Origin of the sequence: Actinokineospora enzanensis DSM 44649, from assembly GCF_000374445.1 — a bacterium.
Taxonomy (GTDB): Bacteria; Actinomycetota; Actinomycetes; order Mycobacteriales; family Pseudonocardiaceae; genus Actinokineospora; species Actinokineospora enzanensis.
Genome location: NZ_KB894408.1, coordinates 1 through 54,791, shown reverse-complemented (window position 1 = coordinate 54,791; position 54,791 = coordinate 1). Strand labels below are relative to the sequence as shown.

Annotated in this window: 53 protein-coding genes and 2 pseudogenes; 38 read left to right on the top strand and 17 right to left on the bottom strand. The window is 71.4% G+C overall.

Translation table 11 applies throughout. The features are described from left to right. Together C503_RS38835 and C503_RS0109815 are read left to right on the top strand one after the other, a co-directional pair. A partial coding sequence (locus C503_RS38835; RefSeq protein WP_018682028.1) for a tyrosine recombinase XerC occupies nt 1-935 on the top strand: 935 nt, incomplete at its 5' end. Continuing rightward, the gene (locus C503_RS0109815; protein ID WP_033400452.1) at nt 907-1,833 is read left to right on the top strand and encodes a FliA/WhiG family RNA polymerase sigma factor; all 927 of its coding nucleotides are present in this window, start codon (nt 907-909) and stop codon (nt 1,831-1,833) included. The genes C503_RS38835 and C503_RS0109815, both read left to right, overlap by 29 nt. A gap of 54 nt (nt 1,834-1,887) precedes the next feature. On the opposite strand, the pseudogene C503_RS44435 reads toward C503_RS0109815, so the two are convergent. Then, nucleotides 1,888-2,499: pseudogene (locus C503_RS44435) on the bottom strand (M23 family metallopeptidase); the annotation flags it as partial. Between the two features lie 365 nt (nt 2,500-2,864). On the opposite strand from C503_RS44435, the gene rpsB reads away from it, so the two are divergent. The 5 genes from rpsB (at nt 2,865) to C503_RS0109790 (ending at nt 6,950) form a co-directional block, all read left to right on the top strand. After that, the gene (gene rpsB, locus C503_RS0109810) at nt 2,865-3,722 is read left to right on the top strand and encodes a 30S ribosomal protein S2 (RefSeq protein ID WP_018682026.1); all 858 of its coding nucleotides are present in this window, start codon (nt 2,865-2,867) and stop codon (nt 3,720-3,722) included. Between the two features lie 77 nt (nt 3,723-3,799). Further along, entirely contained in the window at nt 3,800-4,615 is an 816-nt protein-coding gene (gene tsf / locus C503_RS0109805; RefSeq protein WP_018682025.1) for a translation elongation factor Ts, read from the top strand. Between the two features lie 86 nt (nt 4,616-4,701). Next, the gene (gene pyrH, locus C503_RS0109800; protein ID WP_026316134.1) at nt 4,702-5,427 is read left to right on the top strand and encodes a UMP kinase; all 726 of its coding nucleotides are present in this window, start codon (nt 4,702-4,704) and stop codon (nt 5,425-5,427) included. Between the two features lie 40 nt (nt 5,428-5,467). Further along, the gene (gene frr / locus C503_RS0109795) at nt 5,468-6,025 is read left to right on the top strand and encodes a ribosome recycling factor (RefSeq protein WP_018682023.1); all 558 of its coding nucleotides are present in this window, start codon (nt 5,468-5,470) and stop codon (nt 6,023-6,025) included. An 88-nt stretch (nt 6,026-6,113) separates the two neighbouring features. Next, nucleotides 6,114-6,950 carry a phosphatidate cytidylyltransferase gene (locus C503_RS0109790; protein WP_018682022.1) on the top strand — a complete coding sequence of 279 codons (837 nt, stop codon included), beginning with the start codon at nt 6,114-6,116 and terminating at the stop codon, nt 6,948-6,950. On the opposite strand, the gene C503_RS0109785 is transcribed toward C503_RS0109790, so the two are convergent. Continuing rightward, on the bottom strand, nt 6,947-7,795 hold the full coding sequence (locus tag C503_RS0109785; protein WP_018682021.1) for a VOC family protein: 849 nt from the start codon (nt 7,793-7,795) through the stop codon (nt 6,947-6,949). The two genes, C503_RS0109790 and C503_RS0109785, sit on opposite strands and share 4 nt — an antisense overlap. A 121-nt stretch (nt 7,796-7,916) precedes the next feature. Here C503_RS0109785 and C503_RS0109780 point away from each other — a divergent pair, with 121 nt between their 5' ends. After that, complete coding sequence (locus C503_RS0109780) at nt 7,917-8,666, top strand: class I SAM-dependent methyltransferase (RefSeq protein WP_018682020.1); 750 nt, start codon at nt 7,917-7,919, stop codon at nt 8,664-8,666. A gap of 196 nt (nt 8,667-8,862) precedes the next feature. Further along, a complete protein-coding gene (locus C503_RS0109775; protein ID WP_018682019.1) occupies nt 8,863-10,263 on the top strand; it encodes a S8 family serine peptidase in 1,401 nt (466 codons plus the stop codon). A gap of 1,184 nt (nt 10,264-11,447) precedes the next feature. On the opposite strand, the gene C503_RS38830 is transcribed toward C503_RS0109775, so the two are convergent. After that, a complete protein-coding gene (locus tag C503_RS38830; RefSeq protein ID WP_245572441.1) occupies nt 11,448-12,161 on the bottom strand; it encodes a PadR family transcriptional regulator in 714 nt (237 codons plus the stop codon). A 146-nt stretch (nt 12,162-12,307) separates the two neighbouring features. Between C503_RS38830 and C503_RS0109760 the strand changes: the two genes are divergently transcribed. The 6 genes from C503_RS0109760 to C503_RS0109735 all read left to right on the top strand — a co-directional run bounded on the left by C503_RS0109760 (nt 12,308) and on the right by C503_RS0109735 (nt 15,404). Then, entirely contained in the window at nt 12,308-12,904 is a 597-nt protein-coding gene (locus C503_RS0109760) for a hypothetical protein (protein ID WP_018682016.1), read from the top strand. Between the two features lie 21 nt (nt 12,905-12,925). Next, complete coding sequence (rlmN, locus tag C503_RS0109755) at nt 12,926-14,029, top strand: dual-specificity RNA methyltransferase RlmN (protein ID WP_018682015.1); 1,104 nt, start codon at nt 12,926-12,928, stop codon at nt 14,027-14,029. Nucleotides 14,030-14,203: 174 nt separating this feature from the next. Then, on the top strand, nt 14,204-14,566 hold the full coding sequence (locus C503_RS0109750; protein ID WP_018682014.1) for an XRE family transcriptional regulator: 363 nt from the start codon (nt 14,204-14,206) through the stop codon (nt 14,564-14,566). 108 nt (nt 14,567-14,674) lie between these two features. After that, nucleotides 14,675-14,845 (top strand): CopG family transcriptional regulator, encoded by a 171-nt coding sequence (locus C503_RS0109745; RefSeq protein ID WP_245572440.1) that lies wholly within the window; start codon nt 14,675-14,677, stop codon nt 14,843-14,845. Further along, nucleotides 14,839-15,183, top strand: a complete 345-nt coding sequence (locus C503_RS0109740; protein ID WP_018682012.1) for a type II toxin-antitoxin system PemK/MazF family toxin — start codon at nt 14,839-14,841, stop codon at nt 15,181-15,183. The genes C503_RS0109745 and C503_RS0109740 overlap by 7 nt, the downstream gene beginning before the upstream one ends. After that, nucleotides 15,180-15,404 carry a FitA-like ribbon-helix-helix domain-containing protein gene (locus C503_RS0109735; protein WP_018682011.1) on the top strand — a complete coding sequence of 75 codons (225 nt, stop codon included), beginning with the start codon at nt 15,180-15,182 and terminating at the stop codon, nt 15,402-15,404. Before C503_RS0109740 ends, C503_RS0109735 begins: the two co-directional genes overlap by 4 nt. A gap of 104 nt (nt 15,405-15,508) precedes the next feature. Here the strand turns inward: C503_RS0109735 and C503_RS0109730 are convergent, their stop codons facing one another. From C503_RS0109730 to C503_RS0109720, 3 genes are all read right to left on the bottom strand, one after another. After that, nucleotides 15,509-15,997: a beta-class carbonic anhydrase gene (locus C503_RS0109730; protein WP_018682010.1), complete on the bottom strand. Its 489-nt coding sequence runs from the start codon at nt 15,995-15,997 to the stop codon at nt 15,509-15,511. Nucleotides 15,998-16,262: 265 nt separating this feature from the next. Next, entirely contained in the window at nt 16,263-16,532 is a 270-nt protein-coding gene (locus C503_RS0109725; RefSeq protein ID WP_018682009.1) for a DUF2631 domain-containing protein, read from the bottom strand. A gap of 108 nt (nt 16,533-16,640) precedes the next feature. Beyond that, a complete protein-coding gene (locus C503_RS0109720; protein ID WP_018682008.1) occupies nt 16,641-16,913 on the bottom strand; it encodes a GlsB/YeaQ/YmgE family stress response membrane protein in 273 nt (90 codons plus the stop codon). Between the two features lie 206 nt (nt 16,914-17,119). Between C503_RS0109720 and dxr the strand changes: the two genes are divergently transcribed. The 6 genes and pseudogenes from dxr (at nt 17,120) to map (ending at nt 24,606) form a co-directional block, all read left to right on the top strand. Further along, nucleotides 17,120-18,379, top strand: a complete 1,260-nt coding sequence (gene dxr / locus C503_RS0109715) for a 1-deoxy-D-xylulose-5-phosphate reductoisomerase (RefSeq protein WP_018682007.1) — start codon at nt 17,120-17,122, stop codon at nt 18,377-18,379. 1 nt (nt 18,380) lies between these two features. Then, a pseudogene (locus tag C503_RS42665) lies at nt 18,381-19,602 on the top strand (M50 family metallopeptidase). A 26-nt stretch (nt 19,603-19,628) separates the two neighbouring features. Then, nucleotides 19,629-20,792 carry a flavodoxin-dependent (E)-4-hydroxy-3-methylbut-2-enyl-diphosphate synthase gene (ispG, locus tag C503_RS0109705; protein WP_018682003.1) on the top strand — a complete coding sequence of 388 codons (1,164 nt, stop codon included), beginning with the start codon at nt 19,629-19,631 and terminating at the stop codon, nt 20,790-20,792. 46 nt (nt 20,793-20,838) lie between these two features. Beyond that, nucleotides 20,839-21,702, top strand: a complete 864-nt coding sequence (locus tag C503_RS0109700; protein WP_026316131.1) for a GNAT family N-acetyltransferase — start codon at nt 20,839-20,841, stop codon at nt 21,700-21,702. A 126-nt stretch (nt 21,703-21,828) separates the two neighbouring features. Beyond that, a complete protein-coding gene (locus C503_RS0109695) occupies nt 21,829-23,622 on the top strand; it encodes a penicillin-binding transpeptidase domain-containing protein (RefSeq protein WP_018682001.1) in 1,794 nt (597 codons plus the stop codon). Nucleotides 23,623-23,748: 126 nt separating this feature from the next. Beyond that, on the top strand, nt 23,749-24,606 hold the full coding sequence (map, locus tag C503_RS0109690; RefSeq protein WP_026316130.1) for a type I methionyl aminopeptidase: 858 nt from the start codon (nt 23,749-23,751) through the stop codon (nt 24,604-24,606). Here the strand turns inward: map and C503_RS0109685 are convergent. Continuing rightward, nucleotides 24,593-25,306 (bottom strand): hypothetical protein, encoded by a 714-nt coding sequence (locus C503_RS0109685; protein ID WP_018681999.1) that lies wholly within the window; start codon nt 25,304-25,306, stop codon nt 24,593-24,595. The genes map and C503_RS0109685 overlap by 14 nt on opposite strands. Nucleotides 25,307-25,354: 48 nt before the next feature. On the opposite strand from C503_RS0109685, the gene C503_RS0109680 reads away from it, so the two are divergent. Both C503_RS0109680 and C503_RS0109675 read left to right on the top strand, forming a co-directional pair. Continuing rightward, entirely contained in the window at nt 25,355-26,884 is a 1,530-nt protein-coding gene (locus C503_RS0109680) for a cobyric acid synthase (RefSeq protein WP_018681998.1), read from the top strand. Nucleotides 26,885-27,002: 118 nt separating this feature from the next. Next, on the top strand, nt 27,003-27,188 hold the full coding sequence (locus C503_RS0109675) for a DUF1918 domain-containing protein (protein ID WP_018681997.1): 186 nt from the start codon (nt 27,003-27,005) through the stop codon (nt 27,186-27,188). A 6-nt stretch (nt 27,189-27,194) separates the two neighbouring features. Here C503_RS0109675 and C503_RS0109670 read toward each other — a convergent pair whose 3' ends face one another. Then, nucleotides 27,195-27,869 carry a FadR/GntR family transcriptional regulator gene (locus C503_RS0109670; protein WP_018681996.1) on the bottom strand — a complete coding sequence of 225 codons (675 nt, stop codon included), beginning with the start codon at nt 27,867-27,869 and terminating at the stop codon, nt 27,195-27,197. 48 nt (nt 27,870-27,917) lie between these two features. Here C503_RS0109670 and C503_RS0109665 point away from each other — a divergent pair, with 48 nt between their 5' ends. Continuing rightward, nucleotides 27,918-29,180, top strand: coding sequence for an MFS transporter (locus C503_RS0109665; RefSeq protein ID WP_018681995.1), 1,263 nt, complete (start codon nt 27,918-27,920; stop codon nt 29,178-29,180). Here the strand turns inward: C503_RS0109665 and C503_RS0109660 are convergent. Further along, nucleotides 29,152-30,555, bottom strand: a complete 1,404-nt coding sequence (locus C503_RS0109660) for a mycothione reductase (protein WP_018681994.1) — start codon at nt 30,553-30,555, stop codon at nt 29,152-29,154. The two genes, C503_RS0109665 and C503_RS0109660, sit on opposite strands and share 29 nt — an antisense overlap. A gap of 83 nt (nt 30,556-30,638) precedes the next feature. Beyond that, nucleotides 30,639-31,694, bottom strand: a complete 1,056-nt coding sequence (locus C503_RS0109655; protein WP_018681993.1) for a M48 family metallopeptidase — start codon at nt 31,692-31,694, stop codon at nt 30,639-30,641. A 127-nt stretch (nt 31,695-31,821) separates the two neighbouring features. Here C503_RS0109655 and C503_RS0109650 point away from each other — a divergent pair, with 127 nt between their 5' ends. Further along, nucleotides 31,822-32,358, top strand: coding sequence for a YbhB/YbcL family Raf kinase inhibitor-like protein (locus tag C503_RS0109650; RefSeq protein ID WP_018681992.1), 537 nt, complete (start codon nt 31,822-31,824; stop codon nt 32,356-32,358). On the opposite strand, the gene C503_RS0109645 is transcribed toward C503_RS0109650, so the two are convergent. The 3 genes from C503_RS0109645 to C503_RS0109635 form a co-directional block, all read right to left on the bottom strand. Further along, nucleotides 32,355-32,744, bottom strand: a complete 390-nt coding sequence (locus C503_RS0109645) for an AMIN-like domain-containing (lipo)protein (RefSeq protein ID WP_018681991.1) — start codon at nt 32,742-32,744, stop codon at nt 32,355-32,357. The genes C503_RS0109650 and C503_RS0109645 overlap by 4 nt on opposite strands. 191 nt (nt 32,745-32,935) lie before the next feature. Beyond that, entirely contained in the window at nt 32,936-33,163 is a 228-nt protein-coding gene (locus tag C503_RS0109640) for a hypothetical protein (RefSeq protein ID WP_018681990.1), read from the bottom strand. Between the two features lie 369 nt (nt 33,164-33,532). Then, nucleotides 33,533-34,435 carry a M15 family metallopeptidase gene (locus tag C503_RS0109635; protein WP_342663374.1) on the bottom strand — a complete coding sequence of 301 codons (903 nt, stop codon included), beginning with the start codon at nt 34,433-34,435 and terminating at the stop codon, nt 33,533-33,535. A gap of 127 nt (nt 34,436-34,562) precedes the next feature. On the opposite strand from C503_RS0109635, the gene C503_RS0109630 reads away from it, so the two are divergent. Together C503_RS0109630 and C503_RS0109625 are read left to right on the top strand one after the other, a co-directional pair. After that, entirely contained in the window at nt 34,563-35,327 is a 765-nt protein-coding gene (locus C503_RS0109630; protein ID WP_018681988.1) for a S1 family peptidase, read from the top strand. A gap of 13 nt (nt 35,328-35,340) precedes the next feature. Beyond that, on the top strand, nt 35,341-35,796 hold the full coding sequence (locus tag C503_RS0109625; RefSeq protein WP_018681987.1) for a GNAT family N-acetyltransferase: 456 nt from the start codon (nt 35,341-35,343) through the stop codon (nt 35,794-35,796). Here the strand turns inward: C503_RS0109625 and C503_RS0109620 are convergent. After that, entirely contained in the window at nt 35,750-36,937 is a 1,188-nt protein-coding gene (locus C503_RS0109620) for an 8-amino-7-oxononanoate synthase (RefSeq protein WP_026316127.1), read from the bottom strand. The genes C503_RS0109625 and C503_RS0109620 overlap by 47 nt on opposite strands. Nucleotides 36,938-37,000: 63 nt before the next feature. On the opposite strand from C503_RS0109620, the gene C503_RS38820 reads away from it, so the two are divergent. After that, nucleotides 37,001-37,945 (top strand): cobalt-precorrin-4/precorrin-4 C(11)-methyltransferase, encoded by a 945-nt coding sequence (locus C503_RS38820; protein ID WP_084476955.1) that lies wholly within the window; start codon nt 37,001-37,003, stop codon nt 37,943-37,945. A 244-nt stretch (nt 37,946-38,189) separates the two neighbouring features. Here the strand turns inward: C503_RS38820 and C503_RS38815 are convergent, their stop codons facing one another. Continuing rightward, nucleotides 38,190-39,287 carry a DUF3466 family protein gene (locus C503_RS38815; RefSeq protein WP_018681984.1) on the bottom strand — a complete coding sequence of 366 codons (1,098 nt, stop codon included), beginning with the start codon at nt 39,285-39,287 and terminating at the stop codon, nt 38,190-38,192. Between the two features lie 181 nt (nt 39,288-39,468). Between C503_RS38815 and C503_RS0109605 the strand changes: the two genes are divergently transcribed. The 3 genes from C503_RS0109605 to C503_RS0109595 all read left to right on the top strand — a co-directional run bounded on the left by C503_RS0109605 (nt 39,469) and on the right by C503_RS0109595 (nt 42,757). Continuing rightward, on the top strand, nt 39,469-40,662 hold the full coding sequence (locus C503_RS0109605; RefSeq protein WP_018681983.1) for a bifunctional cobalt-precorrin-7 (C(5))-methyltransferase/cobalt-precorrin-6B (C(15))-methyltransferase: 1,194 nt from the start codon (nt 39,469-39,471) through the stop codon (nt 40,660-40,662). A 280-nt stretch (nt 40,663-40,942) separates the two neighbouring features. Then, nucleotides 40,943-41,791, top strand: coding sequence for an alpha/beta hydrolase (locus C503_RS0109600; RefSeq protein WP_018681982.1), 849 nt, complete (start codon nt 40,943-40,945; stop codon nt 41,789-41,791). A 78-nt stretch (nt 41,792-41,869) separates the two neighbouring features. Continuing rightward, a complete protein-coding gene (locus tag C503_RS0109595; protein WP_018681981.1) occupies nt 41,870-42,757 on the top strand; it encodes a DUF7847 domain-containing protein in 888 nt (295 codons plus the stop codon). A 24-nt stretch (nt 42,758-42,781) separates the two neighbouring features. Here C503_RS0109595 and C503_RS0109590 read toward each other — a convergent pair whose 3' ends face one another. Continuing rightward, nucleotides 42,782-44,227, bottom strand: a complete 1,446-nt coding sequence (locus tag C503_RS0109590; RefSeq protein ID WP_018681980.1) for a flavin-containing monooxygenase — start codon at nt 44,225-44,227, stop codon at nt 42,782-42,784. A gap of 191 nt (nt 44,228-44,418) precedes the next feature. Between C503_RS0109590 and C503_RS0109585 the strand changes: the two genes are divergently transcribed. Together C503_RS0109585 and cobA are read left to right on the top strand one after the other, a co-directional pair. Next, a complete protein-coding gene (locus C503_RS0109585; protein WP_156893108.1) occupies nt 44,419-45,366 on the top strand; it encodes a transporter substrate-binding domain-containing protein in 948 nt (315 codons plus the stop codon). 62 nt (nt 45,367-45,428) lie between these two features. Continuing rightward, entirely contained in the window at nt 45,429-46,658 is a 1,230-nt protein-coding gene (cobA, locus tag C503_RS0109580; protein ID WP_018681978.1) for a uroporphyrinogen-III C-methyltransferase, read from the top strand. A gap of 244 nt (nt 46,659-46,902) precedes the next feature. Here the strand turns inward: cobA and C503_RS0109575 are convergent, their stop codons facing one another. Beyond that, complete coding sequence (locus tag C503_RS0109575; RefSeq protein WP_156893107.1) at nt 46,903-47,892, bottom strand: helix-turn-helix domain-containing protein; 990 nt, start codon at nt 47,890-47,892, stop codon at nt 46,903-46,905. 340 nt (nt 47,893-48,232) lie between these two features. Here C503_RS0109575 and aspS point away from each other — a divergent pair, with 340 nt between their 5' ends. The 5 genes from aspS to C503_RS38810 form a co-directional block, all read left to right on the top strand. Then, the gene (gene aspS / locus C503_RS0109570) at nt 48,233-50,023 is read left to right on the top strand and encodes an aspartate--tRNA ligase (RefSeq protein WP_018681976.1); all 1,791 of its coding nucleotides are present in this window, start codon (nt 48,233-48,235) and stop codon (nt 50,021-50,023) included. Between the two features lie 378 nt (nt 50,024-50,401). Continuing rightward, on the top strand, nt 50,402-51,640 hold the full coding sequence (locus C503_RS0109565; protein ID WP_026316126.1) for a hypothetical protein: 1,239 nt from the start codon (nt 50,402-50,404) through the stop codon (nt 51,638-51,640). A gap of 81 nt (nt 51,641-51,721) precedes the next feature. After that, nucleotides 51,722-52,555, top strand: a complete 834-nt coding sequence (locus C503_RS0109560; protein ID WP_018681974.1) for an SGNH/GDSL hydrolase family protein — start codon at nt 51,722-51,724, stop codon at nt 52,553-52,555. Between the two features lie 10 nt (nt 52,556-52,565). Then, complete coding sequence (locus C503_RS0109555; RefSeq protein WP_018681973.1) at nt 52,566-53,663, top strand: pyridoxal-phosphate-dependent aminotransferase family protein; 1,098 nt, start codon at nt 52,566-52,568, stop codon at nt 53,661-53,663. 769 nt (nt 53,664-54,432) lie between these two features. Then, nucleotides 54,433-54,791, top strand: a 359-nt coding sequence (locus C503_RS38810) for an Imm1 family immunity protein (RefSeq protein WP_033400451.1), incomplete at its 3' end; no start/stop codon positions are given.

Here is a 54,791-nt window from a genome sequence, read left to right as displayed (position 1 = left end):
CGACCGGCGACACCGCGACCGGCGACACCGCGACCGGCGACACCGCGACCGGCGACACCGCGACCGGCGGCAGCGCGGGCGACGTACAGCTCGATGGCCCGTCCCGGAACGGCGACCGATCCCGACCCGCCGACGAAGACCCGCCCGAGCCGGGGGCCCTGGAGTCCGCCGGGCTCGACATCGCCGGGTTGCGGGCCTGGCTGGCCGTGTTGCGCGCGGGTGGCGCGGGGCGCACGACCATGGCGCGCCGGGCGGCGGGAGCGCGTGGGTTCACCGCCTGGGCGCACCGGCGGGGGTTCCTCGGCGGGGACCCGGGGGAGCGGCTGGTGGCGCCGCGACGGAACCGGGTGCTGCCGTCGGTGTTGCGGCAGGACCAGGCCGGGGACGTCATGCGGGCCTCGGCGGTCGGGGCCCGGGAGCGGGATCCGGTCGCGCTGCGTGACCACGCGGTGGTCGAGTTGCTGTACGCCACCGGTGTGCGAGTGTCGGAGCTGTGCGGACTCGACGTGACCGACGTCGACCTGCAGGCCCGGCTCGCGCGGGTGCTCGGCAAGGGCGGGCGGGAGCGCACGGTGCCCTTCGGGGCACCCGCCGGGGAAGCCGTCGCCGCCTGGCTGGACCAGGGCCGTCCGTCACTTGTCCGGGCCGATTCCCCGCCGGCACTGTTGCTGGGGAGTCGTGGCGGAAGGCTCCATCCGACCGCCGTACGGCGTATCGTCAACGACGCGGTGTCGGCCGTCCCGGGGACGCCCGGGTTGGGACCGCACGGCCTTCGTCACTCAGCGGCGACCCACCTGCTCGAAGGAGGTGCAGACCTTCGTAGCGTCCAGGAGTTACTCGGTCACGCTACGCTCTCAACGACGCAGCTTTACACCCACGTGACCGTCGAACGGCTTAAGGCGATCCATGACCGAACCCACCCCCGTTCCCGATGACCGCGGAACGGGTTCCCGGGCACCGGCGCGCCCCGCGCGGGCGCCCGTCGGGAACCAGGTGAACGGCCGCGCCGCCCCCTACGGCGACGGCGGCCCCTCGTCCGGTGTGCTGCCCGGCGACCACCGCACCGCCGACGACGTGGAGGCGGGCATCGTCGCCCTGTGGCGGCGCTTCGGCGAACGGCGCGAGCAGGACCTGCGCGACCGTCTCGTGCTGCACTACGCCCCGCTGGTCAAGTACGTCGCGGGCCGCGTCGGCACCGGCCTGCCCGCGCATGTCGACGTCTCCGACCTGATCCAGTCCGGCATCTTCGGCCTGGTCGACGCGATCGAGAAGTTCGAGCCGGAGCGCGGCCTCAAGTTCGAGACCTATGCCATGCAGCGCATCCGCGGCGCCATCCTGGACGACCTGCGCGCCCAGGACTGGGTCCCGCGCACCGTGCGCGGCCGGGCCCGTGAGGTCGAACGCGGCATCGAACGCCTCGGCGGCAGGCTGCAGCGCACCCCCACCGACGCCGAGCTGGCCACCGAGCTGGGCCTGTCCGTCGGCGAGCTGCGCGACGTGTACGCGCAGCTGCAGCTGACCAGCGTGGTCGCGCTGGACGAGCTGGCCGCCGCCGGGCGCGGCGTGAACTCGCTGGCCGACGTGCTGGAGGACGAGGCCGCCGACGACCCGGTGGCGCTGCTGGTCGACCAGGACAACCGCCGCCAGCTCGCGGAGGCGATCGGCCTGCTGGTGGAGCGCGACCGGGTGGTCGTCACCCTCTACTACTTCGAGAACCTCACCCTCGCCGAGATCGGCCGCGTCCTCGGCGTCACCGAGTCGCGGGTCTGCCAGCTGCACACCCGAGCGGTCCTGCGCCTGCGCGCGAAGCTCATGGAGACCGCCGACGTATAGGTCGGGCAGCAGCCGCACGTGCACCGGGCGGAACAGCACCAGCGGATCGAGGTAGTCCCGGTCCCGCCGCAGCCCCCAGTGCAGGCACGCCGGGGCACCGCCGCACCCCGGATGGCCCGCCACCAGCACGCCGATCCGGTCACCCCGCCGCACCCGGTCCCCCCGCGCCACCACCGGCCGCACCGGCTCGTAGGTCGTCCGCAGCCCCGACGCGTGCGCCACCGAGACGACCTCCCGGTCGACCACGGGACCCGCGAACGTCACCACCCCGTCCCCGGCCGCGTACACGGTCTCCCCGACCGCGCCGGGGAAGTCCACACCCCGGTGCCCCGGCCCGTACGGGTTCGCGGGCGCCACGAACGCCCGCACCGCCGCCCGCGGCGGCACCACCGGCCACCCGAACCCGGCGCCCGGCCCCGTGATCGGCCGCCCGACTGCCCCCGTGGACGGTCCTGTGGACGGGCTCGTGGGCACCTCGATGCCACCGCATGGCGTCGGTTCGCATGCCGGGTCGCCCGGTCCCTGGCCGGGTGCGGGCCCCACGTCCAGCAGGGCGGGCGAGTCGTGCACAGGTGTCGGGGGCGTCCCGGAGGCCGATGCGGGGATGCCTGCCCAGAGCCCGGCAGTGATCAACAACAGTGCGGATTTTCGCAGGTCAGGTGTCATGTCACGACCATGCCCCAGCGCGCACCGGCCGGGCGAGGGCGAGCGCGGGCCTGGGGATGGATCGGGCGGGTTGTGGACAACCTGCCCTCCGGTTCCGGGTTCGGCCGCGTCACGGCGTATGCTTTCCCCGCGTCCCGTGGTCACATGGGGCGACTTCGCGTGCCCGTGCGCGTCCGCGTTCCGGTGTCGACCTCGACACCCGCGCGGCGACCGGTGCCCGGCGGTCCCGAGGGTGAGTACCACCAGCGGGTCCGGGCGCCCGCACGGCACCAGGGCGGCGGGCCTCCGGTCCGCGGCGACAACCGCCACCGCGTGCCCGGCCTCACCCGCCCGGCGCGCCCGAACGAAGAGGTGCGAACCCGGCCATGGCCGTCGTCACCATGAAGCAGCTGTTGGACTCCGGCGTGCACTTCGGGCACCAGACCCGCCGCTGGAACCCGAAGATGAAGCGCTACATCCTCACCGACCGCAACGGCATCTACATCATCGACCTGCGGCAGACGCTCACCTACATCGACCGCGCGTTCGAGTTCGTGAAGGAGACCGTCGCGCACGGCGGCTCCATCCTGTTCGTCGGCACGAAGAAGCAGGCGCAGGAGGCCATCGCCAACGAGGCGCTGCGGGTCGGGATGCCGTTCGTCAACCAGCGCTGGCTGGGCGGCATGCTCACCAACTTCTCCACCGTGCACAAGCGTCTGCAGCGCCTCAAGGAGCTGGAGGCGATGGAGCAGACCGGTGGCTTCCAGGGTCTCACCAAGAAGGAGATCCTGATGCTCACCCGCGAGAAGGACAAGCTGGAGCGCACCCTCGGCGGTATCCGCGACATGGCGAAGGTGCCCTCCGCCATCTGGATCGTGGACACCAAGAAGGAGCACATCGCCGTCGGCGAGGCGCGCAAGCTGAACATCCCGATCGTGGCGATCCTGGACACCAACTGCGACCCGGACGAGGTCGACTACCCGATCCCGGGCAACGACGACGCGATCCGGTCCGCCGCGCTGCTGACCAAGGTCGTGGCCGAGGCGGCCGCCGCGGGCCTGATCGCCCGCTCCGGCGCCCGCAACGGCTCGGACAAGCCCGAGGTCGGCGCGAGCAACGAGCCGCTGGCCGAGTGGGAGCAGGACCTGCTGGCGGGCGCCGAGACCCCGGCCGCCCCGGCCGAGGCCGCAGCCGCTCCGGCCGAGACCCCGGCCGCTTCGGGCGAGACCCCGGCCGAGTCCTGACGAGCACCCCCGGCGGGCTCGCGCCCGCCGGGGACCCTTTTCCCACGCGCGTACCGAAGAAGGACGGAAAACGCACGATGTCGAACATCACCGCGGCCGACGTCAAGAAGCTCCGGGACCTCACCGGAGCGGGCATGATGGACTGCAAGAAGGCGCTGACCGAGACCGACGGCGACTTCGAGAAGGCCGTCGAGATCCTGCGCATCAAGGGTGCCAAGGACGTCGGCAAGCGGGCCGAGCGCGCCACCGCGCAGGGCCTGATCGCCGCCGACGGCGGGGTACTGGTCGAGCTCAACTGCGAGACCGACTTCGTCGCCAAGAACGACGAGTTCCAGCAGCTGGCCGACCGGGTCGTCGCGGCGGCCGCGGCGTCCGGCGCGGCCGACCTGGACGCGCTCAAGGCCGCCCCGCTGGACGGCGGTACGGTGGAGGAGGCCGTGCAGGCCCTCTCCGCCAAGATCGGCGAGAAGCTGGAGCTGCGTCGGGTCGTCAACTTCGGCGGCACCGTCAGCCTCTACCTGCACCGCCGCTCCTCCGACCTGCCGCCCGCCGTGGGCGTGCTGGTCGAGTACACCGGCGCGGGCGATGAGGCGGCCAAGCAGGCCGCGCAGCAGATCGCCGCGATGAAGCCGCGCTACGTCACCCGCGACCAGGTCCCGGCCGACATCGTGGCCAACGAGGAGCGCATCGCCGAGGAGACCGCGCGCGAGGAGGGCAAGCCGGAGGCGGCGCTGCCCAACATCGTCAAGGGTCGGGTGAACGGCTTCTACAAGGACGTCGTGCTGCTGGAGCAGTCCTCGGTGTTCGACTCGAAGAAGTCGGTGAAGGCCCTGCTGGACGAGGCAGGCGTGACCGTGACCCGGTTCGCCCGGTTCGAGGTCGGCCAGGCCTGACCCGCTCGGCACCCGCAGTGATTTAGGGTTGTGCCCCGTCCTCGGTTTCCCCGGGGGCGGGGCATAGTCACGAGGAGGGGTCGTACGTGACTCAGAACGGAAGTTTCCGCCGCGTGCTGCTCAAGCTCGGCGGCGAGATGTTCGGCGGCGGCGAGATCGGTGTCGACCCCGACGTGGTGCTCACGGTGGCCCGGCAGGTCGCGGACGTGGTCCGCTCGGGTGTGCAGACCTCGATCGTGATCGGCGGTGGCAACTTCTTCCGCGGCGCGGAGCTCAGCCAGCGCGGCATGGACCGGGACCGGGCGGACTACATGGCCATGCTCGGCACGGTCATGAACTGCCTGGCGTTGCAGGACTTCCTGGAGAAGGAGGGCATCGACACCCGGGTGCAGACCGCGATCACCATGGGCCAGGTGGCCGAGCCCTACATCCCGCGCCGCGCCGAGCGGCACCTGGAGAAGGGCCGCGTGGTGATCTTCGGCTGCGGGGTCGGCATGCCGTACTTCTCCACCGACACCGCGGCCGCCCAGCGCGCGCTGGAGATCGGCTGCGACGTGGTGCTGATGGCCAAGGCCGTCGACGGGGTCTACGACGCCGACCCGCGGCTCGACCCGGACGCCAAGATGTTCACCGACATCACCCACCGCGAGGTTCTGGAGCGCGACCTCAAGGTGGCCGACGCGACCGCGTTCAGCCTGTGCATGGACAACAACATGCCGATCATCGTGTTCAACCTCCTGACGGAGGGGAACATCGCCCGCGCCGTGCGTGGTGAGAGGATCGGCACGCTGGTCAGTACGCCAACCGCGTGACCTGGCGGCGCGCTCGCCGGGAGATGGACAAGGAGCACCCTTGATCGACGAGACACTCCTCGACGCCGAGGAGAAGATGGAAAAGGCGGTGTCGGTGGCCAAGGAGGACCTGGGCGCGGTCCGCACCGGCCGGGCGACCCCCTCGATGTTCTCCCGACTCAGCGTCGACTACTACGGGTCGATGACGCCGATCAACCAGATGGCCAGCATCAACGTGCCCGAGCCCCGGCTGGTGATCGTCAAGCCGTACGACGCCTCCGCGCTGAACTCGATCGAGAAGGTCATCCGGGAGTCCGACCTCGGGGTCAACCCGAGCAACGACGGCACGCTGATCCGGGTGGTCGTCCCGCAGCTGTCCGAGGAGCGGCGCCGGGAGATGGTGAAGGTCGCCAAGGCCAAGGGCGAGGACGCCCGGATCACCATCCGCAACATCCGCCGCAAGGCCAAGGAGACGCTGGACCGGCTGGTCAAGGACGGCGAGTCCGGCGAGGACGACGTGCTGCGCGCGGAGAAGGAGCTGCAGCACCTGACCGACAAGTACGTCCACCAGGTCGACGAGCTGGTCAAGCACAAGGAAGCCGAGCTGCTGGAGGTCTGACCTCCGGCCGGTCGACGAGCTGAGGAACGCGCACATGGTGGCGGGGCCCGTTGGGGAGCTGGATTATGAGTCTGCCGGGGATCCGCGGGTGACCGTCGGGGACGCGCCGAAGGTGTCCCGGGCCGGTCGCGACCTGCCCGCCGCGATCGGGGTGGGGGTCGGCCTCGGCGCGGTGCTGCTGCTGTCGCTGCTGACCGTGCGCCAGTCGTTCGTCGGGGTCGTCGCGGTGGCGGTCGCGGTGGCAGGCTGGGAGCTGGTCGGCGCGCTCAAGCGGGGCGCGGACATCGAGGTGGCCCGGTGGCCGGTGCTGCTCGGCGGGCAGGCGATGGTGTGGCTGTCCTGGCCGTTCGGCCGCGACGGGGTGCTCGCCGCGTTCGTGGTCACGATCCTGGCCTGCCTGCTCTGGCGGCTGCGCGGCGGTGTCGACGGGTACCTGCGGGACGCCACGGCGTCGATCTTCACCGCCGCCTACGTGCCGCTGTTCGCCTCGTTCGCGGCCATGCTGGTGCTGCCGGTGGACGGCACCGACCGGGTGCTGTGCTTCCTCATCCTGGTGGTCAGCTCGGACACCGGCGGCTATATCGCGGGTGTGCTGTTCGGCAAGCACCCGATGGCACCGACGATCAGCCCGAAGAAGTCCTGGGAGGGCTTCTGCGGCTCGCTGGTCGCCGGTGTCGTCGCGGGCGGCCTGACGGTGACGCTGATGCTGCACGGCCAGTGGTGGCAGGGCGTGCTGTTCGGCGCGGCGCTGGTCGCCACGGCCACGCTGGGCGACCTGGTCGAGTCGGTGATCAAGCGGGACCTGGGGATCAAGGACATGGGCACGCTGTTGCCCGGCCACGGCGGCCTGATGGACCGGATGGACTCGCTGCTGCCCTCGGCCGTCGTGTCCTGGCTGCTGCTCCGGCTGTTCATCCCCGCCTAATCGTCGTACGGGTCGTCGACCTCGGCGCCGATCTCCTCCTCCGGCACGACGGGCAGGCGGAGCGACCGGTCCAGCACGGTGAACACAGCCCCGGTCACGTCCTCCAGCACGGCGGCGCGGCCGTAGGGGGAGTCGAACGGCGCCACCGAGACCCGCCCGCCCAGCCGCACCGCGAGCGCGGCCGCCGCGTCGGCGCCGATCTCCGGGTCGACCTCGAAGAACACCATCCAGTGCGGCGGCTCGTCCGGCGCGAACTCCGGACCCATCGCCAGCCTGCCCAGCAGCTCGTCGCCGTTGAGCTTCCAGCTGGTGTAGTCGAACGCGGCGCCGTCGCCCATCTGCTCCTGCTCGAAGCCGAACAGCGCGCGGTAGAACTCGTCCGCGGCCGCGCCGTCCCAGGTGTTCAGCTCGGCCCAGGTGAACGCGCCGGGAAAGCCGGTGCCCAGGTCCCAGCCGCGGTCCTGGCGCCAGAAACCGATCGGGCCGCCGCTCGGGTCGGCGGCGATGAGCAGTCCGCCCTGTCCGGGGATCTCGCGCGGCGCGGTGAGGATCTGTCCGCCCAGTTGCAGCACGCGCTCGGTGGTGTTGCCCGTGTCGTGCACCGTCAGATAGAGCGTCCACAGGCTGGGTTGACCACCCTGCGGCGTATAGAGACCGGCGACGGACACATCGTCGCGGTAGGCCATGACGTATCCGTCGTCGCCCACTCGGTAGGTCCACCCGAACAGCCCCTGATAGAACTCGCGGCTGGCGACCGGGTCGTGGGTGGCGACCTCGACCCAGCACGGCCTGCCCGGGGTCCCCTCGGGGATCTCCTCGATGGCACTGATGGCGTCCGTCGGCATGCTTGACCTCCCGGTTGGACACTAACCCGCGCGGGCGAGGCCGTCAGCCGCCGGCAGTGGGTGATCTTCTCCGCGTTTGACCTCGCGGCACGCAGGGCAGGAGGTGTGCTTTCCTTGCCGAATGGGACTGGTGTCGAGGGCACGTGAGCGGCTCACGTCGTTGCGCGCTGCCCAGGTGCTGCCCAGTCCGAACATCTGGCAGTGGCCGGAGGTCTACGAGGCGGAGAACCGCGCCCAGGACGCCGACGGCGCGGTGTGGTCGCTGCTGTCCGGGCTGTGCGACTGGACCGGCGACGTCCTGGACGTCGGCTGTGGCGACGGTTTCCACCTGCCGCGCTTCGCCGAACGCGCGTCGACCGTGCTGGGCGTGGAACCCCATCCGCCGCTGGTGGAACGCGCCAACGCCCGGATCGCGGACCTGCCGGGCGTCGCGGCCCGGCTCGGTTCGGCGCAGGAACTGCCGGTTCCGGACGCCTCCTTCGACGTCGTGCACGCGCGCACCGCGTACTTCTTCGGCCCCGGCTGCGAACCCGGCCTACGCGAGGTCGACCGCGTCCTGCGCCCCGGCGGCACGCTGGTGATCGTCGACCTGGACGCCGCGCTCCCGCCCTACGGCGCCTGGATGCGCGCGGACCTGCCGGGCTACTCGGCCGCCGAGGTCGACCGCTTCTTCGAGATCAAGGGCTTCGACCGCCACCGCGTCACCACCTGCTGGCGGTTCCCCGACCGGGCGACGCTGGACGCCGTGCTGCGCATCGAGTTCTCCGCGCGCGTGGCCGACCACGCGACCGCGTCGGTGACCGGCCTGGAGTTCCCGGTCGGCTACCGGGTCCTGGTCCGGCGCAAGCCGCGCGGCCTCATCGTGCGTTGACTGGGAATTTCGCGCGATTGTCCTCAGTACCCGGTTCGCGAGATCTTCGGGCATCCCTGCACTCCGAGGAGAGCCGATGCGTCCCGTTGTTGTTGGTCTCGCCGCAGCCCTGTTAGCCCTGACCGGTTCCGTCACCGCTACAGCGGCCCAAGGACCGGTCATCCCGGCAGCCAAACCGATCCCAGGTTCCTACGTCGTGGTGCTCCAGGATTCCGTTGCCACAGCGGACATCCAGCGCACCGCCGCCACTCTCTCTCGTCGCTACGGCGGCACCGCACGCTCGTACTACCAGACGACGGTGCACGGCTACTCCGCGCGCGGGTTGTCCGACTACCAGGCCCGACGGTTGGCGACGGACTCGTCCGTGCGCGCTGTCTATCAGGACGGCACTGCCCGCGCTTCCGGTGTTTCATCGTCCGGCACAGTGGAGCCTGTCCCGTGGGGACTTGACCGGCTCGACCAACGCTCACTCCCGCTGGACAACCGCCCGTTCAACTCGCGCGGTGGCGCTGCCGCCACTGTGTACCTCGTCGACACCGGGATCTCTCGCAACCAGGCGGAGTTCGGCGATCGCGCGCGGGTCGGCGCGGACTTCGTCGGCGGGGATGGTTCGGACTGCCACGGACACGGGACCCAGGTCGCCGGAATCGTCGGCGGCGCCGCGCACGGGGTGGCCCGGGAGATCCGGCTGGTTGCCTTACGGGCCCTCGACTGCCGAGGCCAGGGCCCCGACTCGGCGGTCCTCGACGCTCTCGAATGGGTGAACCGCAACGGAACCCACCCGGGTGTCATCCTCCTGGGCCTGGCCATGGACCAGTCACCCCTGGCCGACCAGGCGGTGCGCAAGCTGGTCGATGCCGAATACCCGACCGTCATACCGGCGGGCGACAACGCCACCGATTCGTGTGGTGCAGGTCGGGTCGCGGAGTCCCTCACCATCGCCGCCACCGACCGCACGGACACCCGCCTCGCCACGTCGAACCGGGGCCCCTGTGTCACCTACTTCGCCCCAGGCGGAGAAATCCCCACGATCGGCCGCGACGGCCGGGAATCCCGCCTCTCCGGCACCGCCCCCGCTGCGGCCCACACCGCCGGAGTCGTGGCCGGCTACCTGGGCACCCACCCCTACGCGATGCCCGCCGACGTCCGCTCCGCCCTCGCCCGCGCGGCCGTCCCCGGCGCCGTGACCGACCCCGGCACGTCCACACCGAACTCCATGGTCAACGTCGCCTACCCCCTGGACCCCGAAGTCCCCACCTGCCGCGGCGGCGGCAACCCCGGCGGCAGGTCCATCCCGACCGACGGCACCCCCGCCACCAGCACGATCGCGGTGTCCGGCTGCCCACCCACCGGCGCCCCCGCCCACATCCGCGTCTACGTCGACCACCCTCGCGTGTCCGACCTCCGCCTCGAACTCGTCGACCCTGTCGGCCGGGTGTCACCCCTGCCTGGCGGTACCGGTTCCGGCCCGGTCCGCCTGATGTCGGCGGTGTCCCTGCCCGGTGGCGACCGCAACGGCATATGGACCTTGCGCGTTACGGATACGGGCACGGCGGGTCCCGGTCGCCTCGACCAATGGGTCCTCTCCTTCGAGTGATCCCCACATGACTACCCAAGCCCGGCGCCTGCCCCCTGGTGACCTCACACGCGCCGGACAGTCCCCCCACTCGCCGCGATCACCACGCGCTCTGGATCCACGCACGCATCCCACTCAGGCCCACACCGTCGACCAACTCGAACGCCCCCACACAAGACCTCACCGCCCCGATGATCACCCCCGCATCCCCGCCCTGAGCCCCATCCCGAGCCCCATCCCCGATGATCAACTCCGGGCGCCCGAGACACGCCCCTCCCACCCGGGGGCTGGCCCGCGCGTGAGCCTATCTGCCCAGGTCAGGGGCACGGAAGCCCTGCCTGGACCACTGTGGATAGATCGGAGGGGATGTGGATAACTCCGGACCGGTTATCCACATCCCGGCGAATCCATCCACAGCCGGAAACCGGGTCTTCCATGCCCCTGACCTGGGCAGATAGGCTCACGCGCGGGCCAGCCCCCGGGTGGGAGGGGCTCTGTGCGCGGGCCGATGATCTTGTGGCGGGTCGGCGGGGCAGGGGTGTCGTCGGACGTGTGCCTCGGTTGTCCGGTCGCGTAGGCCGTGATGGTGGGTTTGTCGGGCTCGTCGAACGGCGTGTGGTCTTGGCGTGGACAGGGTTATCCACATGTCCGCGAAACTGTCCACAGGTGGTCAACGAGGGGTTTCGACGCTCTGACCTGGGCGGATAGGCTCAGGCGTGGGCCAGCCCCCGGGTGGGAGGGGCGTGCCCCGGGCGGCTGGAGTTGATCATCGGGGTGGGTGGGCCCGGGTGGGTGTGGTGATCGTTCGGGCGGGCGGGGTGAGGTCTGCCGGGTGCGGGGTGGGTCGGCTGGAGCGAGGCGTGGGGGAGAGTTGTCCACATCCCCGCGGATCTGTCCACAGCGGCTCGGGCGCGGCTTTCGCGGTCTGGAGCCGGGTGGAAAAGTTCATGGGAGCGGGCGGTGTCGAGGCGGCTTCGGCGGGGTGTCCGATCGAGCTGTGTGAGCTGGGCGGACAGGTTCAGGGAGGGCTGTTCCCGAACGAGGGAGGAGGGCGGCGGATCATGGCGGCATTGCTGGATCTGCTGCCTGACAAGGGAATCCGGATGACAGCCATCGGGCGTGGGGTTGCTCACCAATAGGTGAGGACGAGAAAGGCCCCGCCGGCGCTCGGAAGCGTCAGGCGGGGCCGTGCCCCCGGGGTGGACCTACTCCGCGTCGTCCTCCGCGACGGGAGCGTCCTCGCCGAGGATGGCGTAGAGCTCGCGGCGGGCGTTGTTGAGGATGTCGGCCGCGCGGGCCTTCTGGGCCGGGCCCGCGGCGTGGCCGACCGTGTGCGCGGCGGCCATGAGCTGCATGACCGCGTCGCGCAGGGTGAGGTCGGTGCGGTCGACGCCCGCGGTGGCCTGTTCCCACGGCGGGGTCTCGTCGAGGCGGGCCGCGGCGGCGGTGCCGTCCTCGGTGAGCTCGAACAGGCGCTTGCCGCTCTCGCCCTCGACGCCCTGGATGAGGCCCTCGTCGGCGAGGAGCTGGAGGGTCGGGTAGACCGAGCCGGGGCTGGGCTTCCAGAAGCCGCCGCTGCGTTCGGCGATCTCCTGGATCATCTCGTAGCCGTGCATGGGGCGTTCGGTGAGCAGCGCGAGCAGAGCGGCGCGCACGTCACCACGGCGCTGCCTACCCGGGCCGCGACCCCGGCCGCGCCCACGTCCCCGGCCGAACGGGCCGCCCGCGAACGGCGGGCCGCCGAACGGGGGCCCAGGGGGGAAGGGCGGCCGTGGCGGGAAGGGCGGGGTCATCTCATCCTCCGGGTCGAAGTCCGCGTCGAAGCCGGGGAAGTCCGGCCTGCCGCGGAAGTGCTCTCGCGGGTGGTGGTGGCCGTGTCGACGCCAGGGCCCGCGTGGGTGGTCGTGGTGGGTACGCATTGTTCTCTCCCCTGTTTGTGGCTGTCCTGTGCAGCTGTCGCGCTAGCTCGCGATAGCTCAACGATATATCGGAACGTATCGCGATGCAACGCCCTACCCTGTGGCATGATCGGAACCGACCGCGCACGGGCAGCGTCGGAGGCGGTATGAGCCAGGTCAGGGCGGCTTTCGTGGCAGTCGCGGTGCTCTGCGTCACGGCACTCGCGGGCTGCGCCAAGCCGACCGCGGGAACACCGGTCGGGGTCGAGATCACCAGCACCACCCGGGCCGCGGGCGGGCCCGAGGTCGCCTGGATGAACCGCTTCTGCGGCTTCGGCAAGCTGCTGGCCACCGCGGGCGACACCGCGCAGCCGCCGGGAACCTCGTCGGACCCGGCCGTGCTGAAGCGTCAGTTCGTGGAGATGACCGGCCGACTCGGCGGCGTCCTCGACGCCGCGCTCAGCGACCTGCGCGGGTTGACCCCGGCGCCCGCGCCCGAGGTCGACCCGCTGATCCGGGAGCTGATCTCCAGCCTGACCGAGGCCCGCGACGCCATCGGCGCGGCGAAGTCCGAGGTCGAGGCCGCCGACCCGCTCACCGCGGAGGTCTTCACCTCGGCCAACAACCGCCTCGGCACCGCGCTGCCCGCCCTGGAACGCGCGGGCAAACTGCTCAAGGCCGCCGACCTGCCGCCGTCGCTGTCCGCGGCGGCTTCGTCCGCCCCCAACTGCGGCAGCCCGACCACCCCGACCACCACCAGTTAGACGTGGGACAATGAGGTCGCCATGACCTCACTTCCCCTCGTCTTCGACGCGCCCCGCCGCGGCCTGCCGCCGCGCCACCTCGCCGACCTCTCCGCCGACGAGCGCCGCGCCGCGGTGACCGAGCTGGGGGAGAAGCCGTTCCGCGCCAACCAGCTCTCCACCCACTACTTCGGCAGGCTCACCGCCGACCCGTCGGCCATGACCGACATCCCGGCCGCCAGCCGCGACCGCCTCGCCGACTCGCTGCTGCCCCCGCTGCTCACCGTCGTCCGCCACGTCACCTGCGACGACGGCTCGACCCGTAAGACGCTGTGGAAGGCACACGACGGCACGCTCCTGGAGAGCGTCCTGATGCGCTACCCCGACCGCGTCACCCTGTGCGTCTCCAGCCAGGCGGGCTGCGGCATGGCCTGCCCGTTCTGCGCCACCGGCCAGGCGGGCCTGCAACGCAACCTGTCCACGGCCGAGATCGTCGACCAGGTCCGCAGCGCCGCCGCCGCCATGCGCGACGGCGACCTGGGTGAACCGGGCCGCCTGTCCAACATCGTCTTCATGGGCATGGGGGAGCCGCTGGCGAACTACCGGCGCGTGGTCGACGCGGTTCATCGGATCTGCGACCCGGCGCCGAACGGGTTCGGGATCTCCCAGCGTTCGGTGACGGTGTCGACGGTCGGGCTGGTGCCCGCGATCCGGAAGCTGACGGAGGAAGGGCTGCAGGTCCGCCTCGCGGTGTCGTTGCACACGCCGGATGACGAGCTGCGGGACACGCTCGTGCCGGTCAACACGCGGTGGAAGGTCGACGAGGTCCTGGACGCCGCTCGTGGCTATGCGAACAAGACCGGGCGCCGGGTGTCGATCGAGTATGCGCTCATCCGCGACATCAACGACCATGGCTGGCGCGCGGACCTGCTGGGCAAGTTGCTGCGCAAGCACCTCGGCCCGCTCGCGCACGTGAACGTCATCCCGCTGAACCCGACTCCCGGCTCGAAGTGGGACGCCTCCCCGAAGCCGGTCGAACGCGAGTTCGTCCGCCGGGTCAAGGACCAGGGCGTGGAGTGCACGGTCCGGGACACGCGCGGCCAGGAGATCGCCGCCGCCTGCGGGCAGCTCGCCGCCGAGGGCTGAGTGGGGTCTGCGACAGGCCGGAGGCAAACGACATCACAGTGCCATCCTCTGGCGCGAAAGATCTTGTTCGCGTTCGACCGGCATGTAATGCGATTCTCCTGACTGCGGGCGGCCAGTCCGGCTTTGTAGCACCACTTGGCGGACATCGAGTGCTCTGCGGGAGGGGGCTGGGCGGTGGCTCGTTCGTGGAAGGACGTCAAGGCTGAGAAGGCCGAGCGTGACAGTGCGGCCGGTCGGGATCTTGAGGCCGCCCGTGTCGAGGCGCGCACTCGGACTCAGGCATACGTGCTCGGTTTTCGGCTGGCGCAGCTCCGTCAGGAAGTGCAGCTCTCGCAGGCCGAGGTTGCTCGGCGGATGGGGATCAGCCAGCCTCGGGTCAGTCAGCTGGAGTGCGGGGACGTCGGGCAGATGGAGGTGGACACGTTGAGTCGGTACGTTCTCGCGTTGGGTGGCCGCCTGAAGCTCGTCGCCGACTTCGAAGATCACGATGTCAACGTCTCCACGCCCGAGGTGGACCGGGACGTCGCTCGCTGCTGAGGGCTGACGGGCGGGTTATACCGGGTTATACTCGGTTGCGTGAAGACGGCGATATCTGTACCTGACGAGACGTACAGCGAGGTGGAGCGGCACGCTCAGAGTCTGGGGGTGTCGCGGTCGGAGTTCTACACCCGGGCCGCTCGCTTCTACCTCGACCATCTCGACCGGCAGTCGCTCACCGAGGAGATCAACGCGGCGCTCGCGGTGGCCGGTGCGGATGACTCGGCCGGGGTGGCTGTCCGGGCCGGGCGGGAACGGCTGGCGGCTGCTGAGTGGTGATCAAGCGGGGCGGGGTGCACTGGGCGGATCTGGGGGAGCCGGAGGGTTCCCGGCCCGCCAAGCACCGGCCGGTGTTGGTCGTGCAGGCCGATCCGTTCAACGTCAGCAAGCTCGCCACCGTGCTGGTGGCCGTGATCACCTCCAACACGCGCCTGGCCGCCGCGCCCGGGAACGTGTTCCTGCCCGCGTCGGCGGCGGGGCTGCCGAAGGACTCGGTGGTGAATGTCTCCGCCCTGGTGACCCTGGACAAGTCCGACCTGGGCGACCCGGTCACCCAGCTCCCGCCCAACCTCATGCGCGACGTCGACGCGGGTCTGCGTAGGGTCCTGGCGTTGTGACCGACGAGCTGATCATCCGAGACTTGGACGAGCGCCTCCTCGCCAGGCTGCGCATCCGCGCGAGCGAGCACGGCCGATCCGCGGCCGACGAAGCGCGCGCGATCCTCGTGGCCGCGTTGGCAACGGAGGGCATGGCGACGCGGGTTCGACGTCGCTTCGCCGGTCTGTCCGTCGAGCCGCCGCCGCGCACGGAACTCCCGCGAGCAGTCGAACTCCCCTAGGTCACCCGCACCACGACCACGTCGCGGTTTCCATCTCGAAGAGCGGCATTCGCCCATCCTGCCCGGGTGGGGGACGCGCCGGGGAGCGCGTCCCCCTGGCCGGTCTAGCTGACCTCGTTCAGCTTCCCGGTGGCCACGTCGAACACGAAGCCGCGGACCGAGTCCGTGTGCGGGATGAACGGGCTGCCCTTGATCCGGGCGACCGACTGCCGCACGTCCGTCTCCAGGTCGTCGAACGTCTCCGAGGACCATGCCGGGCGCACGCCGGTCTCGTCCCGGATGCCGTCGCGGAAGTCCTTGTCGGCGAAGGTGAGCATGCCGCAGTCGGTGTGGTGGATGAGGATGATCTCGCGGGTGCCGAGCAGGCGCTGGCTGATGGCCAGCGAGCGGATCTCGTCCTCGGTGACCACGCCGCCTGCGTTGCGGATGACGTGGGCCTCGCCCTCGTTCAGGCCGAGCACCCCGTAGACGTTGATCCGCGCGTCCATGCACGCCAGCACGGCGACGTGGCGGGCGGGCGGCAGCGGGAGCGGGCCGGTGAAGGATTCGGCGTAGCGGGCGTTGTTGGCGAGGAGTTCGTCGGTGACGGACATGTGGTCGCTCCGGTGTGTCGGATGTGGACCATCCCGGGGTCGGGTGCCGGGATGGGCGTACCTGACGGACCGGCCGCGCGGGTCGGGGTTCAGACCCGGGCGGCCACCGGACATGCCTCGTCGAAGAGCCGGAGCCTGCGCGAGGGCCAGAACGGCTCCAGGTCGTGGGATCGCATGGCGATCAGCCAAATGCGTGCGCGCGCATACCCGCAACAGCAGACCACCTGATGGGCGAGCCGTAACCCCCCATCGGGTCCGTCGTTTGCTAGCGGCGCCAGGAGGTGCGGTTCTTGTGGACCTTCCAGGCCACGCCGACCAGCAGCAGCAGGCCGACGCCGATGAGCCACAGGTCCTCGGTCTTGCCGTGGTGGTTGCCGATCAGCATGGCGAACATCGCCAGGCCCACCAGGACGCCCGCGATCAGCGTCGCGCGCGGGAACGACCCGTGCCAGCCCCACTCCGCGGACGGCTCCTCCGCCGGGCTCACGGTGCCCGCCGCGGTGGTCTTCCGCTTCTCCAGCTCCGTGTTCGCCACTGGTTCCTCCTGGCTGTTCGGCTAGTGCGGGCCAATCCTTCCACACCCCGGACACGCCGAGGGCGCCGTGGTGTCCACGGCGCCCTCGGGTGTGACGAGCGAGACCCGTCAAACGCGTGCCCGGCCCCGACCGCCGGTCACCGCGCGGTAGATGGCGAGCAGGATCACCGCGCCCAGGATCGACAGCAGCCACGTGCGCAGGTCGAAGAAACTGCCCAGTCCACCACCGAAAATGGCATTGCCGATGAAGCCGCCGATAATGGCGCCGACGATGCCGATCAGGATGGTGATGATGATGCCGCCCGGGTCCCGACCAGGCATGATGGCCTTGGCGATGAGTCCGGCGACCAAACCGAGAACGATCCAGCCGAGAATGCCCATCGAAGCTCCTTCCACATGACCGTCGTATTCGCCGACGGTCGATCCGTGCTGACGGAGAAGTGCCCGGCCCCGCCGAAGTTCACTCCTTCGGTGCGGAACTTTTTTCGGATTACACCGTTCGGGCGTACGCGCGACCCGGTGCGTACACCGCGTCCGCGCGACATCACTCCGTGGTGGTCGCCGTGCGTGTTCGTACATCGGGAACAATGGCGTCGATGACTGCTTCCCCCGGGCTACCCACCGCCGCCCCGCGCTCACTGCTCGTGCTCGGCTCCACCGGCTCCGTCGGCACCCAGGCACTGGACGTGGTGGCCGGCAACCCGCACCGGTTCACCGTGGCCGGGCTGGCCGCGGGCGGTGGGAACCCCGCGCTGCTGGCCGACCAGGCCGTCCGGTTCGGCGTCCCGGCCGTCGCGGTCACCGACCTCGCCGCCGTGGACGACCTGCGCCGCGCCCTGCGCGCCGCCGCCGAACGGGTCGGGCCCGTCCCCGAGCCGCGCCTGTTCACCGGCCCGGACGCGGTCACCGACCTGATCGAGGCCACCCCGGTCGACGTCGTGCTCAACGCCGTCACCGGCTCGCGCGGCCTGCCGCTGACCCTCAGGGCCCTGGACTCCGGCGCCACCCTCGCCCTGGCCAACAAGGAGTCGCTGATCGTCGGCGGCCCGCTGGTGCTGGCCAAGGCCCGGCCCGGCCAGATCGTCCCGGTCGACTCCGAGCACTCCGCCATGGCGCAGGCGCTGCGCGGCGGCCGCGCCGACGAGGTGGACCGGCTGGTGCTCACCGCCTCCGGCGGCCCGTTCCGCGGCCGCACCCGCGCCGAGCTGGCCGATGTCACCGCCGAGCAGGCGCTGGCCCACCCGACCTGGGCGATGGGCCCGGTGATCACGATCAACTCGGCCACCCTGGTGAACAAGGCGCACGAGCTGATCGAGGCGCACCTGCTCTTCGACGTGCCCTACGACCGCATCGACGTGGTGGTGCACCCGCAGTCCGTCGTGCACTCCATGGTCACCTTCACCGACGGCTCCACCCTGGCCCAGGCCAGCCCGCCGGACATGCGGCTGCCCATCGCCCTCGCGTTGGCCTGGCCGGAGCGGGTGCCGGGCGCGACGCGGGCGTGCGACTGGTCGCGCGCGACACAGTGGACGTTCGAGCCGCTGGACGAGCAGACGTTCCCGGCGGTGCGGCTGGCCCGCGCGGCGGGGGAGACCGGCGGCTGCCTCCCGGCGGTGTTCAACGCGGCCAACGAGGAGGCCGTGGCCGCTTTCCTGAGGGGCGACACCACCTTCACAGCCATCGTGGACACTGTGAGTCGGGTACTCGACGACGCCGCCGCCTGGCAGGGCGCGCCGCGCGACGTGGAGGAGGTGCTCGCGGCCGAGCACTGGGCCCGGGTGCGCGCGCGAGAGCTGCTCGCGCAGACAGCTGGTCCGCGCGACGCGGCGCGGTCGGGAAGGGACTGACGTGGTCTACTGGCTCCTGGGCCTCGTGGCGTTCGCCTTGGGCATCTGCCTGTCCGTGGCGCTGCACGAGGCGGGGCACATGCTCACCGCGAAGGCGTTCGGCATGCGCGTGCGCCGCTACTTCGTCGGGTTCGGGCCCACCGTGTTCTCCTTCCGCCGCGGCGAGACCGAGTACGGGCTCAAGGCGATCCCGGCGGGCGGGTTCTGCGACATCGCGGGCATGACCGCGCTGGACCCGGTCACCAAGGAGGAGGCGCCGCGGGCGATGTGGCGGTTCGCGGCGTGGAAGCGCGTCGTGGTGATGTCCGCCGGGTCGATCACGCACTTCATCGTCGGGTTCGTACTTGCTGTACCTGATGGCCGTCACCATGGGTCTGCCGGTGGCGGCCACCGACCGGGCCATCATCGGCAACACCGACTGCGCCGCCGCCAAGCAGGACGCCGCCACCGGCAGCCTGTCCCCGTGCTCGGCGAGCGACCCGTCGCCCGCGGTGGCCGCGGGCATCCGGTCCGGCGACCAGATCGTCAGCGTCAACGGGCAGCGGGTGGAGGGCTGGGAGCAGCTGATCACCAAGGTCCGCGGCCTGCACGGGCCCAGCCAGTTCGTCATCGAGCGCGACGGCGAGCAGCGCACCCTCACCGTGGACGTGGCCAGCGTGCAGCGGCTGGACATCAACTCCAAGCTGGGCGCCGACGCGAAGATCGTCCAGGTCGGCGCCATCGGCGTGTCCCCGCTGGCGGTGCAGAAGTACGGCCTGGTCTCCGGCATCGGCGGCACCGTGTCGTTCACCGGCGACATGTTCGAGAAGACGCTGGAGGGCCTGCGCCGCTTCCCGGAGAAGATCCCCGCCGTGATCCGCGCGATCGGCGGCGAGACCAACGACCCGGACCGCCCGGTCAGCGTGGTCGGCGCCAGCATCATCGGCGCGGACGCCGCCGAGCGCGGCATCTGGGAGATCTTCGTGTTCACCTTGGCCGCGCTGAACTTCTTCGTCGGCGTGTTCAACCTGCTGCCGCTGCTCCCGCTGGACGGCGGCCACATCGCCATCACCCTCTACGAGAAGGTCCGCGACTGGCTGCGTCGCCTGCGCGGACGGGCGCCCGGCGGCCCGGTCGACTACAACAAGCTCGCCGGGATCACCATGGTGCTCGTGGTCCTCGGCGGCGCGGTCGTGCTGCTGACGGTGACCGCCGACATCGTCAACCCGATCCGTCTGCAATAACGCCCCGAGTTCCAGGAGAGGTCCGGATGACCGACGTCATGCTGGGGATGCCCGGCACGCCCCCGCCGGTGCTCGCCGAGCGCCGCAAGACCCGCCAGCTGATGGTCGGGTCGGTGGGCGTTGGCAGTGAGCACCCCATCTCGGTCCAGTCGATGACCACCACCGTCACCGCCGACATCAACGCCACCCTGCAGCAGATCGCCGAGCTGACCGCGTCCGGCTGCGACATCGTCCGGGTCGCCTGTCCCTCGCAGGACGACGCGGACGCGCTCGCCGCGATCGCGACGAAGTCGCAGATCCCGGTGATCGCCGACATCCACTTCCAGCCCAAGTACGTGTTCGCCGCGATCGACGCGGGCTGCGCCGCGGTGCGGGTGAACCCGGGCAACATCCGCAAGTTCGACGACCAGGTCAAGCAGATCGCCCAGGCCGCCAAGGACCGCGGCACGCCGATCCGGATCGGCGTCAACGCCGGGTCGCTCGACCCGCGGCTGCTGGCCAAGTACGGCAAGGCCACCCCGGAGGCGCTGGCCGAGTCGGCGCTGTGGGAGGCGTCGCTGTTCGCCGAGCACGACTTCCACGACGTGAAGATCTCGGTGAAGCACAACGACCCGGTGGTCATGGTGCGCGCCTACGAGCTGCTGGCCGAGCAGTGCGACTACCCGCTGCACCTCGGCGTGACCGAGGCGGGCCCGGCGTTCCAGGGCACGATCAAGTCCGCGGTGGCGTTCGGCGCGCTGCTGCGGCAGGGCATCGGCGACACGATCCGGGTGTCGCTGTCCGCGCCGCCGGTCGAGGAGGTCAAGGTCGGCCTGCAGATCCTGCAGTCGCTGAACCTGCGGCCGCGCAAGCTGGAGATCGTCTCCTGCCCGTCCTGCGGCCGCGCCCAGGTGGACGTGTACAAGCTCGCCGACCAGGTCACCGCCGGGCTGGAGGGCATGTCGGTGCCGCTGCGGGTGGCCGTGATGGGCTGCGTCGTCAACGGTCCGGGCGAGGCCCGCGAGGCCGACCTGGGTGTCGCCTCGGGCAATGGGAAGGGCCAGATCTTCGTCAAGGGCGAGGTCATCAAGACCGTGCCCGAGGCCCAGATCGTGGAGACGCTCATCGAGGAAGCGATGCGGCTCGCCGAGGAGATGGGTGAACCGATCGAAGGGGAAGAGGGTTCGCCGACAGTCGTGACGGTCGGCTGAGCACTCTCCGTTTTCCTGGCGGCACTCCATCTGGCACGCTGATGACGTGTTGCGGCTAGCAGGAGCGCGGCTGCTCGACGAGCGGGACGGCCAGGCGGTGCGCGCGGTGCTCACCGCCGACCCGGTGGCGTCCTGCATGGTCGCGTCGCGCGTCGAGTCGGTCGGCCTGGACCCGTGGCGGCTGGGCGGCGAGGTGTGGGGCTGTGACGTCCGGGACCTGCGCGGCCTGCGCGGCGGCAGGCTGGACGCGCTGTGCTTCGCCGGGCCGAACCTGATCCCGTTGCGCGGCAAGCGGTCCGCCATGCGTGCCTTCGCCGACCGGGCGCTGCGCCGCAGGCGGATGTGCTCGTCCATGGTCGGGCCCGCCGAGCAGGTGCTGGGCCTGTGGGCGGAGCTGGCGGCGGACTGGGGGCCCGCCCGCGAGGTGCGCGCCGACCAGCCGCTGATGGCCATCCGCAGCACCCCGCTGGTCACCCCGGACCCGCTGGTGCGGCCGGTGCGCCCGGACGAGCTCGACCGCTACCTGCCCGCCGCGGTGCGCATGTTCGTCGAGGAGGTCGGCGTCGACCCGTGCCTCGGCGACGGCGGCACGGGCTACCGGGCCAGGGTGGCCGAGCTGATCGCGGCGGGCCGCGCGTTCGCCCGGTTCGAGGGCGGCGAGGTGGTGTTCAAGGCCGAGATCGGCGCGCTGTCCAGCGCGGTCGGGCAGATCCAGGGTGTCTGGGTGCACCCGGACCGGCGCGGCCACGGCTTCGGCGGCACCGGCACGGCGGCGGTGGTGCAGCGGCTGGTGTCGGGCATGGGCCGGACCGCCAGCCTCTACGTCAACGGCTACAACGCCCCGGCCCGCGCGGTCTACGACCGGATCGGGTTCACCCAGGTCGGCCAGTACGCCACGGTCCTGTTCTGAGCCGGTTCCGCAGGTAGGGACGGCCGGGGCGGTCCCGGGTTGCCCGACATGACGGGAATTCATCTCACGGCTGGCCTTGGGGACAACTTCCGACACGCACCCCGGCGATCCGGGCATACTGCGGCCGTGCGTGTTTCCCCGCGCCGCTCGGCGCTGCTGCTCGCCCTCGTGGCCGTCCTCCCGCTGGCGGCCTGTGCCGCCGACCCCAAGCCGGACGACACGGCCCGGCAGTTCGTGGCGGCGTTCGCGGGCGGCGACAGCAACACCGCCTCCGCCCAGACCGACGCGGCCGAGGCGGCCAAGACGCTGATGGACAAGGTGCGCGGCGCGCTCAAGCCCGCCTCGGTGTCCGGCCAGGTGCTCAAGGTCGACCCGAAGGGCGACAACGCCGCGCACGCCACCTTCCAGCTCACCTGGGACCTTGGCCGGGGCAGGCTCTGGTCCTACGGCAGCGACTTCGACCTGAACAAGCAGGACGGCAACTGGAAGGTGCACTGGGCGCCGACCGTGCTGCACCCGAAGCTGGCCGCCCAGCAGAGCATCGCGGTGGCCGACGCCAAGCCGGAGCTGGCGCCGGTGCTCGACCGCGACGGCACCGCCGTGCTGCAGCCCGAGCGCGTGGTGTCGGTGCTGCTGGAGACCGCCAAGGCGGGCGACGCCACCAAGGTCGCGGGCGACCTGGCCAAGGCACTGGCCGGGATCGACCCGACGATCACCGCGCAGAGCATCCTGGACGGCGCGGGCAAGGCCAACGGTCAGGCATACCAGGTGGTCCTGTTGCGCGACGCCGACTACCAGAAGGTGCGCTCGCAGATCTACGACCTGCCCGGCGTCCGGTTCACCACCGACTCGCGGCTGCTGCCGGTCGACCGCAAGTTCGCCCCGGCGCTCATGCCCAGCCTGCGCAAGGCGGTCGACCAGCAGGTCGAGGGCAAGGCGGGCTGGCGGGTCAGCACCGTCGACGGCTCCGGCGCCGAGGTCGAGGAGCTGTTCTCGAAGCCCGCGGAGCCCGCCAAGGCGATCCAGCTGGCGCTGAGCACGAAGATGCAGAACGCCGCCCAGTCCGCGATCGCGGGCGAGGCCAACCCGGCCATGCTGGTCGCCATCCAGCCCTCGACCGGCGAGGTGCTGGCCGTCGCGCAGAACGACCCGGCGGACAAGCAGGGCATGCCCGCGCTCACCGGCCGCTACCCGCCCGGCTCCACCTTCAAGATCGTCACGGCCGCGGCCGCGGTGGACTCGGGCAAGGCGACCGCCGACACCCCGGTCGGCTGCCCCGGCACCGTGGTCATCGACGGCCGGGAGATCCCCAACAGCAACAAGTTCGACAAGGGCACCATCCCGCTGCGCAACGCCTTCGCCTTCTCCTGCAACACCACCTTCGCCGAGCTGGCACTGGGCATGGGCGCCGACGACCTGTCCGCGATGGCCAAGAAGTTCGGCCTCGGCGTGGACTACGTGATCCCGGGCATCACCACGATCACCGGCTCGGTGCCGCCCGCCACCGGCAAGACCGAGCGTGCCGAGGACGGTTTCGGCCAGGGCAAGGACATCGCCAGCCCGTTCGGCATGGCGGTGGTCGCGGCCACCGCCGCCTCCGGCGCGGTGCCCAAGCCGGTGCTGGTGCGCGGCGCCGAGACCAAGATCGACAGCATGCCGGAGGCGGTGCCCGGGGCCGTGCTGGAGTCGGTGCGCGGCATGATGGCGGAGGTCGTCGCCTCCGGCACGGCCACCGCGCTCAAGCCGTACGGGGACGTGCGCGGCAAGACCGGCACCGCCCAGTTCGGCGACGGCACCCACTCGCATGGCTGGTTCGCCGGGTATCGCGGTGATGTGGCGTTCGCGGTGTTGATCACGGACGCGGGCCAGTCCACCACGGCGGTGCAGGCGGCGGGGCGGTTCCTCTCGGCCACCCCCTAGCAGTCACACCCCATCGCGCCACCCACGAACACCGCGCATAGAGCATCACCACAGGAGAAGCGATCAAGGCGGAGACACGTCCCCCGGACAGGCTTGCCCGGCGGGCCGAGTCGTAGGGTGGAGGACATGTCCGTTCGCGCGCCGCTCAAGCCCGGCAAGCAGTCGCCCCGCCGGGTCGTGCCCTCCACCATCGTCCGGCCGGAGTACGTCGACCGGCCCGCGCCCGCGAAGAACACCGACCCGTGGGTGCAGCCGCCGGAGATCATCGAGGCGATGCGGGTGGCAGGCAGGATCGCCGCGCAGGCGTTGCAGGAGGGCGGCAAGGCGGTCGAACCGGGCGCTACGACCGACGAGGTCGACGCGGTGGTGCACGAGTTCCTGCTTGACCACCGCGCGTACCCGTCCACGCTGGGCTACCGCGGCTTCCCCAAGTCGTGCTGCGTGTCGCTCAACGAGGTGATCTGCCACGGCATCCCGGACTCGACGGTGATCGAGGACGGCGACATCGTCAACATCGACGTCACCGCCTACATCGGCGGCGTGCACGGCGACACCAACGCCACCTTCCTGTCCGGCGACGTGCGCGAGGAGGCCCGGCTGCTGGTCGAGCGCACGCACGAGGCCACCATGCGGGCGATCGCCGCGGTGCGGCCGGGGCGGCCGTTCAACGTCATCGGCCGGGTGATCGAGAAGTACGCCAAGCGCTTCGACTACGGCGTGGTGCGCGCGTTCACCGGGCACGGCATCGCCCGGTCGTTCCACAGTGGACTCGTGGTGCTGCACTACGAGGACCTCACCGACCCGACGCTGATCGAGACCGGGATGACCTTCACGATCGAGCCGATGATCACCCTGGGCGGCATCGACTACGACATGTGGGACGACGACTGGACCGCCACCACCCGGGACAAGTCCTGGACGGCCCAGTTCGAGCACACCCTGGTCGTCACCGACGACGGCGCCGAGATCCTCACCCTGCCCTGAGCGCGCGCAGCACCGCCAGCACGGCCCGCGCGACCGGCACCGGGTCGGTCGCGCAGGCCAGGTGGTGCAGGCCGAGGTCGCGCACCGGCCAGCCGAGCCCGCGCGCGGTCTCCAGCTCGTCCCGGTAGAGAGCCGACAGCGCCACGTACCCGGCGGGTCCGGCCCACTCGGCGGTCGGGCGCGGCTCCTTGAGGAACGCCAGCGGCACCTCCGGCGCCTCGTTCGCGATCTCCGCCCGCAGCCGCTCGTCGGCCACCTCGGCCAGCAGGTCCGCCTCGGACCACAGCGGCCCGCGGGGCAGCAGCCCGTCGCGGCTGCGGTCGCGGAACCGCGCGTACAGCTCCGGCGGCACGGTCTCCCGCCAGCTGCGGCCCGGCGTGGGCAGCCGGGCGTCGAGGTAGAGCAGGGCGCGCACCTCCTGGTCGACGTCCTCCAGCGCGTCGGCGAACCCGGGCAGCAGCGGCCCAGCCCCGCCGTGCCCGACCAGCAGCAGCGGCCCGGTGAGCGCCGCGTCCGACAGCGCGTCGGCGAACGCGCCGGTCATCCGCTGGTGCACGGGCGCGGCCGCCACGCTGGGCAGCAGGTCCAGCAGCACCGCCGGGTGTCCGGCCGCGGCCAGCTCGTCGGCCAGTGGCCGCAGGCTGGCCGGTCCGAGGTGGGGGCTGTGCACCAGGACGGCGGTGACGGGCGCGGCGGGCATACCGGGGATGATGGCAGCCGGTCGGGAATCGGGGGAGGGGACGCGCACATGCCGGGATCGCTTCTGGTCGCGGGCACCACCTCGGACGCGGGCAAGAGCGTGGTGGTCGCGGGCCTGTGCCGCTGGCTGGCGCGGCAGGGCGTGCGGGTGGCGCCGTTCAAGGCGCAGAACATGTCCAACAACTCGATGGTCACCCTGGAGGGCGGCGAGATCGGCCGCGCGCAGGCCCTGCAGGCGGCGGCGTGCGGCATCGAGCCGAGCGTCCGGTTCAACCCGGTGCTGTTGAAACCGGGTTCGGACCGTTCCTCCCAGGTCGTCGTCCTGGGCAAGCACACCGGCACGGTGTCGGCGATGTCCTACCGTGACCGCAAGGCCGCGCTGCTGGAGACGGTGCTGTCCACGCTCGCGGACCTGCGCGCCGACTACGACGTGGTCGTCTGCGAGGGCGCCGGGTCGCCGACCGAGATCAACCTGCGCGCCACGGACATCGCCAACATGGGCCTGGCCCGCGCGGCCGACCTGCCGGTGCTGGTGGTCGGCGACATCGACCGGGGCGGCGTCTTCGCCCACCTCTTCGGCACCCTCGCCCTGCTCGACCCGGCCGACCAGGCGTTGGTCTCCGGTTTCGTCATCAACAAGTTCCGGGGCGACCCGGCGCTGCTGGAACCGGGTCTGCGTCAGCTGCGCGCGCTCACCGGCCGCGATGTCCTCGGTGTTCTCCCGTGGCGCGACGAACTGTGGTTGGACGCCGAGGACTCTCTCTCCTATGCCGCCGATGGCGTTGTCGGCCGCCCGGTGGCGCCGGTGGGAACGCAGTGGCTGCGTATCGCCGTGGTGCGCCTGCCACGGATCTCCAACGCCACCGATGTCGAGGCGCTCGCCTGCGAACCGGGCGTGTCGGTCCGGTTCGTCACGGACCCGTCCCGTGTCGCCGACGCCGACCTGGTGATCATCCCCGGTTCGAAGTCGACGGTCGACGACCTCGCCTGGCTGCACCGCACAGGGCTGGCGGCCGCCGTGCTTTCGCATGCCGCCGAGGGTTTGCCCGTTCTGGGAATCTGCGGCGGTTTCCAGATGCTCGGCAAACGGATCGACGATGATGTGGAATCCGGTGCGGGAATCGTGGACGGTCTCGGTCTGCTCCCGGTCGAGGTCGCCTTCTCGCCGGAGAAGACCCTCGCCCGCAGTTCCGGTACGGCTTTCGGCGAACCGGCCACCGGCTACGAGATCCATCACGGCCAGGTGGTCGACCGGCCGGACATCCCGGCGTTGGTGACCTTGCCGGACGGGACCCCGGAGGGCGCGGCCACGGGGTCGGTTCTCGGTACGCACTGGCACGGACTGCTGGAATCCGACCCGGTCCGCCGCGCGTTCCTGCGCTGGGCGGCCGATCGCGCGGGCCGTCCCGGTTTCACGCCCGCTGCGGACACGTCGTTCAGTGCCGCGCGCACGGCCCAGTTGGATCTCCTGGGTGACCTCGTCGCAGGTCACCTGGACACGAAGACCCTCCACGCGCTGCTCGCGCACGGCGCACCCGCCGGTCTCCCGTTCATCCCGCCGGGCCCGCTGCCGGGATGACGCTCAGCGTCACGGCCCGCGTCGCTCATCGGGACGGCAAGTTCACCCCGTCGCCGTCAGCGGCCACCCAGCGCGTCGCCGACCCTGGAACGAGAGTCCCCCAGGAAAGGAGATACCCATGCACGCCAGCCTCGGTGACCGCCTGCTCATGCACGGCCGCGTCGTCGGCCAGCAGGACCGGACGGTGGAGATAATCGAAGTCCTGGGCGGCGACGGCACCCCGCCTTATCGCGTCCGGTTCGAGGACGGCCACGAAGCCCTGATGAGCCCCGGCCCCGATACGATCGTACAGCCGAGTCGTTAGCCGGAGCTACTCCTCGTCCAGCTCCGCCAGCAGCTCGTTCAGGAAGCCGCCCGCCTCGGCCGCCGCGCGTTCGGTGTCCCGGTCGCGGATCGCGGTCAGCAGGCCCTGGTGGTCGATGGTGGCCATGTTCGGCTTCGTGCTCACCGTGCTCGCCACCGACGCGCGCACCACCTCCGTCAGCCCCTGGTACAGCTCGGCCAGCAGCGTGTTGTGCGAACACCGCACCACCGCCAGGTGGAACTCGGCGTCCTGGTCGATCCCGATCCCGTAGTCCTTGGCCGCCATCGACTTGTCGCGCGCGTCGAGCAGCCGGGTCAGCGCCGAGAGCTCGTCGTCGGTGCGGTGCGCGGCGGCGAGCCGGGCCCCCTCGACCTCCAGCGTGCGGCGCACCTGGAGTACGTCGCGCAGCTCCGTGCCCGCGAGGCGGCGCACGGCGCCGGAGAACTCGCTGGTGGCGCGGACGAAGGTGCCGTCGCCCTGGCGGACCTCCAGCAGGCCCGCGTGGGAGAGGGCGCGTACCGCCTCGCGCACGGTGTTGCGGCCGACGCCGAGGGCGGTGACCAGCTCGGGCTCGGTCGGGATGCGCTCGCCGACCTTCCACTCCGCAGTCGTGATCGCCGAGCGCATCTGCTCGATCACCTGGTCGACGAGGCCGGAACGCCGGGTAGTGGCCAACGGCACAGCGCCATCCTTTCCGCCAAACATCCTACGTTTGCCATACTCGTTCTCATGGCGCCGAACGCCAGGAACGTCAAGATTGCCACGTCGACCGGGTCCGGTGGGCCACTCTCGGCGCACCCGACCGGAAACAGTGCCCGAACCACTGCCCTGATCGGCACCTCGTCGCTGCTGGTCGGGGTACTCCTCGCGGCCGCGAACCTGCGCCCGGCGGTGACCAGTCTCGCATCCGTGCTCGACGAGCTGCTTGCGTCCGTCGGCGCGACCCACACCCTGGCCAGCCTGCTGACCACCGTGCCGGTGCTCTGCTTCGGCCTGGCAGGCGTGTGCGCGCCCGTGCTGAGCAGGCGCTACGGTCTGGCGCGCGCGGTCGGCGTGGCACTGGCGCTGCTCACCGGCGGACTGATCCTGCGCGTGCTGGCCGGGCCGGTGGTCATCCTCGGCGGCACGCTGATCGCCTGCGCGGGAATTGCGGTCGGCAATGTGCTGATCCCGGTCGTTGTCAAGCAATCCTTCCCGAACAAGCTCGGCCTCGTCACCGGTCTCTACGCCGCCGTCCTCGCGGCGGGCGGCGGACTCGGCGCCGCCGTCACCGCCCCGCTGTCCGACGCGCTCGGCGGCTGGCGGCTCGCCCTCGGCTCCTGGGCGTTGCTCGCCGCCGCCGCCCTGGTCGCATGGAGCGTCGGCGCCCGACACAGCGCCGCGACGACGTCCGCGCCGCCGATGCGCCACCGCTCGCTGCTGCGCGATCGCCTGGCGTGGACGGTGACGATGTTCTTCGCCCTCCAGGCCCTCGTCGCGTACGTGGTGATGGGCTGGCTGCCCGAGGTCTTCGTCAGCGCGGGCGTCGACCGCGCCACGGCAGGCGTCTACCTGGCGATCACCAGCCTGTTCGGCGTCCCGGTCGGCCTGCTGCTGCCCCCGCTGGTCGCCCGGCTGCGCGACCAGTCCCTGGTGATCGCCGTGATGACCGCGCTCGGCGGCGCGGGTTTTCTCGGCGTGCTGCTCGCACCGGCCGCCGCGCCGCCGGCGTGGACACTGCTGATCGGCTTCGGCATGGGCGTGTTCCCCTTGGCGATCATGGTGATCGCGCTGCGCGCCGACACGCCCGAGGACACGGCCGCGCTGTCGGCCATGGCCCAGGGCATCGGCTACCTGATCAGCGCCCTGGGACCACTCCTGTTCGGCCTGCTGCGCGGCGCGACCGGCGGCTGGACGGCCTCACTGGTGTTCGTGCTCGTGGTGATCACCGCGCAGGTCTTCTTCGGCTACGCGGCCGGACGCGCTAGGACCGTGCGTCCAGCGGAAGGTTGAGCAGCGCGTTCTCCACGACCTCCGGCATGCCCGGGTGGATCCAGTACTGCCCGCGCGCCATCGACCGCGCGTCCAGCCCGAAGCTCATGGCCTGGATGATCGGCTGCAACAGCGTCGGCGCCTGCGGACCGATGATGTGCGCGCCCAGGATCAGCCCGGTGTCCGGGTCGGCGAGGATCTTGGCGAACCCGGTCGTGTCCTCCATCGCCCAGCCATAGGCGATCCCGGCGAACGCCTCCGTCGCCGCCACCCACGGGATCCCACGCGCCTCGGCCTCCTGCTCGGTGATGCCGACACTCGCGATCTGCGGGGACGTGAACACCGCGTGCGGCACGAAACGGTGGTCGGACCTGATGGGATCGTCCGGGTTCAGCAGGTTGTGCTGAACCACCCGCGCCTCGTGGTTCGCGACATGCTTGAGCTCGAACGGCGACGAGATATCGCCCAACGCCCACACGTTCCCCGCACTCGTCCGCTGGAACTCGTCCGCGACGACGTGCCCGGTGGGCCCGATCTCGATCCCACCCGCCGCGACATCGAGCTGATCGGCGTTCGGGACGCGCCCGGTCGCCACGAGCAGCAGGTCGGTGTCGACGGTCTCGGCGCCGTCCGGTCCTTCCAGGTGCAGCCGGATCGCGTCGTCGACCCGCTCGGCCCGGAGGATCTTGCGGTCGAGCCGGACATCCCAACGCTCCTGAGCGAGCTGGGTGAACCGCAGACTGACGTCCCGGTCCTCGGCGCGCAACAACGCCCCGGACCGGCTGATCACGGTGACCTCCACCCCCAACGCGGAGAAGACGTGCGCGAACTCGGCGGAGATGAACCCGCCGCCGAGAATCACCATGCGCCGGGGGAGATCGTCGATCCGCATCACGGTGTCGCTGGTGTGGTAGCCGACCTCGGCCAGACCGGGCACATCCGGGATCACCGGCCTGCCGCCTGCCGCGAGCACGATCCGATCGGCGGTGACGGTCTCGACGGCGGACCCGTCGTTCGGGGTGATCTCCAGCCGCCGCTCACCGGTGAACCGCGCGTTCCCGGCGTAGACGGTGACGTTGGCGTTGTCCGGGTGCTCGGCCCGGTACTTGGCGCCACCGGCCGCGATGGGATCGATCCGGCCGAACACCCGGTCCCGGATATCCCGCCACCGCACCCGATCGAGCGTCTCATCGACCCCGAGCCGCGCCGAATGCGCGGGCACGGCGGCGACATCGGCCGCGTGCACGAACATCTTGGTGGGGATGCAGCCGACGTTCAGACATGTCCCCCCGAACACCCCCCGCTCGACGACCGCCACCCGCCATTTCGCGAAGCGCGGGTCGAGGAGGGAGTTCCCGGAGCCGGTTCCGATGATCACCAGATCGTAATGGGCCACAGCCCCATCCAACCCCAACCCGCCACGCCCGCATTCCCGAAGTGACCCACACGGCGCGACAGAGCCACCCGATACATCGACGGCTACTCGCCGGAGTCGTTCTCCTCCGGACGGGAGTCCCCGGCACCGCGTCGGGTGAAGACCTTGCCCGCGGCGTCGGACAGTGCGCCACCGACGTCGTTGAGGACCTTGACCAGGGGGTCGGTCGAGGTGGTGAAGGTGTCCTTGTAGGACTTGGCCGCCGAGCGGATGTCGTCGGTCAGGGAGCTGGTCGGGGTGTCGTCGGCGCGGCGGGCGTAGTCGCCCGCGAGGATGGCGCGGTACTCCTCGGAGGCGGCCCAGCGCTGGAGCTGGGCGGCGCGGACGACGGCGAAGGGGTTGTTGAGGCCGGGGACGGTGCGCAGCTTGTGGATGCTGTCGCGAATGTCGTCGATCTCCTCGTACTCCTTCGCCTGCTGCAGAAACGACGGGATGTCGATCTGGGTCAGGTCGGTGCCGCCCGCCATGTACACGTGGTAGCGCAGCGCGGCGGCCGGGTCCTGGCCGCACAGCAGGCCCGCGCGGTCGGCGGTCAGCTCGGCCTTGCGGAACCACTCGCGCAGCGCGGCGATGGCCGCGCGCAGGGCGAGGGCACCCGCCGGGATGAACGCGATCGTGTTCTGCACGTCGATCAGGCGCAGCAGCAGCGTGCGCAGGACGGCGTGTTCGGAGAGCACGTGACCGAGCTCGTGGCCGATGATGAACCGCAGGCTCTCCGTGTCCAGCGCCTCGACCAGGCCGGTCGTCAGCAGGACGAACGGCTCGTCGATGCCGACCGTCATGGAGTACGGCCGCGGGTCGCGCTGGACGAACACGGTGGGCGCGGTGTCCAGGTCGAGCACCTCGGCGGACTCCAGCCGCAGCCGGTCGATCCTCGGGTACTGCTTCTCGCCGACCCGGATCGCCGAGGCCAGCGCGAGTAACCGCTCCCCGCGCTCGGTGAACAGGCCGTTGACGGCCTTGAGCACCTCGGCCACCCCGGGCGCCGCGCGCAGGGTGGCCATGGCGCCGCGGTCGGCGGGGTGCTCGTAGGCCCGCGGGCTGATCCCCGGGAACCGGACCCGGCTGATCGACCGGGACACGTCGTTGTTCTCTGTCACTTCGGCTTCCTCCCAGATGCTGTCGACTCCCAGAGTGGCACAGACCCAGGTCCGGTTCGGATTTCCGTCCACAGGGCCGCGGACTAGGGTCGACCCGGAAGATCAGCGCACCCCTGTTGGAGCCGTCATGAGCCTGGACCGCCCGGTCGCCCCGGACCCGTACGAGCTGCTGCCGAGGGTCGGCACCTTCACCGTCACCTCGCCCGACGTGCGCGACGGCGAGCGCCTCGACCCGGAGTACGTGCACGACTCGGCGGGCGGGCGGAACACCTCCCCGGCGCTGGCTTGGTCCGGCGCGCCGGAGGGCACCAGGAGCTACGTGGTCACCTGCTTCGACCCGGACGCGCCGACCCCGAGCGGGTTCTGGCACTGGGTCGCCGTCGACATCCCCGCCGATGTCACCGACCTGCCCGCGGGCGCGGGCGCGGACGACGACTCGCTGCCCGGCGCCGCCTACCACGTGCGCAGCGACTACGGCCCCCGCGCGTACGGCGGTGCCGCGCCGCCGCAGGGCGACCACGACCACCGGTACTACTTCGTCGTGCACGCCGTGGACGTCGAGCACCTCGACATCAACGCCGACGTCAGCCCGGCCGTCGTCGGCTTCAACCTGGCCTTCCACACCCTCGCCCGCGCGATCGTCACCCCCACCTACGCGCACTAGGCGTGGGCGACGTCGACCACCAGCCTGCTCGGCGCGGACAGGTCGAACACGGCCACCGAGGTCTTCACGCGCATGCCGATCCCCACGCTGAGCACCCCCTCGAAGTCGCCGTCCACCACGACCGCCTGCACGTTGGCCAGCTCCCGGGTGCGGAACTTGCGCGGTCCCGGGTAGGTCTGGTTGCCCGCGTTGTCGTGGGCGGTGGCGGGCTGGAGGGTGAGCTGGACGAACTCGGCGCCGGTGAGCCACTCGACGTCGCCGCTGGGGTCGGAGATGAGCTCGTCGGTGAACTCGTGCGCGACCTGGGGCACCTTTCCGGCGAAGTCGAGGACGATCCGGTCGTAGGTGTCGTGCCTGCCCACGCGGATCGCGGTAAGCGTCGTCATGCCCTTGCAAGAGCGGATGGACGTCCGCCCGATACCGGGGAGCGGTCCGTACTCCGCCGATCGGGTCAACGGCTACGGCGCCCCGCCCACGACGGACACGGTGAACATGTCGGAGCCGGGGCGGGCATGTGCTCCCCGCCCCGGCTCGGCCTGGGTCGTCGTCGGTGCGCCCGGGTCGGGCGCGGGTGGGCTCAGGTCGGGTTGTCCTCGCGGCTCCTGCGGGGGCGGTGCTGCCACCAACCGATCGCGGTGGCGGCCACGACCATCAGGGTCGCCGCGGCGGTGGCGAACAGTGCCGCCACGGCCGCGGTGGACCAGGTCGGGGCCGGGTAGGGGAAGCCGACCGCGAAGCCGAGGAGCCAGACGGCCAGGAAGAGCCAGACCCGGCCGGTCTTGGGTTCCGTCTGCGTGCTCGTCACCACCGAATCCTCCTGATCAGGGGAAAGCTGTCCGATCGCAGCGGGTAATCGTCGCGTGGGGCTGGGATGTGGGCCTTTCCCGGTCGGTGGTGGTGTTTTCCCGCCACCGCAGGGGAAAGGCCGCACGCACGCGATCCTTGTTCAGGGTCGCCTGGTCTGTGCGCAGCGTTACACCTCCCGCGACCTGGACGGATCGGTCGCCGAAGCACGCTCGGACCAGCCTTCACCCACGCGGCAAGAGGATCTCACCGCGGCGGCGTCCGCGGTCGGGGCGGAAGTCATCAACAATTACCGCACGGCAAGTGAATTCGCCACGAAGTGAGCACTGGGGACGGTCGAATTCGACCGGAACGCGAATCGGATTCCCGATCATTGTCCGGTCGCGCTGAAATGCTGCAGGTCTTTCGGCGAGTCCCAGGTGCCGCCCCAGGTCCACCCGATCCGACCGAAGCCGCCGATCACCACGTCGCCGGGGAACACCATCCCGGGCCGCCGGTCCGCTCTGTCCACATAGGACGAAGCCAGCTCGGGCAGGACGAGCTTGCCCTTGCGGTACGGGTTACAGAACGGGTTCACGTCCACCGCCAGCCCGTACGCGTGCGCCGACCACGTCGTCGCGCCGCGCGTCGGCCTGCACACGAAGGCCGTGGTGTTGTTGCCGTCCCCGGTCGGCGCCAGGCTCAGCTCGGGCAGCGCCGTCACCCGCATCTCCTCCAGCGGGAACCGCGCCGCGTACATGTCGCGGAACACCGTGGTCACGTTCTCGGCGACGCGCGCGTTGACGATCATCTCGCCGGTGTGCGGCCGCCCGTCGAACCCCCAGAATGACATGGTCAGGTATCGCAGGTCCGTCTGCTTCACCGGACATCCGGGCTGCCACGTGCTGCGCCGGAGCACATCCGCGGGCACCGGCGTGACGGTCGCGGCGTAGCGGCCGTCGGCGGGCGGTGGCAGCAGGTCCTTCGTCGGCAGGGACCGGTTCACCAGCTCCGGGGGCGTCGGCAGGACCTGCCCGAACCCGTCCGGCCCCAACGGCAGCGGCTTGGCGCCCACGACCCACGCCGGTTTCGCGGGTGGGGGAGTGGTGGCCGTCGGGGACGAGGACGTGGTCGTGATCGTAGGAGAAGTGGTAAGCGTCGTGGCGGTCGTGGGCGAGACGGTGTGCCGGGTGGTGGTGGTCGTACCGGGTGCCTGGGTCGCGTGTTGCTGCTCCGGGGTCACGCACGCGGCGAGCGCGAACAGCAGGACGAGGCCGACGAGGAGGCGGTGCACGGCCACAGCATGCCCGATCCCGGTATTCCACCCGTTCGAGCGACAGCGCAGAGTAACCGTTCCGGCTCGATTTGACCTAGCGTGTGCCCCCGGATCCGGCGACATTCGGTAGGGAGAGAAAACGACCATGGGGCGACTCGCGCGCCGGGTGCTCGGCACCCTGGCCCTGGTGGCGGTCATCGCGGCGCTGATCGGCCAGTTCTTCAAGGCCGACGCGGGCGAGCAGATCATCGGCGGCGACCGGGTCGCCATCGCCGACCACCCGTACATCGTCTACCTGGCCACCGCCGACGGTTTCCAGTACTGCGGCGGCACCCTGGTCGCCCCGGACAAGGTCGTCACCGCGGCACACTGCGGCGAGGCGTTCGCGCCCGACTGGATCCGGGTGGTGGCGGGCCGCGAGGACAAGCAGGGCGACGCGGGCGTGGTCGCCAGGGTCCGGGACGTGTGGATCCACCCCGACTACCGGGACGTGACCCTCGGTGACGACGTGGCTGTGCTGACCTTGGCCCAGCGCCTGCCCTACCGGACGATGCCGATCGCCGCCGACCGCGTCGTCTACGGCTCCGAGACCGACGCCACCATCCTCGGCTGGGGCCGCACGACCGAGGCAGGCGGCGCCTCCCGCTACCTGCGCGGCGCCCAGGTGCCGCTGGTCTCCGACCACGACTGCGCGGGCGACTACGACAAGTTCAACGAGCGCGCCATGGTCTGCGCGGGCCTGCCGCAGGGCGGGGTCGACACCTGCCAGGGCGACTCCGGCGGGCCGCTGATCGTGGACGGCAGGCTGGTCGGCATCTCCTCGTGGGGGCAGGGCTGCGCCGAGCCGGGCAAGCCCGGCGTCTACACGCGCGTCGCCGCCTACGCCGACCTCATCTCCGCGCACCTGTGATACCCAGGGCCTCGTGACCCTTCGTTCCGTCGCGGGCCCCGACCTGTCCGCCGCCGACCTGCACGCGATCCTCCGGCTGCGCTCGGCGGTCTTCGTGGTCGAGCAGGAATGCGTCTACCAGGACATCGACGGTCGGGACCTGCGCGCCGACACACACCACCTCTGGTGGCAGCCCGCCGACACCCCGCTCGCCTGCCTGCGCGTGCTGGGCCCGCCGGGCACCGAACGCCGGGTCGGTCGCGTCTGCACGGCCGAGTCCGCGCGCGGGCTCGGTCTGGGCGCGGAGCTGATGCGCGCCGCGCTCGCCCTGATCGGACCGGACCGCAGCGCGCTGGCCGCCCAGTCCCGGGTCGCGGACTGGTACACCCGCTTCGGCTACGTCGCCGAGGGACCCGAGTACCTCGACGACGGCGTCCCGCACATCACGATGCGGCGGCCCGCCGAGCCCCGTCGGGCGCGCATCGGCTGATCACGTCCACCGCCTTGTCGATCTCGCCCGCGGTCAGGTCCGCGCGCGCGGTCAGCCGGAGCCGGGACACCGAGTCCGGCACCGACGGCGGCCGGAAGCAGCCGACCCACACGCCCGCCTCCCGGCAGTCGTTCGACCAGGCCAGCGCGGCCTCCGGGGACGGCGCGCGGACCGCGATCACGGCGGCCTCCGGCTCGGTCACCGACAGCCCGGCCGCGCGCAGCCGCGTGCTCAGCTCGACCGACACCTCCAGCACCCGCCCGGCGCGCTCCGGCTCCTCCTTGAGGATGGTCAACGCGGCCAGCGCCGCCGCCGCGCTGGCCGGGGCCAGACCGGTGTCGAAGATGAAGCTGCGCGCGTTCTCCACCAGGTGCTTGATCACGCGGCGCGGCCCCAGCACCGCGCCGCCCTGGGCGCCAAGGGCCTTCGACAGCGTCAGCGTGGTGACCACGTCCGGGTCGCCGGACAGCCCCGCCGCCGCCACCGCGCCGCGGCCGCCGGGGCCGAGCACGCCAAGGCCGTGCGCGTCGTCCACCAGCAGCGCGGCCCCGTTCTGCCTGCACACCGCCGCCAGCTCGGGCAGCGGCGCCAGGTCACCGTCCACACTGAACACCGAGTCGGTGACGAACACGGCCCGCTCGGTGCGCCGGGTCGCCAGCGCGCGGCCCGCGGCGACCGGGTCGCGGTGGCCGACGACGGCGACCTCGGCACGGGCGAGCCTGCAGCCGTCGATCAGCGAGGCGTGGATGTAGGCGTCGGTCACGATCGAGCAGTTCTTGCCCGACAGCGCGGTGACCGCGCCCAGGTTCGCGGCGAACCCGGAGGAGAACACCAGCGCCGCCTGCGTGCCGCAGAACCGGGCCAGCTCGAACTCCAGCTCGCTGTGCAGGTCCGTGCTGCCGGTGACCAGCCGCGACCCGGTGGCCCCGGTACCCCAGCGCAGCGCAGCCGCGGCCGCCGCGCCGCCCACCCGCTTGTCCCTGGCCAGGCCCAGGTAGTCGTTGCCCGCCAGGTCGAGCAGGTCCGAGTCGTGGCCGCGCGGCCGCAGCTGCCGGGTCAGCCCCGCCCGGCGCCGGTCCTCCGCGTGCCCGTCCAGCCAGTCGAACACCTGGTCGGCGGGGATGGGTGCGTCGGGGTTCACGGCGACGAGTCTGACACCGCCCCAGGTCCCGATCGACGACGACCCGGGCGATACGGTCGTGCCATGCGTGGCGCCGTGAGTTTCGTGGGAGCTGGACCGGGTGCGGCCGATCTCGTCACCCTGCGCGGGGCGAGCCGGATCGCCGACGCGGACCTCGTGCTGTACACCCCCTCGGTGGTCGACGTGGCCTGGCTGCGCGAGCACACCCGCGCCGACGCCGACCTCGTCGACCTCGACCGCCTCGCCGCCGACGACCTGGCCGAGCTGTACCGCCGCCTCGCCAGCCGCCGCCACCGCGCCGTCCGCCTGGTCGCCGGTGACCCGGCCCTGACACCGGAACTGCGCGAACAACGCGAACTCTGCGCCAAACTCGGCCTGGACGTCGAGGTGGTCCCCGGCGTCTCCCCGGTGTCCGCGGCCGCCGCGGCCACCGGCAACGCCGTGATCGAGCTCGGCGGCGCCGACACCTTCGTCCTGACCGAGTCCGACTTCGACCGCGTCCGCGACCTCGCCGCCGACGGCCGCACCATCGCCGTCCAGGCCCCGGCCGCCCGCGCGGCGGAACTGGTCGAGTCGCTGACCGCCGCCGGGCTGGACGGCGAGGTGCCGGTGGTGGTCGCGTACAAGGTGAGCAGGCCGGACGAGACCCTGCTGCGCACGACCGTCGGCGAGCTGGTGTCGGAGGTCAAACGCGCCAACCTCTGGCAACACACCCTCTTCCTCATCGGCGACGCCTTGCGCGAGGCCAAACCGCGTGCGGGCTATGTCGCCCGCGACTCCGAGCGCCGGTGGACTTCCCGCAGCTGGCGCTCATCGCGGACAGAGGGTTCGTGGCGCGCCAACGGATCGACGGTCGCGACAGCCGAACCGGCCGTGGACGAAGAGGAACCGCCCACTCCCGCTCCCGCTGCTGAGCCCAAACCTCCCGCCAAGCGCGCGACAACCGCCAAGAAGCAGCAGGCCCGCACGACCCGCGCGACGCCTCGCCGCACCACCAAGAAGCCCTGACAGCACTCCTGGCAAACGCTTGCGGCAACGGTTGACCCGCGCCCGTGGGCCGCGGGCACAGCGGGCCTTGGACAGCGCCGGGAACCGCGTCTGCCCAACGCCGACCGTTGCGCGCGACCCTTGCGCGCCTACGCAGATCGTGCCCACGCTCCGTGCTCGTGAAGTCGGGCCCGTGGATCCCGGATCGTCGCCCTGGCACCGCGTCCGGACCGGGTTGATCGGTCCGGACGCGGGTGGTCGAGGGTTACCTGGGTGGGATGGGCACTAACTCATAACCCACGGAGTCCTGTGTCCCATCGGCCGCCGTGACGACCGCGATGCCGACGATGATGCCCGCGTCATTGATGCCGTTGGCGCTCGCCAGGCGCACGTTCCGGGTCGGCGCGATGAGGGTGTTGAGTTCGGTGGCGCGGCCGTCTCGGTAGACGAAGCCGTTGCCGCTGGAGACGAGGTCGGGGTCGATGCCGTCCTCGCCGACGATCACGCCGCTGGAGTTGATCGCGTGGGCGGAAGCAGCGCCCTTGCCCGCGCCCGGCACGTTCAGGTCGATCGCGGTGCCGTCGGCGAAGCGCACGGCGTGCGCGAAGTTGATCGGGTCACCGGGAAGGCAGGCCGAGCCGACCACCTGACCGGCGTTGTTGACCGCCAGCGCCTCGGCGAACGTGCCGCCGAGACCGCCGAGCGAGCTGATCGTCCCGTTGACCCACTGCACGGCCGAGGTCGGTCCGCGACCCGCCTGGACGGCGTCGCCGACGATCAGGCCGTTGTCGTTGACGGCGAGTGCCTCGGTGACGTCGGCGCCGGGGAACGACGGCAGGGTGGTGACCGTCGTGCCCTGGCGACTCCACGGCGTGACCGTGGAACCGGCCTGGGTGCCGACGATCTGTCCGAGGTTGTTGATGGCGAACGCGTCCGCGTCCCCGGTGGGGTTGACGCCGATATCGGTCCCGGTGTTGTCGGGGCCCGGCCAGCTGGTCGGGCGCGGGATCTCCGCCTCCCCGCCCGGGAAGACGATCACCTTCTGGTAGTTCCCGACCACCACGCCCTGGTTGTTGATGGCCCGCGGTCTGTTGTGCGAGTGCTGGTTGGTCTGGTCGCCTGGCGTGCCCAGGAACACGGGCGTGGTCGTGCCCGCCTTGACCACGATCCCCTCCAGACGTCCCTGGGCAGAGGCCTGCACGCCGATGCCGAAGATGTCCCCGCGCGCGTCGATCCCGAGGTACTCCGAGGTCGACGCGGCGCCGAGCACGAGCCGGTACTGCGGTGTGGCCGCGTCGGCGGTGCCGGGCACGGTGATGGCCGCCGCGGCGGCCAGCGCGGCCGCCGATAGACGCTTGCGCATTGAAACTTCCCCCTTGCTTGACGCTGGGACGGCATTCCGGGATACCCGCCATGGTTACGACGCGGCGGAAGGCGGGCATCCCGCCCGGCTGGCCTGTGGATGGATTCGGGGGGTTGTGGACAACTCGGAGCCTGTGGACAAACCCTCCCGGGATTCGGCCGGGCCGTGGTCGAATACGGCCATGACGGTGACGGTGGTGGGTGTCGACATCCGAGACGACCGGGCGGTGCCGCCCGACCTGGGCGAGGTCGCCCTGGTCGTCGGCGCGCCCGAGTTGGTGGCCGGGCACGCGCCCGCCGGGGCGCGCACCGCGACCGGCGCGATCGAGTCCACAATGGACGACATAGCCGCCGCGGTGGCGGCGGGCGAGGAGGTCGTCGTGCTGGTGCACGGCGACCCCGGCCACTTCGGCGTGCTGCGTGCCCTGCGGGCCAAGGGGTTACCGGTCGCCGTCCGGCCCGCGGTGTCCGATGTGCAACGGATGGCGGCCATGCTCCGCCGCCCGTGGGACGACATCGCCGTGGTCGACGCGCGGGGCCGGGAGTTCCGCCACGCGGTCAACGTGTGCCGGGCGCGGCGCGCGGTGGCCGTGCTGACCGCGCCCGGTGCCGGTCCCGCCGAGCTGGCCCGCGAGCTGTCGGGCTGGCGCCGCAACCTCGCCGTGCTCGAAGGGCTGCGCACCCCGGACGAACGACTGTCCATAGTGGATGTCACCGAAGCGGAACGCCGGACCTGGCGCGAGCCGAACCTGGTGATGTGCCTGGTATCCCTCGACGCCGCAGGCACCGACCACTGGCTCGCGGGCGGCCCGGCCGCGCCACCGCCGGACGGTTGGGCGTTGGACGAGAGCGCGTTCGCCACGCGCGCGGGTGTCGGGATCGCGCCCGAGGTGCGCGCGTTGGCGTTGGCGCGGCTCGCCCCGCGCGCGGGCACACTGCTCTGGGATGTGTGCGCGGGCTCCGGCGCGATCGGCATCGAGGCGGCCCGGCTCGGCGCCGCCGTGGTCGCGGTCGAACGGGATTCCGGCCTGTGCGTGCGGATCGTGGCCAACGCGGGCGCGCACGGGGTCGACGTCCGGCTGGTCGACGGCGACCCGCTCACCGCGATCCCCGTGTTACCCCGCCCGCACGCGGTCTTCGTCGGCGCCGCCCACCCGGAGGTGGTCCGGGCGTGCGCGGGCGTCGGTGCCGAGCGGATCGTGGTGCTGGTGCCCGAGGCCGATCGTCTCGGCCGCATCCGGGCCGCGCTGCGCGACGCCGGTTACGCGGTCGACGGTTGCCAGTTGTCGGCGGCTCCCCTCGTGGATCTTCCGGGCGAGGCGACCGGGGTCGGTCCAGCCGGGTCCACCTTCCTCGTCTGGGGTGCGCGGAGGTAGAACTGGTATACCTTTCACATCCCCGTACACCGTCTTGTCCGGCCACGATGCGGTTCGACCGCACTGGACCACTGTCCATCGGCGGGTCCACGGCGCGAACCTTGGCGCATCTGGAAATCGGGAAGATGCACGGTGAGATTGCACGCGGCGTCTACACCCGTAGTTGATCTAGAGTGGGAATCGGGAGCGCTCCCACCGCGACGGATTCGGCATATCCGCCCACGCAGTGCCACTAGACCAATATGATCTCGCGAGGGGTCCGTGACGATGCGGAGTACATGTGAACACTGCGCGAACCGCTCGACGGCTCTCCCGGCGCTCCCTGCTGGCCGTCGGCGCGGGACTGGGCGCCGGACTGCTGGCGGGCTGCCAACAACAGGCCGAGTCGCCCGGCACGAACAACATCGCGCGGACGGAGGACGACGCCACCTCCGCGAACGCCCCGGTGATCACCGGGCGCAACCTGTCCCCGGGCCGCTACCGGGCGGTGGACATCGTGATCGTGCGGCCGGAGGGGGCGCCGACCGGTCCGCTGCCGGTGGCGCTCGCGCTGCACGGCGGCCTCGGCGGGGCCAAGAGCTTCCTCGACCTCGGCCTGCCGGACGCGATGAACACCCTGTTCCGGCAGGGTGCCAAGCCGTTCGTGGTGGTCGCGGTCGAGGGCGGCAACTGGGTCGGCAGCAAGGACGACGACCCGCACCGGATGCTCGCCGAGGACCTGCCCGGCTGGCTGACCTACAACGACCTGCCGCCCACCCCGTTCGCCGTGCTCGGCTACGGCGAGGGCGGCGCGGCGGCGATCATCGAGGCCCGGTCGTCCTCCTACCAGGCGGTGGCCGCGATCAGCCCGACGCTGTTCGCCGACTGGGAGGAGGCGTCGAAGTCGCGGATGTTCAAGGACCGCGCCCAGTGGGAGAGCTCGGAACCGTTACGCCACACCGTGGAGGTGGCGAACATGCCGGTGGGCGTCTGGTGCGGCACCGACGACCGGCCCTACATCGACCTGTCCCGCCAGCTGGCCACCAGGCTGAACGCCAAGCAGGCCACGTTCGCCCCCGGCGGGCATGACGACCGCTACTTCAAGCGGGCCATCCCCGAGGCGCTGAACTTCGTCTCCGGCTACCTGTAATCTCCGGTTCGGTGCGGATACGCCGTCGCCGCCGATCTGGGGACCAAGGTAATGACTGAACAGCCCGACAGACCAGAGATGACCCCCATGCCGCCGCCGCGTGACGACACCGGCGCCCTGCAGCTGGGCATCGTCCCGCTGCGACCGCTGAAGCTGGGCGACATCCTGTCGGGCACTGTCCGCGTGCTGCGGCTGCACCCGGGTTCGCTGCTCGGGCTGTCCTTCGCCACCGCCGTCCTCGCCACGCTCGGCTACCGGTCGATCGTCTCGCTGATCGAACGCGTGCCGCCGGAGACCCTGATCACGCTCTCGTCCGAGAGCGCCACCTGGGGCCTGGTGGCGCCGTACCTGCTCGACGGCGTGCTCAACACGTTCATCACCGCGCTGCTCGGGGTGCTGCTGATCGGTGTGGTGAACGTCGTCGTGCCGCGCGCGGTGTTCGGGCACACGACCGGGCCGCGCGAGGCGATGCGGCTGGCGTGGCCGTCGTTCTGGCGGCTGCTGGCCAACATCCTGGTCACCACGGTGCTGATCGGCACCCTCGGGCTGGGGACCACGCTGATGCTACTGCCCGCGCTGGTGTCGAGCTCGGTGCTCGCGCTGCCGCTCGTGGTGGTCATCCTGTTCCTGGCGGTGGCGTTCGTCTTCTCGTCGTCGGTGGTGGTGATGGAGGACGCGGGCCCGTTCGCCGCGCTGCGCCGGTCCCACCAGCTGGTCCGGGTGGTCGGCTGGTGGCGGGTGTTCGGGATCGTGCTGTTCTTCGGCGTGCTGATGGGGTTGCTTGGCATCCTGGTCGACCTGGTGACCACCGGCCTCAGCGGTGGCAGCGTGGCGGGCGAGATGCTCGCCGACGTGCTGGTCTCCACGGTGTCCACGCCGGTCACCGCGATCGTGCCCGCGCTGCTGTACTTCGACCACCGCGCCCGCGCCGAGGGCATCGAGGGCCTGTGGCGGCGGGCGGGCTGACCCGAACCGGAACCCGGCCGAGGCTCAGCGGAACCGCACGCCCGCGTCGTCCACCGGACCGCGGCCGAGCAGCGCCACGTCCCGGGCATAGTTCTGCGGCAGCCGCCACGGCGTGACCGCGCCCTGTCGGGGCATCGACGCGATGCCGCGCCGCACGTAGGTCGAGCCGAAGTCGACGAACGGCGCGAGCGGCACCTCCGGCCCCGGCGCCAGCGGCGTCACCTGGCGCAGGCCGCGGTCGCGCATGTGCGCCAACAGCCTGCACACGTACCGCGCGGTCAGGTCGATCTTGAGCGTCCACGAGGCGTTGGTGTATCCGATGCCGATGGCCAGGTTGGGTACACCGCTGAGCATCATTCCCTTGTAGGTCACCGTGTCCGCGTAGTCGACGCGCGCGCCGTCGACGGTCAGCGCTATGCCGCCGAACGGGACCACGGACGGGCCGGTCGCGGTCACCACGAGGTCGGCGTCCACGTGCTCGCCGGATGCCATGGCCAGACCGCGCTCGGTGAACGTGTCGATGTGGTCGGTCACCACGGACGCGCGCCCGGACCGCAACGCCCGGAACAGATCCCCGTCCGCGGCGAAGCACACCCGCTGCGTCCACGGGTCGTAGGCGGGCTTGAAGTGCTTGTCCACCGGGTAGCCCGCGGGCAGCTGCCGCCGAACCCCCCATCGGATGATCCGCCGCACCAGCTCGGGTCGTCTGCGCGCCAGCCGGAAGAAACTCAACGCGAACAAGGCGTTCTTCCACCGCAGCACCGGATACGCGACCCGGCCGGGCAGCACTTTCCGCAGTAGATCGGCGATCGGGTCACGCGAACCGACAGCGACCACGTAACCGGGGGAGCGCTGCACCATGGTCACGTGCGCGGCCTTCTCGGCGAGCGCGGGCACCAACGTCACCGCGGTGGCCCCACTGCCCACGACCGCGACACGCTTACCCGTCCAGTCAAGGCTTTCCGGCCACTGCTGCGGGTGCACGATCTCACCCGCGAACCGCTCCATACCGGGGAAGTCGGGTGTGTGTCCCCGCTCGGTCTGGAAGATCCCGGCGCAGGAGAAGAGGAACCCGCACGTCATGGTGACCGTGTCGGCGCCGTGTTCGATCGTGACCGTCCACCTCGTCGTGGCGGAGTCCCACGCGGCCGCGACGACCCGGTGGTGGAACCGCACGAGCCCGTCCACACCGCGTTCCCGGGCGGTGTCGAGGATGTACTCCCGGATCGCGGCCCCCTCCGCGATCACCTCCGGCCGCGACCACGGGCGGAAGCTGTAGCCGAGCGTGTACATGTCCGAGTCGGACCGCACGCCGGGGTAGCGGTGCACGTCCCAGGTGCCGCCGATCGCGCCGCGCGCCTCCAGGATGGCCACGCTCGACCCGGGCATCCGCTCGCGCACCTGGCACGCCGACCCGATCCCGGCCAGCCCGGCCCCCACGACCAGCACATCGACGTGCTCGCTCGCCATCCGCTTCTCCTCACAGTTCGGCGGGCAAGCTATCAGCGCGTGACCATTCCGGCACTTTCTGCGCGCACGGGTGACGCCCGGTCGCGGTTCGGTAACGGGCCATAACGGGCCGCCGCGCAGGTCGATCTTCAGATGTGCCGTACAGCGCATGATCGACGGGTCGACCCAGGGGGTTGTCGTTGCGTGGGGCTGTGAGAACGCGGGTGTTGACGGTCGCCGTGGCCGTCCTGCTGGTGGCGGGCGTGTTCCTCGTCGTGCGCATGGCGTCCGGGGACGATCCCGCGGCCACCGCCCCCGACCAGCCCCCCGGGCGGATGTTGGAAGGGCGCAACCCCGTCGCCACGCGCACCGGCGGGAGCGCCGCCGCCGAGTTCCTCTCCGGCGAGGTGCCCATCGGCGTCAGCACCAAGTTCCCCGGCTGGGGCTACGGCGACCAGCCCGACGGTTTCGACCTCGCCCTCGTCCGCTACCTGCAGAAGAAGTACCACTTCACCCCCGTCTGGGTGCCGGTCGACGCCAAGGACCGCGAGCCCTACCTGGTGAGCAGGCGCGTCAAGCTCATCGTCGCGGCCTACTCGATCGACGGTGCCAGCTCCACCCAGCCCGACCGCAAGCGCACGGACGTGCTGGACTTCGCCGGGCCCTACTTCGCCGACCAGTCCGGCATCATGTTCGACGAGACCAAACGCCGCGCCGTCACCCCCGGCACCGGCATCCCCGGCGACCACATCTGCGTCGCGCAGGGCACCACCGCCGAGACCTACCTGGGTTCCGCCAACCCGGTGCGGCTGCCCACCAACACCGACTGCTTCGACCGGTTCGGCCTGGCGGGCGACAACTCGGTGGTCGGCGTGGTCACCGACGAGACCATCCTGCGCGCCTACGCGAAGGGCAAGGGCGGCGACGTCTCCCCGGTGATGTGGTCCGGCGAGGGGCACGTGATCAACCAGGAGAAGTACGGCATCGGCATGGCCGAGGGGCACGACGACGCCTGCCGGGAGCTGGCCGCCGACGTGAACGCCTTCCTCGGCGACCCGGGTCCGGACGGCGCGGGCGCCGCGTTCGACACCTTCCTCAAGTCCAGTCAGAACCGCGACAAACACCTGGACGTGGCCGCCGACCTGTCCCTCTGCGAGTGACCATGTGCCACCTCGGTCACACTCTCGGGCGGCGCGCGCGGGGATCGCCGGGGCGACCGGGCATGCTGTCCGGCATGGAGCAGCACTACCTGGTCGGACTGGACCTCGCGGGCAAACGCGTCGTGGTCGTCGGCGGCGGCACCGTGGCACAGCGGCGGTTGCCCCGGCTCGTGCGGTCCGGCGCGGCGATCGAGGTGGTCTCGCCCGAGGTGACCCCCTCGGTGCAGGCCATGGCCGACGCGGGCGAGATCGCCTGGCACCGGCGCCCCTACGCGACCGGCGACCTGACCGACGCCTGGTACGTGCTGTGCTGCACCTCCGACCAGGGCGTCAACATCGAGGTCGCCGCGGAGGCCGAGGACAACCGTGTGTTCTGCGTGCGCGCGGACGCGGGCAGCGAGGGCAGCGCGGTCACCCCCGCGACCGGCGAGCACGACGGCCTGCTGGTCGGCGTCCTCGCGGGCGGCGAACACCAGCGCTCCGCCGCCGCGCGCGACGGCCTGCTCGACGCGCTGCGCGAGGGCCGGATCGCCGACCGGGAGCCCGCGCCCGCGGGCGTCGCGCTGGTCGGCGGCGGTCCGGGCGACCCGGAGCTGATCACCGTGCGGGGCAGGCGGTTGCTGGCCCGCGCCGACGTCGTGGTGGCCGACCGGCTCGGCCCGCGCGACCTGCTCGACGAGCTGGCCCCGAACGTGACCGTGATCGACGCCGCCAAGATCCCCTACGGCCGCGCCGCCACCCAGGACGCCATCAACGACGCGCTGATCACGCACGCGCGCGCGGGCCGGTTCGTGGTGCGGCTCAAGGGCGGCGACCCGTATGTCTTCGGCCGCGGCTTCGAGGAGCTGATCGCCTGCGCGCAGGCCGGTGTCCCGGTCACCGTGGTACCGGGCGTGACCTCCGCGCTGTCCGTGCCCGCCGCCGCCGACGTGCCGGTGACGCACCGCGGCGTGGCGCACGAGGTCGTGGTGGTGTCCGGGCACGTCGCGCCGGACGACCCGGCCTCGCTGACCGACTGGTCGGCGCTGGCCCGGCTGCGCGGCACGATCGTGCTGATGATGGGCGTGGACAAGCTGTCCGCCTTCACCGCCGCGTTGATCGCGGGTGGGCGGGAGGGGACGACCCCGGTTGCCGTGGTCCAGGAGGGCACCACGCGCGCGCAGCGTGTCGTGCGGTCCACTTTGGACGATGTGGCCGCCGATGTCGCCGCGGCGGGCATCCGGCCCCCGGCGGTCACCGTGATCGGCCCGGTCGCCGGTCTCGTGTCCGAACTGGACGGTGAGAAACCGTGACAGGGCAACCACACGGCACCGATCGGGGCGGTGTCGCCGCTGCTGGTGGTATCGCCTGCCGAGCCCGGACCGTTTCCGGTCCGGCGCGGTTTGCCCGCCGGGCACACCACCGGTGTTCTGTTGTCAGCCCGACCGCCGCGCCCGGTGCCGTCCCTGGGACGGGATCAGCACCGCGGCGCGTCGGCGCGGCTGTCTTGCACCCTGAACCGTGACCGATAGGTCGTGCGGGAGGAGGACTGTACTACTAGTCCGGCCACTCCCATCGCGCGCAGAGGATCCCGGGACCGAAGTCCAGGGCCACCGCGTGCGCCTTGCCGTCCAACGTGACGTCCAGCTTGCGCCGGTTCGTCACCTGGTCGTCCATGTCGACCGTGTACTGCTCCAGGTACGCGGGCAGCGCCCGCGGGTCGAACCGGAGCTCCAGCACGAACTCGCGCACCGGCCCGGGGAACTTGCGGCAGTAACTGTCGTCACCGCGCGAGTACGGGGGTCCCGGGTGGCGCAGGACGTAGTCGACGATCGTCGTCTCGCCCCGGCTCAACGGCTGGTCAAGCAGGATCTCCGCGGCCACCAGGCCCGCCGCGGGGTCCTGGGCGACCCGGCCGATCCGGCAGGTGTCGCCCGCGACGATCTCGGGGAACGGTCTGCCGGGCACCTCCAGGTCGTAGACCATCAGCGTGCGGTCGGCCCCATCGCGTTCGGCGCGGAATACCTGGCGGATGTTGAGGGCCTTCTCGCCGCGGTCGACGGCGATCTCCATCTTGTCGTGCTGGCTGAGCTTGGTCAGCGCGGCGTCGGTGGTGAAGTCGATGCGCTTGAGCAGGTGCGAGACGGGCTCGCTGTTGCCCCACAACGCCTCCATGGTCAGCCGGGTGGACTCCCGGTTGACCCGCCCGCGCGGCCGCGGCGGGCCGAGCAGGGCGATCAACGAGCCGGTGGGCACCCCGAGGACGTCCTCCAGGTGGCCGAGGGCGGCCAACGACTCCGCCCGCTCCGGCCTGCGGCGGCCGGACTGCCAGTAGCTCAACGCGGTGACGCTGATCGAGACCCCGCGGGCGCGAAGCCGGTACTGGATGCGGTCCAGGCTCAGTCCACTCGCCTGGATCGCGGACCTCAGCGCGGTGGGGAACGCGTCGGCCGCGAGCGTCTCCGGCTGCTCGGCGGTCAACGCATGGCGAACACTCCCGTTCTGGTGAAGCTCACGAACTGGCTCGCGGGTGATACCGCTACCCATGTTCACTCCCTGGGTTACCCCTTACGCCCTGACGGTCACATTACGTCCGGGGGGCCCCGCTGGGAAGCTTCAGTGTTAATTCATGGGTAACCGGTTCGCTGCCTGTTGTCACCGGATAGCCTGAACGTACCCGGTGCTATGCGACCGATCGGTCCATGATCCACCGCCAAAGGGTTCACCTGTTTCCCGGTCGTTCACACACGTCTCACCAGGTCGGGGGGCGGCGCAAACCTGCCGGGCGGCGACCCCTCGCGGTTGGTTAGCCTTGCCGACACGGCGTGGGCAGGAAAGTTCCCGATCCCACGCACTATCCCATGATCTGGACAGGAGAACGCGAGCCGTGATCCGCACGCACGAGGCCGGGACCCTCCGCGCCGAGCACGCCGGGCAGACCGTCACCCTCACCGGGTGGGTCGCGCGCAGGCGCGATCACGGCGGTGTGATCTTCATCGACCTGCGCGACGGGTCCGGGGTATCCCAGGTCGTGTTCCGCGAGGGCGAGATGGCCGAGCGCGCGCACCGGCTGCGCGCGGAGTTCTGTGTGAAGGTCGTCGGCGAAGTCGCTACCCGCCCGACTGGGAACGACAACCCCGACATCCCTACTGGGGCGATCGAGGTACTCGCCACCGGATTGGACGTACTGAGCGAAGCCGCTCCGTTGCCGTTCCCGCTCGACGACCACCTGACCGTGGGCGACGAGGTCCGCCTCCGCCACCGTTACCTCGATCTGCGCCGCACCGCGCCCGCGGCGGCCATGCGGATGCGCAGCGAGGCCAACCGGATCGCCCGCGAGGTGCTGCACGCCGAGCGGTTCCTGGAGATCGAGACCCCCACGCTCACCCGCTCCACCCCCGAGGGCGCCCGCGACTTCGTCGTGCCCGCGCGGCTGCGGCCGGGTTCCTGGTACGCGCTGCCGCAGTCGCCGCAGCTGTTCAAGCAGCTGCTGATGGTCGGCGGCCTGGAGCGCTACTACCAGATCGCCCGCTGCTACCGGGACGAGGACTTCCGCGCCGACCGCCAGCCCGAGTTCACCCAGCTCGACATCGAGCTGAGCTTCGTCGAGCAGGACGACGTGATCGCGCTCGGCGAGCGGATCATGGCCGCGCTCTGGCGCGACCTGGCCGGGCACGAGATCCCGCTGCCCATCCCGCGGCTGCCCTACGCCGAGGCCATGTCCCGCTACGGCTCCGACAAGCCCGACACCCGCTTCGGTGTCGAGCTGACCGAGCTGACCGAGTACTTCGCCGACACCCCGTTCCGGGTCTTCCAGGCCCCGTACGTCGGCGCGGTCGTGATGCCCGGCGGCGCGAGCCAGCCGCGCAAGCAGCTCGACGCCTGGCAGGAGTTCGCCAAGCAGCGCGGCCACAAGGGCCTGGCCTACGTGCTGGTCGGCGAGGACGGCACGCTCGGCGGCCCGGTCGCCAAGAACCTGTCCGAGACCGAGCGCGACGGCCTGGCCAAGGCCGCGGGCGCCGAACCGGGCGACTGCGTGTTCTTCGCCGCGGGCAGGCCGGACGACGCGCGGGCCCTGCTCGGCGCGGCCCGGCTGGAGATCGGCCGCCGCTGCGGGCTCATCGACGAGTCCGCGTGGGGCTTCGTCTGGGTCGTCGACTTCCCGATGTTCGAGGAGGCCGCCGCCGCGCAGAGCGCCGGTGACGTGGCCGTCGGCGGCGGCCGGTGGACCGCCCTGCACCACGCCTTCACCTCGCCGACCCCGGAGTGGGTCGACCGGCTGGAGGAGGACCCGGGCAACGCGCTGGCCTACGCCTACGACCTGGTCTGCAACGGCAACGAGATCGGCGGCGGCTCGATCCGTATCCACCGCAAGGACGTGCAGGAGAGGGTGTTCGCGCTGATGGGCCTCGGCGCGGAGGAGGCGCAGGAGAAGTTCGGCTTCCTGCTCGACGCGTTCGCCTACGGCCCGCCCCCGCACGGCGGCATCGCCTTCGGCTGGGACCGCATCGTCATGCTGCTGGCGGGGGAGACCTCGATCCGCGAGGTCATCGCGTTCCCCAAGACCGGCGGCGGTTTCGACCCGCTGACGAGCGCCCCCGCGCCGATCACGGCCGAACAGCGCAAGGAGGCGGGCGTCGACTTCAAGCCTGCCAAGGACGCACCGGCCGCGGGCTGAGCCTCTCCGCAACACACACACCGGGCGCGACACGAGCACACGTGTCGCGCCCGGTGCGCGTGTGTGTCCGCGAGATTGCCGGGAGCGCTCCCGATCCCGAGGAACGAGAAAGGTTTTCGGACCCGGCGGTTCGCGGCAGAATATCCACGCGGTGATCGGCTCGACGCGGACGGTGACGGAATTCGGGCCCATTTCCGGGGTTGACCCGCGCGCGGAGCGGGAACCCTTCGGTGGGTCCTATACCTGAAACATGGCCGACATCGTGATTTGTCGACCACGTCCGCGTACCCGCCGGGCATGGCGGCTACGGTCTTTCCGGGCGAGAGTGCTGACTGGGCCGGGTCCGGCCCCCTACGATCGGGAGTAGGGTCAGAGGAGATGAGTGTGGAGATCGCCGCCGATCCGCCGGACACCGGCGAAGCGGACGGCACCGGCGAGTCCGAACAGCCCGCGAGCGCGGAGGTGTTGGCGACCGTCGTGGCCGCCGAGTCCGTGCTCAGCAAGCGCTTCGGCGCGCGCATCCGACTCGCCGAACCCGAGGACCTCGGGGGCAGCGAGCGCTCCATCGTGCTCCGGGTCAAGGTCGCGGCCAGCCCGTTCTCCCTACCGCGCACGCTCGCGGTCAAGCGCTACGTCAGACCCACCGGCGCTGGCCCGCGCGACAACTGGGTGCGCGAGGCGGTCAGCTATCAGCTGTTCACCGCCCTCGCCGCCGAGGACCGCATGTGCCCGGAGCTGTTCGCGCACGACAGCGGCACAAGCCTGCTGGTCATGGAGGATCTGGGCCGCGCGCCGACCCTCGCCGAGAAGCTGCACGGCGACGACGCCCGGGTGGCCGAGGGCGCGCTGCTGTCCTGGGCGCGGTCGCTGGGCAAGCTGCACGCCTCCACCGCGGGCCGCGAGGCCGACTTCGACGCGTTGCTGCGCAGGCTGAGCCCGCCCAGGTCGAAGGACCCGCTGACCGTCGACGGTCCCGTCGCCATCGCCGCGCTGCCGCTGTTACTCCAGACGGAGTACGGCGTGGACACGCCGGAGGAGGCCCGCGCGGCGGCCGCACAGACGTTGGCGCTGCTGGACACGGCCCGGCACCGCGCGTTCAGCCCGTCCGACTCCTGCCCGGACAACAACCTCATCACCAACCGCGGCGTGCGCTTCCTCGACTTCGAGGGCGGCTGCGTGCGGAACATGATGTTCGACGCGGCCTACCTGACCGTCCCGTTCCCCTCCTGCTGGTGCGCTTACGCGCTGCCGCCCGGCATGACCGACGCCATGCTCGCCGCCTGGCGCGCCGAGGTCCGGGTCATGTGGCCGGACCTCGACGACGACGCGGTGCTGCTGCCCCGGCTGCTGGACGCCCAGCTGTTCTGGGTGTGGCTGACCACCTGGCAGTTCCTCACCGTCCCGGACGTCGACCAGCTCGGCTCCGGCGGCGCGGTCGCCCGCCCGCACCAGGCCGACGTGCTGGTGGCCCGGTGGTCCGGCCTGGCCGCGGCGGCCCGACGGGCCCGGTCGGTGCCCGGGGCGGCCGCGGTCGGCGCGCACGCGGAGGCCGTTGTCACGGCGCTCACGGCTCGGTTCGGCGAGCGTTCGCTGCCGCTCTACCCGGCGTTCGACTAGATCCGAAGACTTCGCCGGTCCGACCCCGCCACGACACCGGGATCTCACCGCCGGTGAGCCCGTGCGCCGCATGGTTGACCCGTGACCGCGGTGGGGATCGAACGCGAACAGGCACCGAGCGCCGGGTGGACCGCAGCCACCCTCGCGGTGCTCGGCGACTCGACCACAGTGGGACTGGGCGACCCGGTCCCCGGCGGCTGGCGCGGCGTCGGCCCACTGCTGGGTACGGCACTGGGCGCCCGCGTCCACAACGTCGCAGGCACCGGCGCACGACTGGCCGACGTCCGCAGAACCCAACTGCCCGACGCACTCGCGGCCCGCCCCGAGGCCGCGCTGCTGATCGCGGGCATGAACGACACCCTGCGCTCGGACTTCGACCCGGTGACCATGCGGGCCGACCTGACCCACATCGTGAACACCCTCAACGACGCGGGCACCGTGGTACTACTCGCCCGCTACCACGACCACGCGCGCGTGTTCCGCATGCCCGCCTCCCTGCGCCGAGCGCTGCGCACCCGTATCGACCGCCTGAACCAGGTGATCGACGCGGTGGTGGCCGACACCGGAGCGCCCTGCCTGGACCTGGACACACTGCCGGGCGCGTACGAGGTGACCACGTGGAGCGTGGACCGGTTGCACCCATCCGAACTGGGACACCGGTTACTGGCGCGCGGCTTCTCGGAACTGTTGGCCGCGCGCGGTTGCGTCGTACCGACACCGGTGAGCCTGGAGTGCCAGGGCGGGCTGAACGCGGGACCACTCGCGCACTTCGCGTGGCTGGTGATCAAGGGCATCCCCTGGCTGTGGCGGCGCGGACGTGACCTGGTGCCGTACGCGGTGAGCATCATGTGGCGCGGAATGCCGGAACCCGCGCCCTGTGGACAACTCGAAGCGGAGCCCGCGCCCCGTCCGTAGAGTTCTCCCCATGGCGATTGTCGAGCGAGTGCTGCTGGGCCCCGGACCGTCCAACCCGTACCCGGAGGCCACCGCCGCCGTCGCGGCACCCCTGCTGGGCCACCTGGACCCGGAGTTCCTGCGCGTCCTGGACGAGACGTGCGTACGGCTGCGGCGGGTGTGGGACACGGAGAACACGCGCACGCTCCCGTTGTCCGGCACGGGATCCATCGGGATGGAGGCGGCGTTCGCCAACTTCGTCCGCCCGGGGGATGTCGTGGTGGTCGGCGTCAACGGCCTGTTCGGTGAACGCATGGTGGACGTGGCCACCCGTTATGGCGGGGAGGTCATCCGCGTCGACCACGACTGGGGCACACCGGTCGACGTGGAGCGGATGCTGGACGCACATCCGGAGCCGTCGCTGGTCGCGGCCGTGCACGCGGAGACGTCGACCGGGGTGCTGAGCGATGTGCGGGAGCTGTCTCTCGCGGTGCATCGTCGCGACGAACGGGCGCTGGTCCTGGCTGATTGCGTGACGTCGTTGGCAGGCATCGAGGTCCATGTCGACGCGTGGGATGTGGATGTGGCCTATTCCGGCACCCAGAAGTGTCTCGGCGTCGCGCCCGGGCTGGCCCCGTTCACGGTGTCGCCGCGCGCTTGGGACCGACGGGTGCAGCGGCCGCCGACGTGGTATCTGGATCTGAACCTGATCGGTGCCTATGTGGACGGTTCCTCGGGTGGGCGGACCTATCACCACACGGCGCCGACCGGCATGATCGCTTCGCTGCATGCTGCCCTGGGGCGCATTCTGGAGGAGGGGCTGGACGAGGTCTGGGCTCGCCACCAGGCGGCGGGTCGCATGCTGCATGAGGGCTTGGCGGACTTGGGGTTGAGCCTGTTCGCCGCCGAAGGCCATCGGTTGCCGGAACTCACCACTGTCCGTGTGCCCGATGGGGTCGACTCCGCCAAGACCCGCGCCGCTCTGTTGGCCGACTATGGAATCGAGATCGGCGCAGGCGTGGGCGCGTTCGCGAGTTCGGTCTGGCGCATCGGCCTCATGGGCCACAATGCCCGCGCCGACCGCGTGGAACTGATCTTGGGCGCTTTGCGCCGAATACTGGGGAAGTGACGGGAACCCAGTCCGCCGCCCGGCCACTCGACGGCCTGGGCGGCGGACTGGTTTCCGCACGCCCCAAGAAGGCTGTCCACAGGCAAGATCGCGCACCCGCCGGGATTGTCGGTGCCCACGACCAGAATGGGTTCGGGGGGCCGGCGGCCGCCCATGATCAATTCCCGCGCCAGGATCACTGACGGTAGCCGTGCATTCACCCCATCAGGCGCTGTGGATACGGAACTTTCCCGGGCGTGTCGTTCGTTGCGAGTTGAGGTTGTGCGAGCGCGAGGGACAGGAGACGCGGGAGCGCGGCCCGCCCATCCGCCAAGCCCGGGAAGAGATCGAAAGCGCCACCGCCTGCCCCGCCCAGCAGCCCCGGCCCACCCGACCACACCGCTGAGCCCGCCTCCGCCGAGCCCCCGCTCCACCCCGGTCGCCCCGGCACAGCACCGCCCAGCCCGGAGCCCGCCCGAAGAAGTGCAGCCCCGCCCACCAAGAGCGGTCCCGGGCTGCCACCCCCCGCCGCCCGTCACTGCCAGATCCCTGCCCTCCGGCCGATTCCGCCCGACGCGTGATTTCCGAGACCGGCCCGGCCGCTGAGACCGGCCCGGTGACGAGCGGCCGAAGGTGGCCTCTCGGAGCCGGTCCACCCATTCCGGCGGCGACAAGCGAAGGCATCGCGGCGCAGGTTCACCTACTGTGGCGCCCGGCCACGGCCCCGCCCTATCTCGGTGGACTGGCAGGAAGCGGCCCCTTTCGAAGGCTGGTATGCGGAAATGGCCAAGTGACCACCGTCCTGCATCGTGGGTTCCTCGTGCTGGCAGCGCTTCCCGAGGGTTGCGATCTCGTGGCCGAGGTGCGCGCCCTCTACACCTCCCACGTGACCATCCCCTGGTCCTGGTCCATCACGGCCGACCCCCTCGACATCGGCTCCGAGACCCAGCCCTCCCTCCTCCTCGGCGTGCATCAGGACCGGGGCGCCCTGGCCTGGGAAGTCGGCTGGAACACCTGGGTGCCCACCATCGGCACCAATTCCGATTGGGTCACCTACCACTTCGGTGGTGCCGAGGAGACCGGCCTCCCGCCGTTCTCCGAGGTCCCCATCGACACCGTCTACCAGGTCCTGACCGAGTTCATCGTCAC

Coding starts and splice junctions, on each gene's coding strand:
- C503_RS0109590 (WP_018681980.1), bottom strand. CDS start 44,227: ATGGCGAGCGAGCACGTCGATGTGCTGGTCGTGGGGGCCGGGCTGGCC.
- C503_RS38830 (WP_245572441.1), bottom strand. CDS start 12,161: ATGCGTACCCACCACGACCACCCACGCGGGCCCTGGCGTCGACACGGC.
- C503_RS0109760 (WP_018682016.1), top strand. CDS start 12,308: ATGAGCCAGGTCAGGGCGGCTTTCGTGGCAGTCGCGGTGCTCTGCGTC.
- rpsB (WP_018682026.1), top strand. CDS start 2,865: ATGGCCGTCGTCACCATGAAGCAGCTGTTGGACTCCGGCGTGCACTTC.
- C503_RS0109780 (WP_018682020.1), top strand. CDS start 7,917: ATGGGACTGGTGTCGAGGGCACGTGAGCGGCTCACGTCGTTGCGCGCT.
- C503_RS38815 (WP_018681984.1), bottom strand. CDS start 39,287: ATGCGCAAGCGTCTATCGGCGGCCGCGCTGGCCGCCGCGGCGGCCATC.
- cobA (WP_018681978.1), top strand. CDS start 45,429: ATGCTGTCCGGCATGGAGCAGCACTACCTGGTCGGACTGGACCTCGCG.
- ispG (WP_018682003.1), top strand. CDS start 19,629: ATGACCGACGTCATGCTGGGGATGCCCGGCACGCCCCCGCCGGTGCTC.
- C503_RS0109645 (WP_018681991.1), bottom strand. CDS start 32,744: ATGACGACGCTTACCGCGATCCGCGTGGGCAGGCACGACACCTACGAC.
- C503_RS0109595 (WP_018681981.1), top strand. CDS start 41,870: ATGACCCCCATGCCGCCGCCGCGTGACGACACCGGCGCCCTGCAGCTG.
- C503_RS38820 (WP_084476955.1), top strand. CDS start 37,001: ATGCGTGGCGCCGTGAGTTTCGTGGGAGCTGGACCGGGTGCGGCCGAT.
- C503_RS0109720 (WP_018682008.1), bottom strand. CDS start 16,913: ATGGGCATTCTCGGCTGGATCGTTCTCGGTTTGGTCGCCGGACTCATC.
- C503_RS0109730 (WP_018682010.1), bottom strand. CDS start 15,997: ATGTCCGTCACCGACGAACTCCTCGCCAACAACGCCCGCTACGCCGAA.
- C503_RS0109815 (WP_033400452.1), top strand. CDS start 907: ATGACCGAACCCACCCCCGTTCCCGATGACCGCGGAACGGGTTCCCGG.
- dxr (WP_018682007.1), top strand. CDS start 17,120: ATGGCGTCGATGACTGCTTCCCCCGGGCTACCCACCGCCGCCCCGCGC.
- tsf (WP_018682025.1), top strand. CDS start 3,800: ATGTCGAACATCACCGCGGCCGACGTCAAGAAGCTCCGGGACCTCACC.
- C503_RS0109675 (WP_018681997.1), top strand. CDS start 27,003: ATGCACGCCAGCCTCGGTGACCGCCTGCTCATGCACGGCCGCGTCGTC.
- C503_RS0109785 (WP_018682021.1), bottom strand. CDS start 7,795: ATGCCGACGGACGCCATCAGTGCCATCGAGGAGATCCCCGAGGGGACC.
- C503_RS0109565 (WP_026316126.1), top strand. CDS start 50,402: ATGAGTGTGGAGATCGCCGCCGATCCGCCGGACACCGGCGAAGCGGAC.
- C503_RS0109680 (WP_018681998.1), top strand. CDS start 25,355: ATGCCGGGATCGCTTCTGGTCGCGGGCACCACCTCGGACGCGGGCAAG.
- C503_RS0109665 (WP_018681995.1), top strand. CDS start 27,918: ATGGCGCCGAACGCCAGGAACGTCAAGATTGCCACGTCGACCGGGTCC.
- C503_RS0109630 (WP_018681988.1), top strand. CDS start 34,563: ATGGGGCGACTCGCGCGCCGGGTGCTCGGCACCCTGGCCCTGGTGGCG.
- C503_RS0109650 (WP_018681992.1), top strand. CDS start 31,822: ATGAGCCTGGACCGCCCGGTCGCCCCGGACCCGTACGAGCTGCTGCCG.
- C503_RS0109555 (WP_018681973.1), top strand. CDS start 52,566: ATGGCGATTGTCGAGCGAGTGCTGCTGGGCCCCGGACCGTCCAACCCG.
- map (WP_026316130.1), top strand. CDS start 23,749: ATGTCCGTTCGCGCGCCGCTCAAGCCCGGCAAGCAGTCGCCCCGCCGG.
- C503_RS0109685 (WP_018681999.1), bottom strand. CDS start 25,306: ATGCCCGCCGCGCCCGTCACCGCCGTCCTGGTGCACAGCCCCCACCTC.
- C503_RS0109575 (WP_156893107.1), bottom strand. CDS start 47,892: ATGGGTAGCGGTATCACCCGCGAGCCAGTTCGTGAGCTTCACCAGAAC.
- C503_RS0109605 (WP_018681983.1), top strand. CDS start 39,469: ATGACGGTGACGGTGGTGGGTGTCGACATCCGAGACGACCGGGCGGTG.
- rlmN (WP_018682015.1), top strand. CDS start 12,926: ATGACCTCACTTCCCCTCGTCTTCGACGCGCCCCGCCGCGGCCTGCCG.